The organism is Pseudomonas neuropathica, from assembly GCF_051174785.1.
In the GTDB taxonomy this organism is placed as follows: Bacteria; Pseudomonadota; Gammaproteobacteria; order Pseudomonadales; family Pseudomonadaceae; genus Aquipseudomonas; species Aquipseudomonas neuropathica_A.
Genome location: NZ_CP195111.1, coordinates 3214393 through 3271185, shown reverse-complemented (window position 1 = coordinate 3271185; position 56793 = coordinate 3214393). Strand labels below are relative to the sequence as shown.

Sequence of the window (56793 nt, the reverse complement as noted above, 5' to 3'; positions counted from 1 at the left end):
TCACCCTGTTCTTTCAGCCACTGGATCCCGGCCGCAGTCGGTGGCTGTTGCTTGACCATCCTGACCCGGGTGCTGGTGCCTTTTTCATCAAGGGAGTTGGCGGCCTCGTCAAGTTTGTGGCCGAGTTCTTCGGTGGGCTTCTTGAGGTCGGCGGTCAGATTGCTGGCGGTCAATGCTTCATCGATTGCCGCGTTGGCTTTGCGCAAGGCAGCGGCATGTTTGTGATAGTACTCCTCGGCCTCGACAGGAAGACGCCGCCCCCGTTTGAGCTGGGCCTCGATACGGCGGTGGAATGCGGTCAACCCGTCGATCAGGGCCTGACCTGCACGAATGCTGGTATTGAGGGTGGCACTGGCCTTCGGCGGTTTGGGTTTGACCGTGCGTTGTTCAACCCAGACACCGGGTGACTCTTCCTCGAATGTTGCGATGATCCCTTTCAGGGGGTTCCGTACTTCCACCACGTCGGAGTTTTGACCTTTGATGCGCTTTTTCCGAACACCGACCACCGTGCCCTTGGATTTGGTCTTGATGATCTGGCGCGTCGATGATCTCGGCCTCGAAGGACCCGGCGTCGGTTCCAGCAGGTGCTTGTAACGCAGCAGTTCGGCCAGCTTTGTATCCGTTCGCGCTTTGAACCCGATCACTCGTTTGCGCACATTCTCCAGGCGCTCGGTGTAGATCTGCTCGGGATAGTCGATGAGCAGATCGCCCAAGCGTTGATCAATGGTGGAAAACTGTTCGGCGACATTGCTCAAGACGTCCGTGCGTTCGCGCAGGTTGTCCAGGCTTTCATCAGCGGTCAGATTCAACGTGCTCTGGATGCTCAGCGCCGCGTCTTCGATGAGACTGGCAAGCGCCTCATAGGCGTTGGCAGCAGTCGCCGTTTCACCGGCCTTGATGCAGATCTCCTGGCCAAGACTGATCTGCAAAAGCTTGAGGTCGTTCAAATCATACTCAGGCAGTGCCTTGCGATAGGTGCGAACAACTTCGACAGCTTTTTTCCCCAGCAACTTCAGTTCATCAAAACGAGTTTCGGCCAACTCTATTTTTTCAATGATGGCCTGAGTCTGATCGGTCATTTCTTCAAAAATCCGAACAAAGGACCGCTGTGCGAAATTGGCCTCGTCGGCAAGCATCGCCTGCATGATGTCCAGGTTGGCTTGGAACTCGGTGGCGTGCAGCTCAAGCCAACCCTGCCCTAGAAACAACAGCACCTCCAATCGCTGGGTCATGGCCTCCCGGTAGTTGGGAATGGGCTGCTCTTTATGTAACGCTTTGATCTGTTCGACGCTTGTACTGTAAGCCTTGTACTGTGATTCGAGCGTAGCCAGATACTGCTGGCGCGCCTGCGCTCGTGCGGACGGGGGCGCGTCTTTGAGTGCGGCGTGGTCAGCGTCACACTGAATCCGCTTGGCTTCCATCGTGGCGTCGAAAGCGCTGATTTCGGCGATCAGTTGTACCGCGTCCATTTTATTGATGTCCTGAACCACCTGAAGAGCGCTATCAAGTCCCCCGCCTCGCAGGCGCAATCTGAGATCGATCACCCATTGGCCGTTGACGGTGCGGGTCAACAGCGGTCCGTTACGCGGCGGCTGTTGGTGTGAGTCGATGATCTGCACCTTGGCGTGTTCATTGATGATGACTTCGAACCAGCGCTTGCCCACGGGGGCGAACCATTGTTTCTGGCGGGGATAGAGGTGATGGTGCGTGCCCTCGCTGGCGGCATCGCCAATGCCTCTGGGTTTGGCGATCTGGAAACTGTCGAGCAGCGCGGCCAGTGCGACGGGCGATCGCTTCAGTGCAGTGAAGGGGTTGACCGCCATCTCATGGGTAATGGGCAGTGCGGTACTGGAGATGTCTGGCAACTGCACCGGTTTGCTGGCGACGATGTCGGGTGCGACCGTCGGTGTGGGTTCTTCCTGTGGGATCGACTCGCTGATGGGCTGGTCGCCAACCGCTGCGCGATGGGCGAGGACCATGCCCAATGCCAGAAGAATGTCGGCCAGTGCAGTCCAGGCGATCTTGCCGGATTGCTCATTGGCGACGTCGCTGATCTCTTGCAGGTCGTCCATGATCTGCCAGATCCACGCCGCTGTACCGACGCTGCGCCCCAGGAACGGCAATGCCGCATTGAACATCATCCAGCCGCCGTGTTTGAGCGTCGCCCAACGTGCTTCTGCGTCGGAGACCGACTGGCGATCAGCCTGGGTAATGACCGCCTGCACGTTGCTGTCATGCAGGGTCGCCAGTACATGGTCTTCAATCGTCGCAGTCGCCAGGGTGACGGGGCCTGACATGTCGAGGGCGGTGAAGGGGTTCACCAGCAATTGCGGGATCGTCCAGACCGAAGGCAGTCGGGCGGTGAAGACGAACTGGCTGTAGCTGAAGCGCACATCGTCCGGCAACCAGGCCAGCACCGACTCGCGCAAATGTTGTGAATGCTGGATTTCGTACAGCAGATTGGTGTGGGAGGGGAACTGCATCAGCGCCATTTCGAACAGCGGCCGGTAAAGCACGCACGGCCCTTTATCCACTTCGCGCGGGCCGATGACGAACATGTTGTTGACGGTGTCCGCCTGTGAACGGCTGCGATGGGCCATGAACGCCAGTGGGCGAATGACGATTTCATCGCGATCGACATGACGTTCATCGCCGGTGTTGGCCAGCGCGGCAACGACATAGCGGTAACCCTGCTCGGTGATGCCGGCCTTGCCTTGTATCTTGTGTTGCAACGCCAGCAGCGGCAGCTCGATGGGTAACTGGCTGGTGTAGAGCGCCTGCAACGCCGCCGCCTGCTCGCTGTCGTCGACCAGCAGGTTTTGCAGGTGCGCCGGGTAGGTCTTGCCGATATCGACGCTGCTCACCAGTTGTTCCAGGTAGCTTGCGGTCATCCATTCAGGCAGCACGCTGCCATCCTTGTAACGTACGGTTTTATTGCCAATTGGCTGCCCCGCGAGGTTCTGCAGGGCCAGATCCATGAGCGACAGCGTCTGTGTCTGCGTGTTGCCCGGCAAGACGAACGTGCCCCAGACCACCAGGCTGGTGATGCTGATTTCGATGTCATCGATCTTTACCTCGGCGGCCAGTGGATGATCCTTGAGCAGCTGTTTTTTCAAGGCGTCACGGGTGAAGGCTTGCAGGCTGATGACTTCGTTCTGGAAGGATTTTCCCTTGTTCGTATGCTGCACCATGGTCAGGTCCAGCAGATGCCGGCTGTAACGGGTTTGATCGGCGGGGACGGCGCCGTCGAGCCAGGCTGGCAGCATCGGGCGCAGACGATCGATATGGGGTTTGAGGCGCGGTGTCGGTTCCCCGGGATTGCCAATCGTCCCGGTGTGCGGGTAAAGCTCGCTGGAGTTGGCGCCCTGGAAAAAATTGATCGCACCCAGCGCTTCGGCTTCCAGGGCGATCAGCGTGCAGGCCTGATAGTCGAAGAAATTGCCTTGCGGTTCGACCAGCCGCCATTTCAGTCCGGCACCGGAGGCGCCTTTCCAATAACGATTCGGCAGGGCTTCACCGAGTTTTTCCAGCGACTCGAAGTTCTCGAACCCCTGAATCACCGAGTGGGTCATGATCAGGCTGCGCTCGCCGTCGGTGCCGATCAGTACTGCGGTATCGAGCAGGGTCACGTGGTTCTGGTCATCACCTTCGCCCCGGTCCAGATCAATCAAGCAGGCGCGTGTCTGGTATTTGTCGGTCGGTAGCCGCTGGTTTTTGTCCGGATGCTTGTAGACCGCCTCGACCATGGCGCGCTGATCGGCATCCCAGCCAGTGTTCGCGTCGACCTTCCACAAGTTGTGCAAGGCTTGCGACATCTGTTGCCAGCGCGGTTGTCCCGGGTAGGTGAAATCGTCCCAGTAATTGACCTGATGTTCCTTGTAGGCGATGAACAGCAACGGTGCCAGCTCATTGAGCAGCTTGCCGATCGCGCTGATTTTCACCGGCAGCTGGATGGCTGAGGGCAAGTCGGGCTGCAAGGTCAGATAATGTTCGCCGTCGAGATACGCCACCGTGGTACCGGAAAGGCCCAGACGAACCAGCGTGTCGGTCAGCGATTCGATCAGGTGGCGACCGGGGACGACTTGATCATCTTCGATGACCCAGGTCGGTCTCACAACCATGGCCAACTGCGGGTCGAGATCGATCTCCGGGTACAGCGTCCTGAGTGCCGGGCGCAGTGTTTTTGAGGCAACTTCACGTAGCGAAGGGCCGGTCACCAGTTGGGTCACGACATCGACGGCGCTGGGCGAGGGGATTTCGGGCATGGGCAACTCCTGCTCTGATAGGCGCGCCGAAAGGGCGGCGGTTTCAGGCAAGGTAGAGGCGGGCCGCAGGGCGCGTGCGGTAGATACGTATTGCAGGCAAAAAAAGACCCGCCGGGGCGGGTCGGTTTTTTACAGGTGCGACTTGGGTCTGGTTATTGTTCAAAACCTTCCAGCACGTTCACCGCGTTGATGCCGATTTCTTCCACGGCGTAACCGCCCTCCATCACGAACAGCGTCGGTTTGCCAAGGGCGGCGATGCGCTTGCCCATCGCCAGATAATCCGGGCTGTCGAGTTTGAACTGCGAGATCGGGTCATCCTTGAAGGTGTCGACGCCGAGCGATACGACAATGATGTCGGCGCCGTAACGGTCGATTTCATCGCAGGCCTGATCCAGCGCCGCACTCCACACGTCCCAGCCGGAGCCTGCGGGCAGCGGATAGTTAAAGTTGAAGCCCTCACCGGCATCTTCGCCGCGCTCATCGTCGTAGCCAAGGAAGAACGGGAACTCCGCTTCCGGATGACCGTGGATCGAGGTGAACAGCACGTCGCTACGCTCATAGAAAATCGACTGCGTGCCGTTGCCGTGGTGGTAATCGACGTCGAGGATCGCGACTTTCCTGTGGCCCTGATCGAGGAAGGCTTGTGCGGCGATGGCGGCGTTGTTGAGGTAGCAATAACCGCCCATCAAATCGCTGGCGGCGTGGTGTCCCGGTGGCCGGCACAGGGCGAAGGCCGCGCGCGCGCCACGCTGGATTTCTGCTTGCGCGGTCAGGGCAACTTGCGCCGCGCTGTACGCCGCTTGCCAGGTGCCGGCGGTGATCGGTGCGCCGCCGTCGAAGCTGTAATAACCCAGCTGACCATGCAGGCTGGTCGGTTTGATTGCCCGCAGCGTGCGCGCCGGCCAGGTGTAGGGCAGCAGATCGCCGTCGGTGTTGAATTCAGTCCAGCGCGCCCATGCGCCTTTGAAAAAGTCGAGATAGTCGTGGCTGTGGATGCGGGCGATAGGTTCCAGGCCGAAGTCCTTCGGCGCTTCGACCGGGCCGAGGTTCTGGTTTTTAACGCGTTGCAGGACGTGGTCGGCGCGCGACGGCATTTCGAAGCACGGCTTGAGCTGGCCATCGATGAGTTCGCAGCGGCCATGGTGAAGGTGATGATCGTCCGAGTAGATCGTCAGCATTTGTTGTTCTCCGCAGGGCTGATTCGGTTGCTCTCAGTGTTGCGGGACAAGACGAATCGGAAAACGGCAGGAAAGGCCAAAAGGGGACTGATATGGCCAAAAACACTGACCGCAATTCGCCCCTTCAGGATCAAAAGATCGCAGCCTTCGGCAGCTCCTACGCCGATCCCTGTAGGAGTTGCCGAAGGCTGCGATCTTTTGATCTTCAGGCCCGGAATTGGCTCGGCGCCACGCCGCTCCAGCGCACAAAGGCATGGCGGAAGCTGGCGGTCTCACTGAAGCCGAGAGTTTCGGCGATGCGATAGATCGGCAATTGATCCTCACACAACATCTGCTTGGCTCGCTCGAAGCGCAGCTCATCGAGCAATTCCTGATAGCTGCTGCCCATGTCCTTGAGATGCCGGCGCAAGGTGCGCGGCGAGCACTTCATCTGTTGCGCCAGACCTTCCAGTCCTGGCGCGGCATTCAATTGTGCGCTGAGCAACTGTCGAATCCGCCCCAGCCACGCCTGACGCCCGGTGAACTCAAGATTCTGCTTTCGGCAACGTTCGGCCATGGCTTGATGGGTGATGAGATCGGCCAGCGGCAGCGGTTGATCGAGCCAGTGACGGTCGAAGGCAAAGGCGTTGTCCTTCGCAGCGAAGTGCAACGGTGCGTTGAAGTGTTCGGCATAGCTGTTGCGATAGTCCGGCGCGGCGTGCTCGAACCGCGTCGCGCGCAAGGGCAGCGGATGCCCGAGCAAGTCATCGCAAATGACTTTCAACGACACCAGGCAGAACTCGGCATTGAACACCGCCATCGACGGACTCTCGCGATAGTCGGCGGCGACGAACCAGACGCGCTCGCCATCGTCTTCCAGACTCAGCTCGAAAAGTGTTCCCAACAGCGCCGGATAACGGATCGCCAGGCGCAAAGCGTCACCGAAGGTGGCACAGGTCAGCAGCGCGTAACCGAGGATGCCGTAGCAGGAAACATGCATGCGCCGGCCCAGTTCCAGACCGATATCGTGCTTGAGCGCGACCGCGTTGGCGCAGACCTGCATCTCCTGATTGGTGGTGATGCGCGTGTCGGCACGGCTGAGATCCGCCGCACTGATGCCGCTGCCGGCCAGCAATGCTTCGCTCGACAGGCCTTCGGCTTTGAAGGTGTTGAGGATCAGAGAGACGGCGTTGAGGGTGGTGAGGTGGGAGTGGAGCATGGGTGCTTCCAGGTCAGGGGCCTGATTGAAGGTTAGCAAGGTGCATGCCGGGCAGCAGTCTGCTCAGGAAGCAGGAGGATCTTAGTGTTTCAGTGGGATCATTAAATATATTGAATTTGCCTCGCGAGATTAAGCAGATAGTCAGTTGTCGGCAACTGTCAATGTTGACAGTTGTTAGGTGTGCGCAGTGTAGGTATATCGTAGGGTTGTTTTTGTTTGTAAGTTACTTTCGTTTTAATGTTTGTCGGTCAATAGAGTTTTGCTTGTTAGTAAAATTGTCTGAATTCTGGAGTAAGGGAATAAAATTATGAGCTCTAAAAAAACGGAAATAAAGTTTAAGTCTGGTCGCTCGAAAAAAACCATTCACGGCACGATGAAAGCGGAGGTTGACGGGACCGCTAAAGAGTTTGCCGCTTTCTATTTTATCGAAGAGAGCAATGGTATTAGTGCAGCCTTTGGCAAGCGGGAGGAAGATTATGTATCAGTGAGTAACGTTGGTGGATATCTGCTTGTTTCCTATAATGTTGGAGGTGCTTCAATTCCTTGGGATACTGACGGCCGGATGTTAGACATTAAGAAAGATTCTGTCAGTGGCAGATATTTTGGGAATTTTACGGCGCAATTCAGTGCGAGTGTTCCTCCCGATATCCCTAAAGCAGTGAGCGGTATCTTTGAAGTATGGGAAGACTGATAGTTATTGCGAGCCGCTGTCTTTGAGGTTCAATGAGAGCGGCTCGTCATTTCAATCCACGACGATCCTGGTTTAATTCTCAGGGTTGATCAGCTCGCCGCAGAGGTCGAGTTCAATCAGTCGGCGGACTTCAGCTGTTTCAACGCCTGCACCGAGCAGACCGTGCAACTTGCCGAACGCCGCCTCGCGAGTCAGGCCACCGCCGGACAACACGCCAACACTGCGCAAACGGCTACCCGCCTCATACACATCCAGCTCAACGCCACCTTCATGGCACTGCGTGATCGCCACAACGACTACGCCGTTGTCCCGCGCCCGGCCAAGGCTTGCCAGAAACTCAGGGTTGTCGCTCGGCCCGGTGCCACTGCCATAGCACTCCAGCACCAGACCCTGGATGCCGCTGTCGAGCAGACCGTCGAGGACTTCCGCGCTGATGCCGGGGAACAGAGGCAACACGGCAACCTTGGCCAATTGTTTCGGCTGGTTGTAGCTCAACGACGCTGGAATCGAAGTGGCTTTGACACCGCCGCCCTGACGCTCCAGACGCTTGAACGGATGCCGGCCAAAGCTGCGCACCTTCGCGCAGCGGGTTGGTGCGAGCAGCTCACCGTGGAAGTAGAGATGCACGCCCGGCGCCAAGCCTTGGCCGAGAGCAACCAGTGCGCCGCCGAGGTTTTCCCAGGCATCGCTGTCGGTAACGCCGGCCGGCAGCATGGAGCCGGTGAAGCACACGCGGGCGTGCAGGCCGAGCAACTGGAAACTCATCGCCGCCGCGCTATAGGCCAGCGTGTCGGTGCCGTGCAGGATCAGCACGCTGTCGCAGCCTTGCACATCCACGGCATCGACCACTGCTTCACGCAGTTGCTGCCAATAGGCCGGGGTCATGTTGGCGCTGTCGATCAGCGGCGACATTTCACGGAAGCGCCATTGCGGCACGACGAGTTCAGGCTGGCTGTGCAGGTAATCGCGCATCCGCGCTTCGAAACCGGACGCCGGGGCCAGGCCGTTGGCGCTGGCCTGCATGCCGATGGTGCCACCGGTGTAAAGCACCATGACGTGTTGGGCGGCGGGGTAGGTCGACGAATTCATGGGGATTCTCCGAAAGGATGAGGTCCTTGTGGGAGAGAGCCTGCTCGCGATGGCGGTTCATCATTCAGCATTGATGTTGGCTGAAAGACAGCTATCGCGAGCAGGCTCACTCCTACAGGTATTGCATCACAATAACTGACGGGCGCAGGGGATGCGCCCGTCATTTACCTGTCAGCGTTGCGCTGCAGGCACGCCTTGCGGCTCGGCTTCGGTCTTGCCGGCAGCGGCAGACGGATTGGTCGGCCAAGCCTTCAGGTCGAGGTCCAGATCGGCAAATTTGCTCGAGTCGAACACCGGCTGTTTGACGCCGGCGCGGCGCTGCGCATCGTAGTCGCGCATCACACGCATGCCGACCTTGAACAACATGGCCAGGGCCACCAGGTTGACGAAGGCCAGGCAGGTCATGGTGATGTCGGCGAAGGCGAACACGGTCGACAGGTCCTGCATCGAACCCCATACCACCAGCGCCAGTACCAGACCGCGGAAAACCATCAGCGCGGCGCGGTTGCGGGTGAGGAACTGCAGGCTGTTTTCGCCCAGGTAGTAGTTGTAGAGGATGCAGGTGAAGACGAACAGCGACAGCGCGACGCTGACGAACATGCGACCCCAGTCACCAACCACAGCGGCCAGCGAATTCTGGGTCAGGACGATGCCGTCACCTTCGAAGCCCGGGGTGTAGAAGCCCGACAGCAGGATCAGCAGCGCGGTGCAGGTGCAGATCACGAAGGTGTCGAGGAACACGCTGAAAGCCTGAACCACGCCCTGAGCGCCCGGGTGCTTCACGGCGGCCACGGCAGCGACGTTCGGCGCACTGCCGAGGCCCGCTTCGTTGGCGAACACGCCACGCTTCACGCCCATGACGATGGCGCTGCCAAGCAGGCCGCCAAAGGCCGGGTCGAGGCCGAAGGCGCTCTTGAAGATGGTTTCCAGCATGGCTGGCACGTGTTCGATCTGGGTGCCGATCACGTACAGGGTCACGCCGATGTAGGCCAGGGTCTTGATCGGTACCAGCAGATCGGACACCGAGGCGATGCGCTTGATGCCGCCGATGAAGGTGATGGCCAGCAGCACCGCCAGGACGATACCAGTGTGTTGAGGGTTGAATTCAAAGGCGTTCTGCAGCGAGTGGGTCACGGTGTAGGACTGCAGGCCAATGAAGGCGAAGCCATAGGTGACCAGCAGCAGGACGGAAAACACCACCGCCATGCCTTTGAGCTTGAGACCGTGCTGGATGTAGTAGGCCGGGCCACCACGGTACAGACCGTCGCCATCGGCGCGCTTGTAGACCTGGGCCAGGGTGCACTCGAAGAAGCTGCTGGACATGCCGACCAGTGCGGTCACCCACATCCAGAACACTGCACCTGGACCACCCAAAGTTACGGCGATGCCGACACCGGCGATGTTGCCTGCACCGACACGGCCGGCGAGGCTGAGCATCAGGGCCTGGAACGAGCTGAGTTGCCCGGCGCTGCCTTTGAGGCTGTCGCGGAACACCGCGAACATGTGGAAGAAGTGGCGCAATTGAACGAAACGCGAGCGAATCGTGAAGTAGCTACCGAGCCCGACAATGAGCACGATCAGTACTTTCCCTGAGAGGAAGTCGTTAATGACTTCGAGCATGGATTTTTCCTCGCTGTTTATTGTGTAAGCAAATGCTGGATGGAAGAAATATCGTGTTACACCGGTGTGCGCACGGCACGACAGGTGAGGCGAAGGTTTCGTCCCGGATCCATTTCGCGGGTTTGTTATTAGTTCGGGTTTCGCATGGGTTATGGCCTCGTTACCGACGACCGCTCACGCGAAGAGGGGCGGCACTATACCGATCAGTGACGCGCCCGTCTGCACGGTAGTGGTGCAAGCGACGAAACGAGGCTTTGAAACACCCGGCGTTACCGGCGCCGGGCTTGTGCGGGAATTGCTCTGCGTGGGAGCGAGCCTGCTCGCGAAAGCGGTATTGCAGACACATCGTTTTTGAATGTGCCGTCGTCTTCGCGAGCAGGCGCGCTCCCACATGAAGCAATCCCCAGACATACGGGTCTCAGGGTCAGAAAGTTAAAAAAAAGGGCTTGGGGACTAAATCCCCAAGCCCTCAAAAGGTGAGAGGTGTCTAGTCCCTCGACCTGGTGAGCAGTGCTACAAGTTACGAGTCGGTTCAGGCCTTCAGCGGAACCAGACGTGGAGCAATCATGTTTTCCGGGCGCAGGATGTCGGCGAGCATGGCTTCGTCGAGCAGACCTTCTTCGCGCACCAGTTCCAGCACGCCGCGGCCGCTTTCAAGGGCGAGACCGGCGATACGGGTGGCGTTTTTGTAGCCGATGTACGGGTTCAGTGCGGTGACCAGACCGATCGAGTGTTCGACCAGTTCACGGCAGCGCGCTTCGTTGGCGGTGATGCCGACGATGCAGTGCTCGCGCAGCATGTCCATGGCGCGTTGCAGCAGGCGGATCGAGTCGAAGATCTTGAAAGCGATCAGCGGCTCCATCACGTTCAGTTGCAGTTGGCCGCCTTCGGCTGCCATGGTCAGCGCCAGGTCGTTACCGATGACCTGGAACGCAACCTGGTTCACCGCTTCCGGGATTACCGGGTTGACCTTGCCGGGCATGATCGAGCTGCCTGGCTGACGCGCTGGCAGGTTGATTTCGTTGATGCCGGTGCGTGGGCCGCTGGACAGCAGGCGCAGGTCGTTGCAGATCTTCGACAGCTTGACCGCAGTGCGCTTGAGCATGCCGGAGAACAGTACGAAGGCGCCCATGTCGGAAGTCGCTTCGATCAGGTCGGCGGCTGGAACCAGCGGTTGACCGCTGATCAGGGCCAGACGCTGTACCGCCAGCGCTTGATAACGCGGGTCAGCGTTGATGCCGGTACCGATCGCGGTGCCACCGAGGTTCACTTCAGTCAGCAGTTCCGGGGCCAGCGTCTTCAGGCGGGCCAGGTCTTCGCCCATGGTGGTGGCGAAGGCACGGAATTCTTGACCCAAGGTCATCGGCACGGCGTCTTGCAGCTGGGTACGGCCCATTTTCAGGACGTGATCGAATTCTTTGCCCTTGGCGGCGAACGCCTGAATCAGGCTGTCGAGGCTGGCCAGCAGGGTGTCGTGACCGAGCAGCAGGCCCAAGCGAATCGCCGTTGGGTAGGCGTCGTTGGTCGACTGCGCCATGTTCACGTCGTCGTTCGGGTGCAGGTACTGGTACTCGCCCTTCTGATGACCCATTGCTTCCAGAGCAACGTTGGCGATCACTTCGTTGGCGTTCATGTTGGTGGAGGTACCGGCGCCACCTTGAATCATGTCGACCACGAATTCTTCGTGGAAATCACCGCGGATCAATCGGGCACAGGCTTCGCTGATGGCAGCGTGCTTGGCTTCGCTCAGGTGACCCAACTCGCGGTTGGCGTCAGCAGCGGCCTGTTTGACCATTGCCAGGCCGACAACCAGTTTCGGGTAATGCGAAATCGGAACGCCGGAGAGACGGAAGTTGTTCACCGCTCGCAGGGTCTGGATGCCGTAATACGCTTGAGCCGGTACTTCGAGGGCGCCAAGCAGGTCGTTTTCTGTGCGGAAAGATGCAGCGGAGGACATGATAGAAATCATCTCGATATGGACCCGGTCTGTGCCGGAACGCTGCGAATGCTAGGCTTGTGGGAAATTTTGGGCCAATGCTGTTCAGCACTGCCCTATGCACATTCGGCATAATGCCCGTGTGACGCCGCGTGCGCGGCAGACGTGTGACCTGTTTTGGTGCGTGTCCGGGAGGACGTGATGAATCTGGAAAGCAAATGGCTCGAGGACTTCAGTGCTCTGGCCGCCACCCGCAGCTTCTCGCAAGCGGCCGAGCGACGCTTCGTGACTCAGCCGGCCTTCAGCCGGCGGATCCGCAGTCTGGAGGCTGCGCTGGGGCTGACCCTGGTCAATCGCTCGCGCACGCCGGTTGAACTGACGGCGGCGGGGCAGCTGTTTTTGGTCACTGCGCGCACCGTGGTCGAACAGCTCGGTGAAGTGCTGCGCCATCTGCATCATCTGGAAGGCGGGCAGGGCGAAGTGATGCAAGTCGCTGCCGCTCACTCGCTGGCCTTGGGTTTCTTCCCGCGCTGGATCGCGCAGTTGCGTAATGAAGGGCTGAACATCGCCACGCGGTTGGTCGCGACCAACGTCGGTGACGCGGTGCATGCGTTGCGTGAAGGTGGCTGCGATCTGATGCTGGCGTTCTATGACCCGGACGCGGCGATGCAGATGGATCCGGAGATTTTTCCGTCGCTGCATTTGGGCCAGACGGAAATGTTGCCAGTGTGTGCGGCGGATGCCGAGGGCAGGCCGTTGTTCGATCTGGAAGGTGATGCGAGCGTGCCGTTGCTGGCTTACAGCGCCGGAGCGTTTCTCGGGCGTTCGGTGAATGGTTTGCTGCGTCAGCGTCAGCTGCGTTTCACCACTATTTATGAAACCGCGATGGCTGACAGTCTGAAGAGCATGGCGCTGGAAGGTCTCGGGATTGCCTGGGTGCCACAGCTGAGCGTGCGCGCGGAATTGGCCCGTGGCGAACTGGTGGTCTGCGGCGGCCCGCAATGGCATGTGCCGCTGGAGATTCGCCTGTATCGCTGCGCGCTGGTGCGCAAAGCCAACGTCCGGCTGCTGTGGCGCAAGCTCGAAGGCGGCGCCGCGCAAAACTCTTGAGCCCACCCGCAGCCCCTGTGGGAGCGAGCCTGCTCGCGAAAGCGGTGCCAGACAACATCAATGTTGACTGACACGCCCTCTTCGCGAGCAGGCTCGCTCCCACAATGGAATTTGTGGTGTGTCTGCGCTGACCTTCAGGTCAATAAAACCGGGCCTTTCGCTCATTTGACAGATGGTCGTTTCGGGGGCTGTTTATTGCTTTCATTGCGGTATACTGCGCGGCCTTCGGCCGGCACGTCCGGCCATTTTTCGTACAATCAAGCCACGCAACCTGCGTGGCTTGTTGTTTTATGACGCGCCTGCGGGCGCTCCAGAGAGAAGAGGCGCGACGATGAGTGCACTGGTTGGCGTGATCATGGGCTCCAAGTCCGATTGGTCCACCCTTAGCCACACCGCCGATATGCTGGAAAAGCTCGGCATCCCGTACGAGGTCAAGGTGGTTTCTGCCCACCGCACCCCGGATCTGCTGTTCCAGTACGCCGAAGAGGCTGAAGGCCGCGGCATCGAGGTGATTATCGCCGGTGCCGGTGGCGCAGCCCACTTGCCAGGCATGTGTGCGGCCAAGACCCACCTGCCGGTGCTCGGTGTGCCGGTGCAGTCGGCCATGCTCTCGGGCGTCGATTCGCTGCTGTCGATCGTGCAGATGCCAGCCGGCATTCCGGTCGCCACCCTCGCTATCGGCAAGGCCGGCGCGATCAACGCAGCCCTGCTCTCGGCGAGCATCCTCGGCGCCAAGCATCCGCAGTTCCACGCGGTACTGAAAACCTTCCGTGCCGAGCAGACAGACAGCGTCCTGGACAATCCAGACCCACGTATTGCCTGAGGTTGTTGAGATGAAGATCGGTGTAATCGGTGGCGGCCAGTTGGGTCGCATGTTGGCCCTGGCGGGCACTCCGCTGGGCATGAACTTCGCTTTCCTCGACCCTGCGCCGGACGCTTGCGCCGCGGCGCTGGGCGAACACCTGCGGGCCGATTACGGCGATCAGGATCATCTGCGCCAATTGGCCGATGAAGTCGATCTGGTGACCTTCGAGTTCGAAAGCGTCCCAGCCGAAACCGTGGCATTCCTGTCGCAATTCGTCCCGGTCTACCCGAGCGCCGAAGCCCTGCGCATCGCGCGCGATCGCTGGTTCGAAAAGAGCATGTTCAAGGACCTGGGCATCCCGACGCCGGCCTTCGCTGACATTCAGTCGCAAGCCGATCTGGACGCTGCGGTGGCTTCGATCGGTCTGCCGGCCGTGCTGAAAACCCGCACCCTGGGTTACGACGGCAAGGGCCAGAAGGTCCTGCGCAAACCGGAAGACGTGGTTGGCACCTTTGCCGAGTTGGGCAGCGTGTCCTGCCTGCTGGAAGGCTTCGTGCCGTTCACCGGTGAAGTCTCGCTGATCGCCGTACGTGCTCGCGATGGTGAAACCAAGTTCTATCCGCTGGTGCACAACACCCACGACAGCGGCATCCTCAAGTTGTCCGTGGCCAGCACCGATCACCCGTTGCAGGCGCTGGCCGAAGATTACTCGAGCCGTGTGCTCAAGCAACTCGACTACGTCGGCGTGATGGCGTTCGAGTTCTTTGAAGTCGACGGTGGCCTGAAAGCAAACGAAATCGCCCCGCGCGTGCACAACTCCGGGCACTGGACCACCGAAGGCGCCGAGTGCAGCCAGTTCGAAAACCACCTGCGCGCCGTTGCCGGTCTGCCGCTGGGTTCGACGGCCAAGGTTGGCGAGAGCGCGATGCTTAACTTCATCGGTGTTGTACCGCCGGTTGAGAAAGTCATCGCTATCGAAGACTGCCATCTGCATCACTACGGCAAGGCCTTCAAGGCCGGGCGCAAGGTCGGCCACGCCAACCTGCGCTGCGCCGACATGGCCACGCTGCAAGCGCAGATCGTAAAAGTCGAAGCGCTGATCGCCGAGTAAAACAGTTTCATGTGGCAGCGGCGGAACCATTCAGGGGCCGCCGTTCTCTCATGGCAGGATGCCAAAGTCTGACTAGGCTTCGCATATCTACTATTCAGAGGGAAATGCCATGGGAATTATCGGAACCATCTTTATCGGCTTGATCGTCGGCCTGCTGGCGCGGTTCCTGAAACCGGGCGATGACAGCATGGGCTGGATCATGACCATCCTGCTCGGTATCGGCGGTTCGTTGGCAGCCACTTACGGCGGCCAGGCTCTGGGCATCTATCACGCGGGCGAGGGCGCAGGTTTCATCGGCGCACTGGTCGGCGCAATCGTGTTGCTGGTGATCTACGGCCTGATCAAAAAGAACTGATCCAAAGCGACAAAGCCCTCTCTGCCAAAGTGGCCGGGAGGGCTAGAATGCTCGGCGATTCACTGTTCCCTCCTTTCTATACCGAGCACCTTCATGCGCCGTCTTCTGTTGACTCTCCTTTTCCTGGGCAGCGGTTTGGCCCACGCCGGCGAACTGCCGGAAACCGACTGGCTCGAACTGATGCCCAAGTCGGATCAAAAGGCCCTTGAGGCCATGCCTGAAATCGACCACAACTCCCCGGAAGCCACCGGCACCTTCACCGAGAAGGGCGGGATGAAGCAGGCCAAAGGTCTGCCGGCGGTGATGTACTCGACCAAAACCGTGGCGTCGATGAACGACAAGCACATTCGCATCGGTGGTTATCCGGTGCCGCTGGAGTCCGACGCCAAGGGTCGCAGCACGCTGTTCTTCCTCGTGCCGTATCCGGGCGCCTGCATCCACGTGCCGCCGCCGCCACCGAATCAACTGGTGCTGGTGCGGTATCCGAAAGGTTTGAAACTGGACGATATCTACACGCCGCTGTGGGTGACCGGCACGCTGAAGGTCGAGAAGGTCAGCAATGATCTGGCTGATGCGGCGTATGCGCTGGAGGCGGACAAGGTGCGGGTGGTGCAGGAATCTGATCTGTAGGACCTATACAAAACAATTGTGGGAGCGAGCTTGCTCGCGAATGCTATCTCTCAGTCACATTGAAGTTGACTGATACGACGCTTTCGCGAGCAAGCTCGCTCCCACAGTTTTATCGGGTGTAGCTTAAAGCGGTTGGCTGCCGACACTGACGCCCATGGTGTGACTCGCGCCCGGCGCCAGGCTCACGATGTCATCCATCACGTTCGCCGTCTCGATGCACAACATGCGCTGCCAGCCATCGTTATCCATATCCGCCAACGCCGCAGCTCGGTCGATCCACGGGTTCCAGATCACCGCCGTGCGTGAACCTGTGGCCGTCAGCACAATGCGTCGTTCCCAGGCCGGATCGACAATGCTCAGCTGTGACGGCGCATCGAGGTAGATGCGGTCGGTCTCACCGGCAAAATGCAGGTCACCTTGTTGGTTGTTGGTTTTCCAGTCATCCAGCGTCTCGATGTACTTCAAGCCATCCACGCCATCGACGCGCACATTGCGCACATCACTGACCGCGAAATAGGTGTGCAGCGCCTGGCTCAGGCTGACGGTGTCACTGCCACGGTTATGGCTGGTCAGGCTGAAGCTCAATTGCTCGGACAAATGCAGGGTCAGGGTCAGATCGACTTGATGCGGCCAGCCCGGCAGGCCACCTTCGGGGTAGGGCAGCTTGAATTCGACCTTGACGCCGTCAGCCTCTGATTCGATGCCGCCCAGCTCCCAATCCATCGCCCGCACCAGACCGTGCGCAAGTGCCGGTTGCTCACCGGTGTACATGGCCTGCACGCTCTGCGGGTTGCGTTCGAACTTGCCGAACCACGGCCAGCACACCGGTACACCGGCGCGGATGCTCTTGCCAGTCTTGAAGTCGGCCTTGTCGTTGAGCCAGATGATCGGTGGCTGGCCATCGATCTGATAACTGAGGATGTGCGCGCCTTGCTGGGCCACCAGCACTTCGGCCTGACCGTGGCGGATGCGCCAGCAGTTCAGTTCATCCAGTTTCACCGCTTCAACGTTGGGCGTGTTCATGGGACAGCTCTCGATCAGTAACAAGGACCACTATCGACCGTCAAACGGCCACGAGGTTTAGCGAGCGCGTGGCGGAACCGAGCGGGTGCGACCGCTGCCGTCGATGGCGACGAAAACAAACACGGCTTCGGTCACTTTACGCCACTCGCTGGACAGCGGGTCGTCGCTCCACACTTCGACCATCATCTGGATCGAGCTGCGGCCGATTTCCAGGGTCTGGGTATAAAAGGACAATTGCGCGCCGACAGCCACCGGCACGAGGAACGCCATGCGATCAATGGCAACCGTGGCGACGCGACCGCCAGCGACACGGCTGGCCATTGCGGTGCCGGCCAAATCCATCTGCGCCACCAGCCAGCCGCCGAAAATATCGCCAAAGCCGTTGGTTTCGCGTGGAAGTGCGGTGATTTGCAGGGCCAGGTCGCCTTGCGGGATCGGATCTTCTTGTTCGAGCTCTATCATGCCGGGGGGCCTCTGACCCGTGACTCTTCGTGGGTATTGCGGGTGGTAGCCGTCTTCAAGAAAAACGATTCAACACCGAACACACTGCGTTCGTCACGTTTTCCATCAGGCGCCTAAAGGGAAACTCTGCGAAAAAGGCTAAATCCCGAGCAAAGGCCGGGCCAACAACGTTTTCGCACAGTAACCTCTTACAAATCCTGCGCAGGTGGCGAGTATATCGGTCGGTAGACTCCGCGACGACCATCCGGTTCTGATTTTGACCGTCAATTACGCGCCTCTATGTGCTTTTTCGAACAATTTGCTATGGTGCCGAACCTGCCCAAGCCACCGCCAGCGTTGTTGTGGCGGCAGATCCGACTATAAGAGAAGCCCTTGCCATGACCACAGCGCCTTCGAGCCTCGCGCAGCCCGAGCAACCCGCACGACCGTTGACCCGCAATGACTACAAGACTCTGTCGCTGTCCGCCCTTGGTGGCGCGCTGGAGTTTTACGATTTCATCATCTTCGTGTTCTTCGCCACCGTGGTCGGCAAGCTGTTCTTCCCGGCCGACATGCCCGAGTGGCTGCGCCTGATGCAGACCTTCGGCATCTTCGCCGCTGGCTACCTCGCGCGGCCGCTGGGCGGCATCGTCATGGCGCACTTCGGCGACCTGCTGGGGCGCAAGAAGATGTTCACCCTGAGCATTTTCATGATGGCCGTGCCGACCCTGATCATGGGTCTGCTGCCAACGTATGCGCAGATCGGCATGTGGGCGCCGATCCTTCTTCTATTGATGCGGGTCATTCAAGGTGCGGCGATTGGCGGTGAAGTGCCGGGGGCTTGGGTCTTCGTTTCCGAACACGTTCCGCAAAAGCACATGGGCTACGCCTGTGGCACCCTCACCAGCGGGCTGACCGCCGGCATTCTGCTCGGCTCGCTGGTCGCCACGGCGATCAACAGCATTTATACGCCAGCAGAGGTTTCCGATTACGCCTGGCGGATTCCATTCCTGCTGGGCGGCGTGTTCGGTCTGTTCTCGGTCTATCTGCGCCGCTGGCTGCACGAAACCCCGGTGTTCGCCGAGCTGCAATTGCGCAAAGCCTTGGCTGAAGAAGTGCCGCTGCGCGCGGTGCTGCGTGATCATCGCGGGGCGATTGCAATCTCCATGCTGCTGACCTGGCTGCTGTCGGCCGGGATCGTTGTGGTCATTCTGATGACGCCGACCGTGCTGCAAACGGTCTATCACTTCACGCCGACGGAATCGCTGCAGTCGAACAGTCTGGCGATCGTGTTCCTGAGCATCGGCTGCATCATTTCCGGCGCGTTGGCGGACCGCTTTGGTGCCGGGCGCGTGTTTGTGTTCGGTTGCCTGGGCCTGCTGGCCAGCTCGTGGACCTTCTATCACAGCCTCGCCGATCACCCGAACTGGCTGTTCCCGCTGTACGCGCTGACCGGTTTTCTGGTCGGCACCATTGGTGCCGTGCCGTATGTGATGGTTAAAGCTTTCCCGCCGGTGGTGCGTTTCAGTGGGTTGTCGTTCTCGTACAACGTGGCTTACGCGATCTTTGGCGGGTTGACGCCTATGGTGGTCAGTCTGCTGCTGAAGGAAAGCGCGATGGGGCCTGCCTACTATGTGGCGGTGCTTTGCGCGATGGGGATTCTGGTGGGGGCGTGGCTGTGGAAGAAGGGGCGCTGATCCGCAATTTCCTCCAGTAATACCGGCCCTTTCGCGAGCAGGCTCGCTCCCACATTTGGAATGCATTTCAACTGTGGGAGCGAGCCTGCTCGCGAATGGGGGTACCACGAATCATCTTGTAAAACCCGAATGCTGGCCTTTCATCCAATTGTCATATTTCAGCCATAGAGTGTTCACACGGCCTGCTGATACTTGGCCCCGACTTAACACACCCTATCTGCTAGGAGTAAGGCATGAAACTGAAGCGTTTGATGGCGGCAATGACTTTTGTCGCTGCTGGCGTTGCGACTGCCAACGCGTTCGCCGCTGTTGACCCTGCTATCCCGAGCTACACCAAGACCACTGGTGTGTCGGGCAACCTGTCCAGCGTCGGCTCCGATACCCTGGCCAACCTCATGACCCTGTGGGCTGAGAACTACAAAAAAGAATACCCGAACGTCAACATCCAGATTCAGGCCGCTGGCTCCGCCACTGCGCCACCTGCGCTGACTGAAGGCACCTCCAACCTGGGCCCGATGAGCCGCAAGATGAAGGACACCGAACTGGCGGCCTTCGAGCAGAAGTATGGCTACAAGCCAACCGCCATCCCGGTTGCTGTGGATGCCCTGGCCGTGTTCGTGCACAAGGACAACCCGATCCAGCACCTGACCATGGAACAGGTTGATGCGATCTTCTCGTCGACCCGTCTGTGCGGCGCCAAAGCCGACGTGAAAACCTGGGGCGACCTGGGCGTGACCGGCGACCTGGCCAACAAGCCAGTGCAACTGTTCGGTCGTAACTCGGTATCCGGCACCTACGGCTACTTCAAAGAAGAAGCCCTGTGCAAAGGCGACTACAAACCGAACGTCAACGAACAACCAGGTTCGGCTTCGGTCGTGCAGTCGATCAGCTCCTCGCTGAACGGCATCGGTTACTCGGGTATCGGTTACAAGACCGCTAGCGTGAAGACCGTTCCTCTGGCCAAGAAAGGCAGCTCGGAGTTCATCGAGGACACCGAAGAAAACGCCCTGAACGGCAAGTACCCGCTGTCGCGTTTCCTCTACGTGTACGTCAACAAAGCCCCGAACAAGCCTCTGGCCCCGCTGGAAGCCGAGTTCGTGAAACTGGTGCTGTCGAAGCAGGGCCAGGAAGTTGTGGTGAAAGACGGCTACATCCCGCTGCCAGCCAAGGTTGCTGCAAAAGCACTGGCTGACCTGGGTCTGCAGGAAGGCGGCGCTGTCGCAAAGAAGTAACAAATTGAGTCCAGGGTGAACCCCACCGGACTCAGGTAAAAGGCCGGATCTGCTCGCAGGCCGGCCTTTTCCACACCTCAAATTTTTGATCCTCTGCCAGTCCCGCTGGCGGTGGATTTGCTGCGTCACTGCATTGTCATCTTTCTGTCATACAGGATCGCTAGGGTGAGCGCATGAATGATCTGGCCAATTCCCAAATGACTACTAATCCTCCCAAGCGCATTGATTTCAATACGCCTGAGCTGCAACGCAAGCGCCGCATTCGTGCGCTCAAGGATCGCTTCACCCGCTGGTACGTCCTCGTTGGCGGTCTCGCGGTGCTGGCAGCCATCACCCTGATCTTCTTCTTCCTCGCCTACGTGGTTGCGCCGCTGTTCCAGGGTGCCGACCTGAGCGCGAAAGACTCGATCACCCCGGCCTGGATGCAGGACGCCGGCAAGCCGCTGATGATTTCGCTCGAAGAGCAGAATCAGGTGGCGATGCGCGTTTCCGACAAGGGCCAGGCATTGTTCTTCGATATCGACAGTGGCGCTGAACTGAAGCGCGTCGATCTGCCGGTGCCGGCCGGCGCCACCGTGACCTCGATTGGTGAAGATCAGCCGGGCCACCCGCTGGTAGCCGTGGGCTTGTCCAACGGCCAGGCGCTGGTATTCCGTCACACCTATAAAGTCAGCTACCCCGATGGCAAGAAAACCATCAGTCCGGCCATCGAGTATCCATATGGTGAGGCACCGATCGCGCTGAACGAAGCCGGCGGTGCGCTGGAGCATGTCAGCCTGAATGCCACCGACACGACCCTGATGCTGGTGGGCTCGACCGGTTCGCAGCTCAACGTGCTGTCGCTGACCAGCGAAGAAAACATGATGACTGGCGAAGTCACCAACGAGCAGAAGCGTATCGATCTGCCGCAGATGACCGAGCCGGTGAAAAACATCTTCGTCGACCCGCGCCAGCAGTGGCTGTACGTGGTTAACGGTCGCGCTCAGGCCGACGTATTCAGCCTGCGCGACAAGAGCCTCAACGGTCGCTACAAACTGTTGGAAAACGCTGATGCCGAAGTCACCGCGACCACACAACTGGTCGGCGGTATCTCGCTGATCGTCGGTGACTCCAAGGGTGGTCTGGCTCAGTGGTTCATGGCCCGTGACACCGATGGCGAGCTGCGTCTGAAGCAGATCCGTACCTTCCAGATGGGCACCACGCCGATCGTTGAAATCAGCGCTGAAGAGCGTCGCAAAGGCTTCCTCGCGTTGGATGCCAGCGGCAAGCTTGGCGTGTTCCACAGCACCGCGCACCGCACCTTGCTGGTCGATCAGGTGGTGGAAAGCCAAGGCCTGTTCGGTCTGTCGCCGCGCGCCAACCGTGTGATCGTCGAAGCCGGCGGCAAGCTGCAACCGTTGCTGCTCGATAACCCGCACCCGGAAGTCTCGTGGAGCGCGCTGTGGAGCAAGGTCTGGTACGAGAACTACGACGAGCCTAAATACGTCTGGCAATCGACCGCGGCCAACACCGATTTCGAACCGAAACTGAGCCTCTCGCCACTGACCTTCGGCACACTGAAAGCCGCGTTCTACGCCATGCTGCTGGCCGCGCCACTGGCCGTCGCCGCTGCAATTTACACCGCGTACTTCATGGCCCCGGGCATGCGCCGCAAGGTCAAACCGGTGATCGAACTGATGGAAGCGATGCCGACGGTGATCCTCGGTTTCTTCGCCGGTCTGTTCCTCGCGCCCTACGTCGAAGGGCATCTGCCGGGCATCTTCAGCCTGCTGATGTTGCTGCCGATCGGCATTCTGGTCGCCGGTTTCACCTTCAGCCGTCTGCCTGAATCGATCCGTCTGAAAGTCCCGGATGGCTGGGAAAGTGCGCTGCTGATTCCGGTGATCCTGTTCGTGGGCTGGCTGTCGCTGTACATGAGCCCGTTCATGGAGAACTGGTTCTTCGGCGGTGACATGCGCATGTGGATCTCCCACGACCTCGGCATCACCTACGACCAGCGCAATGCTCTGGTGGTCGGTCTGGCCATGGGTTTTGCGGTGATTCCGAACATCTACTCGATCGCTGAAGACGCCGTGTTCAGTGTGCCGCGTGGTCTGACCCTCGGCTCGCTGGCCCTTGGTGCCACGCCGTGGCAGACCATGACTCGCGTGGTGATCCTGACCGCCAGCCCGGGGATCTTCTCGGCGCTGATGATCGGCATGGGCCGTGCGGTCGGCGAAACCATGATCGTGCTGATGGCTACCGGTAACACCCCGGTCATGGAAATGAACCTGTTCGAAGGCCTGCGCACCCTCGCTGCCAACGTCGCGGTGGAGATGCCCGAGTCGGAAGTCGGCGGCAGCCACTACCGCGTGCTGTTCCTCTCGGCGCTGGTGCTGCTGTTGTTCACCTTCGTCATGAACACCCTGGCAGAACTGATTCGTCAGCGTCTGCGCAAGAAATACTCGTCGCTTTAAGCAAAGGTAGAAGTCTGTGAAACAGAACTCCCTGAAAGGATGGTTCAAGAGCGGCGCCCCGGGCGTCTGGATCAGCGGTGGCGCGGTGTCCATCGCGGTCATCATGACCATTGGCCTGCTGGCGGTAATTGCCGTGCGCGGTCTGGGTCACTTCTGGCCGGCGGACCTGGTCCACGCCAACTACGACGTACCGGGTCAGGCCAATCACCTGGTCATCGGTGAAGTGGTACAGAAAGAAGAAGTGCCCCGCGCCCGTCTGAAGAGTGCCGGTTTGCCGGTGCCTGATGAGGGCCCGGAATTCATGACCCGCGAGCTGATCAAGGTCGGCAACCGTGATCTGAATGGCAACGACTTCACCTGGATCGTCGGCGAGTGGCTGACCAACCAGACCACGCCGCCAGAACTGATGGCGATCGAACGTCGCGAGTGGGGCAACTTCTACGGCTACCTGGTCAACGTCAAACAGGATGGCAAAGTCATCGCCGAGGGCGAGGCTGCATGGCCTGAGCTGCAGGCGCGGATCAACCGTGTAAACGGTCTGGCGGCACAACTGAAGTCGCTGGAAAAGACTGACATCGGTGCAATCAACGCAGGGCTGGAGCGCATCCGTCTGCACGGTCGCAAACTGGAACTGGAAGGCAAGCTCGACGCCACCGCGCAAGCGGACATGGAATCCGAGCGCGCCGAGCTGAATGCGCGTTATCAGGACATCGAAGCGCGCCTGGCCGATCTGCATGCGCAGTTCAACCGCGATGCCCTGACTGCTCGCGATGCCAACGGCAAAGAGATCGAAATCGGTCTGGGCAAAGTGGTTCACGCCTACCAGCCGAACGCGATGAGCACCTTTACCAAGGTCGGCTTCTACTTCAGCAAGATCTGGGAATTCCTTTCGGACGACCCGCGTGAAGCGAACACTGAAGGCGGGATTTTCCCGGCGATCTTCGGCACCGTGATGATGACCCTGATCATGGCAATGATCGTCACCCCGTTCGGCGTACTGGCGGCGGTGTACCTGCGTGAATACGCCAAGCAGAACACCCTGACACGGATCATCCGTATCGCGGTGAACAACCTGGCGGGTGTTCCGGCGATCGTTTACGGCGTGTTCGGTCTGGGCTTCTTCGTTTATGTGTTGGGTGGTTCGGTTGACCGCTTGTTCTTCCCCGAAGCACTGCCGGCACCGACCTTCGGTACCCCGGGTCTGCTCTGGGCCTCGCTGACTTTGGCGCTGCTGGCGGTGCCGGTGGTTATCGTGGCAACAGAGGAAGGTCTGGCGCGTATTCCACGTACCGTGCGTGAAGGCTCGTTGGCCCTCGGCGCGACCAAGGCTGAAACCCTGTGGAAGATTGTCATTCCGATGGCCAGCCCGGCGATGATGACCGGCATGATTCTCGCTGTGGCCCGCGCCGCTGGTGAAGTGGCGCCGCTGATGCTGGTGGGTGTGGTGAAACTGGCGCCGTCGCTGCCGGTGGACGGCAACTACCCGTACCTGCACCTGGACCAAAAGATCATGCACCTGGGCTTCCACATCTATGACGTCGGCTTCCAGAGCCCGAACGTCGAAGCGGCCCGTCCGCTGGTGTACGCCACGGCGCTGCTGCTGGTGCTGGTGATCGCCACGTTGAACCTGTCGGCGGTGTATATCCGTAACCACCTGCGCGAAAAATACAAAGCACTGGATAGCTAAGGACGACGCGAACCCTGTGGGAGCGAGCTTGCTCGCGAAGCTTTTGGCGGCCGTAAGGGCCCCTTCGCGAGCAAGCTCGCTCCCACATTGAACCGCGTCCACTGGAATATTGATGGAAGCTGCAACAAGCAGTGTTCCGAACCGAATTTGTTAGCACAGGGAGCCTCCCATGCAGCACGAAACACATAGCCACGGCATCAACATGTCTGCCCTGGGTCGCGACAAGCAGAGCCTGAATCTGGCGCAGGAAACCGTGGCCATCGAAGTACCGGGCCTGAGCCTGTACTACGGCGAGAAACAAGCGCTGTTCGACGTCAGCATGAACATCCCGAAGCAGCGCGTGACCGCGTTCATCGGCCCGTCCGGCTGCGGTAAATCGACGCTGCTGCGCACTTTCAACCGCATGAACGATCTGGTTGACGGCTGCCGCGTCGAAGGCGCGATCAACTTGTACGGCAACAACATCTATCGCAAAGGCGAAGACGTTGCCGAGTTGCGTCGTCGCGTCGGCATGGTGTTCCAGAAGCCCAACCCGTTCCCGAAGACCATCTACGAAAACGTGGTCTACGGCTTGCGCATCCAGGGCATCAACAAGAAGCGCGTCCTCGACGAAGCGGTCGAGTGGGCGTTGAAAGGCGCGGCACTGTGGGACGAAGTCAAAGACCGTCTGCACGAATCGGCACTCGGCCTGTCTGGCGGTCAGCAACAACGTCTGGTGATCGCCCGCACTATCGCGGTTGAGCCAGAAGTGCTGCTGCTCGACGAACCGTGCTCGGCCCTCGACCCGATCTCGACCCTGAAGGTTGAAGAGCTGATCTACGAGCTGAAATCCAAGTTCACCATCGTCATCGTGACCCACAACATGCAGCAGGCCGCGCGGGTGTCCGACTACACGGCGTTCATGTACATGGGCAAACTGGTGGAATTCGGTGACACCGATACCCTGTTTACCAATCCGGCGAAGAAGCAGACCGAAGACTACATCACCGGTCGTTATGGCTGACAGTTGCGGGTTATTCACAGAATTGACGCTGCGGCCCACCGCACCTTACCGGACGCTCCAAGGACGCCAACATGATTAGTAAAGAAGGCCTTACCCACCACATCTCCGCGCAGTTCAACGCTGAGCTTGAGGAAGTGCGCAGCCACCTCCTGGCCATGGGCGGGCTGGTCGAGAAGCAGGTCAACGACGCGGTGACCGCGCTGATCGAGGCCGACTCCGGCCTGGCTCAGCAGGTGCGTGAGATCGATGACCAGATCAACCAGATGGAACGCAACATCGACGAAGAATGCCTGCGCATTCTTGCCCGCCGTCAACCGGCGGCGTCCGACCTGCGCTTGATCATCAGCATTTCCAAGTCGGTGATCGACCTTGAGCGCATCGGCGACGAAGCGACAAAAATCGCCCGTCGCGCCATTCAGCTGTGCGAAGAAGGCGAAGCGCCGCGCGGTTACGTCGAGGTTCGTCACATTGGTGACCAAGTGCGCAACATGGTCCGCGATGCGCTGGACGCGTTTGCCCGTTTCGACGCCGATCTGGCGTTGTCGGTGGCGCAGTACGACAAGATCATTGATCGCGAATACAAGACCGCGCTGCGTGAGTTGGCCACCTACATGATGGAAGACCCGCGCTCTATCTCGCGGGTCTTGAGCATTATCTGGGTGCTGCGTTCGCTGGAGCGCATCGGCGACCACGCGCGCAATATCTCCGAACTGGTCATCTACCTGGTGCGCGGCACAGACGTGCGCCACATGGGCCTCAAGCGCATGAAGGAAGAAGTTGAGGGTACAAGCGGCGAAACCGCTAATGTTCCGGGCGATGCTGACGATAAGTAAGATTGCCTGAGAAAAGCGCCCGGCCCTTTGGCCGGGCGTTTTTGTTTGTGCTTTTCACAAGACAGATCGAATTAAAAAGCAGCACCCGCGAACGAAAAGTCCCGGCGTGACTGAAGAGTTTTGGCAATGTGCCATCAGCCAGCGTTATGCTTGCCGGGATTTTAATAGGGGTGTTGGATGAGCAAGATCAGTGTGTTGGTCGTGGACGATGCTTCGTTCATTCGTGACCTGGTGAAAAAGTGCCTGCGTAATTACTTCCCGGGGATCCGCACCGAGGACGCCGTCAACGGTAAAAAGGCTCAGGCCATGCTGGCCAGAGAGGCGTTCGACCTGGTCCTGTGCGACTGGGAAATGCCGGAAATGTCCGGTCTTGAGCTGCTGACCTGGTGCCGCGAGCAAGACAACCTCAAGACCATGCCGTTCGTCATGGTCACCAGCCGTGGCGACAAGGAAAACGTCGTGCAGGCGATTCAGGCTGGTGTTTCCGGTTACGTCAGCAAGCCGTTCACCAACGAGCAACTGCTGACCAAGGTCAAACAGGCGCTGAACAAGGTCGGCAAGCTCGACACCCTGATGAATAGCGCGCCGACCAAGATGAACTCGGCGTTCGGCAACGATTCCCTGAGCGCCTTGACCGGCGGCAAGCCTGCCGTGGTCGGCGGCGCGCCGGCAGCTGCTGCGGTCAATCCGTTCGCCAAACCGGCTGCTGCCGCGCCAGCGCCCGCCGCCGCGCCATCCCGTGGCTTGCTCAACAGCCCTCCGGTCAAGGCACCCGCCGCCGCGTCGGCGCCGGCCAGCGGTCGCGGCCAAGGCCAATTGCGTCTGCCAAGCGGTACTCAGCAATGCGTGATCAAGGCTCTGAGCATCAAGGAAGCATTGTTGGTGGTGAAGCGCACCGACACCCTGCCGCAGATCCTCGACAGCGCCGTGCTCGATCTGGAGCAGGGCGACAACGCCGAAATCGCCCGCCTCAACGGCTATCTGCACGCCGTCGTCGCGTTTGAGCAGAAACCGGACAGCGAATGGCTGCAACTGACCTTCCGCTTTGTCGACCAGGATGCGCAGAAACTCGACTACATCTCTCGCCTGATCGCCCGCGGCACGGCGCAGAAGCACTTCGTTCCGGGCGCGTGATCTTCGTCGCCTGACAGTCCGCCTTCGCGTGCAGGCTCGCTCCCACCCTGGAATGCATTCCAAATGTGGGAGCGAGCCTGCTCGCGAAGGGGCCATCACGTGCACCACCAATCTCCCAGACTGGCCAATTTGAAACATCTGTCGACTAGCCTGGTCTGCTTCACCTGCTAGGCTCATTTCCAGGCCTTACTTCGACAGACTCTTGCCCATGCTCGCGCGCCTGCTGTTTTTCTGTGGTCTTTTCATGGCCTGCACCTCGGCTGTGGCCATGACCATTTACAAATCCACCGATGCCAACGGCGTGGTCTCGTACAGCGACCGGCCGAGCAAAGGCGCGCAGGTGTTCGTCTTCCAGGACCGCATGGTCGAGCGCCTGGAGCGGCAGGTTTATCTGGATATCAAAAAGCAGAAAGGCGCCGACGTGGTCTTCGTGCGCAACGATCTGTATGCGCCGGTTGAGGTCGCACTGGCTTTTACCGGGATGAGCAATGTGCGTGGCGCGCCGGCGCAAACCATCCGCCGGGTGCTGCCAGCGCGCAGCAATACGCGGCTGGCGTTGCTGACGGCGGTGTCCGGCAAGCAGCCGCTGGTGTATACGCCGCAATTTCACTATTCCCTCGGCGACCCTGGCGGAACCGCTCAGGGCTATCGCTATCCACTGCCATGGCGCGGCGGGCCGTTCCGCCTGAGTCAGGGCGCCAACGGCCAATACAGCCACTACGGGCCGAAGAACAAGTACGCGATGGACATCGCCATGCCGGTCGGCACGCCGATCATTGCTGCGCGGGCCGGGGTCGTGGTGAAAACCGAAAACGCACAGAGCGGACGCGGCAACGATGCTTCCGGCAACTTTGTGCGGGTGCTGCATGACGACGGCACGATGGGCGTTTACCTGCACCTCAAGCAAGGTTCGGTGAGCGTGCGCGAAGGGCAGCGCGTGACGGTAGGCAGCCCGCTGGCGCTGTCAGGCAACACTGGCAACAGCAGCGGCCCGCATTTGCACTTTGTGGTGCAGCGCAATACGGGGGAGGGGCTGGTGTCGATTCCGTATCAGTTCAACCAGCCGCTGGGGGCGTTGCCCAACTTTGCGTTGGGCAAGCAGTAAGCTTCTAAAAGCAAAAGATCGCAGCCTGCGGCAGCTCCTACATGGGAATGCAATCCCTGTAGGAGCTGCCGCAGGCTGCGATCTTTTAGCAGGCAACGCGGTTTCCCGCATTGCACTCAATCCAGCATCAACACCTTGGCCAGCACAATCTTCGGCCCTTTCATCTTCTTGATGATGATCCGCAGGCCTTCGACTTCCAGCACTTCTTCCTCTTCCGGCACCCGTTTCAGAGTTTCGTAGACCAGCCCGGCAAGAGTTTCCGCCTCGATGTGATCAAGGTCGATGCCCAACAGGCGTTCCACCTTGAACAGCGGCGTGTCGCCACGCACCAAGAGCTTGCCCGGCTGATAGGCGAGGATCCCGCGTTCAGCCTTGCGGTGTTCGTCCTGAATGTCACCGACCAGCACTTCCAGCACGTCTTCCATGGTCAGGTAGCCGATGATATTGCCGTCAGCCTCCTCGACCACGGCGAAGTGCGAGCCGCCCTTGCGGAATTGCTCCAGCAACTGCGACAGCGGCATGTGCCGTGACACGCGCTCCAGCGGGCGGGTCAGTTCAGCCAGGTTGAACGACTCGGGAATGTGGTCCAGCGCCGCCAGTTCCAGCAGCAGATCCTTGATGTGCAGCAGGCCGACGAACTCCTGGCGCTCGCTGTCGTACACCGGATAACGGCTGAACTTGTGGCGACGGAACATCGCCAGGATTTCTTTCAGCGGCGCGTTGAATTCGAGGGTGATCAGGTCTTCGCGGGAGTTGGCCCAGTCGACCACTTCCAGTTCACCCATTTCCACGGCCGAAGCCAATACACGCATGCCCTGATCGCTAGGATCCTGACCACGGCTGGAGTGCAGGATCAGTTTCAGTTCTTCGCGGCTGTAATGGTGTTCGTGGTGCGGGCCGGGCTCACCTTGACCGGCGATACGCAGAATCGCGTTGGCGCTGGCGTTGAGCAGGTAAATCGCCGGGTACATCGCCCAGTAGAACAGGTACAGCGGCACCGCCGTCCACAGCGACAGCAGCTCGGGTTTGCGGATCGCCCAGGATTTCGGGGCCAGCTCACCAACCACGATGTGCAGGTACGAAATGATGAAGAACGCGGTGAAGAATGACACACCTTTGACGATCTCCGGCGACTGCACGCCGACCGCACTCAGCAGCGGTTCGAGGATGTGTGCGAACGCCGGCTCACCGACCCAGCCGAGGCCAAGCGAGGCGAGGGTAATACCCAGCTGACAGGCCGAGAGGTACGCATCGAGCTGACTGTGTACGGTGCGCAGGATGTGCCCGCGCCAGCCGTTCTGATCGGCGATGGCCTCGACCCGGGTCGAGCGCAGTTTGACCATGGCGAATTCCGCCGCAACGAAAAAGCCGTTGAGCAAAACCAGGATCAGAGCGAAAAGGATCATGCCGAAGTCGGCGAAAATTGTAGCGAGGGACAAGCCAGGGGAAGGGTCCATGATGGAGTTTTGCGGGTTCCGTGTGATTCAAAAGAGAGAAAAGTCGCGCCTGAAGGGCAGGCACAAGTCAGCCAATGTAGCGGCTGACCTGGCGATTGCCTAGTGCGACATTACTCAGCGGCGCTGATCGCCCGTGCCTGGGCAACCTGAGCCGGGGCGAAATGGCAGGTGAACGTGCTGCCGTGACCGGGCACGCTGCTGATCTCCATGCGCGCGCGATGGCGCAGCAACACGTGCTTGACGATGGCCAGACCCAGGCCGGTGCCGCCAGTGTTGGAGTTGCGGCTGGAGTCGACGCGGTAGAAGCGTTCGGTCAGGCGCGGCAGGTGTTTGCTGTCGATGCCGATCCCGGAATCCTGCACGCTCAGGTGCGCGCCCTGATCGTCACCCCACCAGCGAATGCGGATGTTGCCCTCGGCCGGGGTGTACTTCACCGCGTTGAACACCAGATTGGAGAACGCACTGCGTAACTCCGCTTCGCTACCCTTGAGCAGGAGGCTGGCATCGGCCTCGAGGGTGATGCGCTGGTTCTTCGCGCCGGACAATTGCTGCGCATCGCTCTTGATCGATTGCAGCAGCGAGTCGACCTGCACCGGTTGGTTGTCCGACGGGTAATCGGTGGCCTCGAGTTTCGCCAGCAGCAACAAATCGTTGAGCAGCGTCTGCATGCGCCCGCCCTGTTGCTGCATCTGCTGCAGGGCGCGACTCCAGCGCGGGTTCACTTCTTCGACGTTGTCGAGCAGGGTTTCCAGGTAGCCGCAGATCACTGTCAGTGGTGTGCGCAACTCGTGAGAAACGTTGGCGATGAAGTCTTTGCGCATCTGTTCGAGCTGATGGATACGCGTGACGTCGCGCACCAGCATCAGGTGTTCATTGTTGCCGTAGCGGGTCAGGTACAGCTGAATGCGCACGCGATCGTTGGTTGGCGAGGGGATTTCCAGCGGCTCGGCGTAGCTGTCCTGCTCGAAGTACTCCTTGAAGCGCGGATGGCGTACCAGGTTGGTCACCGGTTGGCCGCTGTCCTGCGGGGTCTTGAGGCCGAGCAGGGTTTCGGCAGCGCGGTTCCACCATTCCAGGTTGCCGTCACTGTCGAGCATGATCACTGCGTCTTTCAGCGCGGCGGTGGATTCCTGCACCCGGTCGATCACCGCTTGCAGGCGCCCGCGCACACGTTGGTCGCGGCGTTGCAGGTGGTAGATGCTGTCGAACACCTCGCCCCACAGGCCATAGCCGTCGGGCGGTGCTTCGTCGGGTTGATGCTGGCGCAGCCATTCGTGCAGACGCAACAATTGCTTGAGCGTCCAGGCCAGGTAAATCCCCAGGCCTGCAGCAAGGCTCCAGCCGTAATAGCCGGTGATCAGGCCAATCACCAGGCAGGCGGTGACCAGCAGCAGCATGTGGCGAATCAGGGTGCCATGCCAGTTTTGATTCACGGGAAATACGGTCCTTGTCAGCGAGTCTGGCGGTCGGCTCAGGCCTTGGTGGAAAACCGGTAGCCGGTGCCGCGCACGGTTTGTACCAGATTTTCGTAGGCGTCGCCGAGGGCCTTGCGCAGGCGGCGGATGTGCACGTCGACGGTGCGCTCTTCAACATAGACGTTGCCGCCCCAGACCTGATCCAGCAACTGGCCACGGGTGTAGGCGCGTTCCTGGTGGGTCATGAAGAATTGCAACAGACGGTATTCGGTAGGGCCCATTTCGGCCGGTTTGCCGTCGATGGTTACGCGGTGGCTGATCGGGTCGAGCAGCAGGCCACCGACTTCAATCGGCGCTTCGCCGTCGGTCGGACCGGCGCGGCGCAGCACGGCTTTCAGGCGTGCGACCAGTTCGCGTGGGGAAAACGGTTTGGTGATGTAGTCGTCGGCGCCGACCTCCAGACCCTGGATCTTGTTGTCCTCCTCGCCCTTGGCGGTGAGCATGATGATCGGGATGTCCCCGGTCAGTTCATCACGCTTCAGACGACGGGCCAGCTCGATGCCGGAGGTGCCGGGCAGCATCCAGTCGAGCAGGATCAGGTCCGGCTTGCGGTCGACGATGATGGCGTGTGCCTGCTGCGAGTTCTCTGCCTCGAGGCAGTCATAGCCGGCCATTTCCAACGCAACGGCGATCATTTCGCGAATGGGCGCTTCGTCGTCGACGATCAGAATGCTCCTGCCAACCATGCCTTAATCCTCTTGTCATTTAACTGTCTTGCGCCGCATTAGATAACGGAATTATTGCAGTCGTGTGACAGTATTTCAGCCCGGCGGCGATTGTGCGAATGGTGAACTAAGCTCTCAGTCCGAATCCTGACAACCACAAAAGAAGGTTTCCATGACTCAAATGACTGTTTCTTTCAAAGCCCTGCTGATGGCTGCCGCCCTGACATTGCCGGGACTGGCCATGGCGGCCGATCCGGCGATGGAGAAGGACGGCATGTACACCGATCACAAGGGCATGACCCTGTATACCTACGCCAAGGACTCCGCCGGCAAATCCGCGTGTAACGACAAATGCGCTGCGAATTGGCCACCGTTGAAGGCTGAGGCAGGCGATAAGTCGATGGGCGACTGGACCGTGATCAAGCGTGACGACGGCTCGATGCAGTGGGCTTACCAGGGCATGCCGCTGTACACCTTCGTCATGGACAAGAAAGCCGGTGACATGACCGGTGAGGGCAAAATGGACGGCGCCTGGAAAGTCGCCAAAGCCAAGTAAACGCAAAACCCCCTGTGGGAGCGAGCCTGCTCGCGAAAGCGGTGTGTCAGTTAACGCAATGGCTGACTGACACGACGCATTCGCGAGCAGGCTCGCTCCCACAGTTCGTGTGGATCAGCGCAATGCGTAATCCAGCACGATCCCGACGAAAATCGCCAACCCGGCCCAGTGGTTGTGCAAAAACGCCTTGAAGCAACGCATGCGGTCGCGATCCCGCGTGTACCAGAACTCCCACGCATAGCAGCCGGCGGCCACCAGCAAGCCGAGATGGAACCAGACGCCCAGCTCGAACTTCGACCCCGCCAGCAACAGGCAACCCAGCGACAACGCCTGCAGGCTCAGGATGATCACCCGATCCGCCTCGCCAAACAGAATCGCCGTCGACTTAACGCCGATCTTCAAGTCGTCATCGCGGTCAGTCATCGCGTAATAGGTGTCATAACCCACTGTCCACAACAGGTTGGCGATCCACAGCAACCACGCCGCCGCCGGCAACTCACCGGTCTCGGCGGTGAACGCCATCGGCATCCCCCACGAGAACGCCGCGCCCAGCACCACTTGCGGGTAATAGGTGTAGCGCTTCATGAACGGATAAGTGAAGGCCAGCGCCAGACCACCCAGCGACAGCCAGATGGTCGGTGCATTGGTGCACAGCACCAGCAGGAAACTCACGCCCATCAACAGCGCGAAGAACACCAGCGCCTCTTTCGAGCTGATTCTGCCGGCAGCCAATGGCCGTTGCGCGGTGCGTTTGACGTGACCGTCGACCTTGCGATCGGCCCAGTCGTTGATCACGCAGCCGCCGGCGCGGGTCAGGATCACGCCGAGGACAAAAATCACCACGTTGGCCAGCGACGGCGAACCTTTGCCGGCAATCCACAGCGCCCATAGCGTCGGCCACAGCAGCAGGTAAATGCCGATCGGCTTGTCCATCCGCGTCAACTGAATGAAATCCCAGGCGCGCGGGTTCAAGCGGTTCAGGGACTTGAGCAGGCTCTGATACATCAGCAGTTCTCCGGATGGGCGCGGGCGGCGCTCCACAGGCTCGGCAGGAAGATTTCCGCGACCAGTACGCTCAACGCGCCACGGTCGAAACGCGAACGGCGACCCCACAGCTCAGGCGCTTTCGCGGCTGGTGGCAGCCATTGTTCAGGGTAGTGGCAAACTTCGAGGGCGCGGCGCTGAAACGCCTGATCGCAAAACAGCAATTCGCCCAGCGAGCGGCTGCCGAGTTCATCCATGTGCAGGCCATCACCCTGCAAGGCGGCACGCGAAGCGACGCTGCGGGCGAACACCCAGGCCTCGCCGTGGCCGCGCAAATACACCTCGCGCACCCAGCCTTCGCTGCCTTCGGCCAGATCCAGCGCCGCACATTCGTCAGCGCGCAAGGTGTCCCAGCCTTCAAACAGCGGCGTGACGCTGAAGCCGTCATTGGACAGCCGGGTCAGTCGGCGGGTGAGCGAGCCTTCGTCGAACAACCAGTCGAGGGTCAACGAATCAGGGAGGGGCGTCAGTCGGCTTTGGGTCAGCCAGAGCGGGGTCGGGCAGGCATTTGAATGTTGCACAATGAGTCATTATTGGCCGCAAATGAGGCGGCGAGCTTACCATGGCGAGCGGCGAGATTGATTGATCCGGGTCGCCGTTGCGCCGAACAGGCTTGCATCTGCCCGGCACCATCAGTACAAAACGCCCTGAGCCGGATGGCAGCGCAACTTCATCGACCGTCCGCGCCGGCACCAAGCCTGAACCCTGAGGAAGTACCTGAATGAAAAAGTGGCAATGCATCGTCTGTGGCCTGATCTACAACGAAGCCGACGGTTGGCCGGATGACGGCATTGCGCCGGGCACCCTGTGGCAAGACGTGCCGGAAGACTGGCTGTGCCCGGACTGCGGCGTCGGCAAAATGGACTTCGAAATGATCGAAATCAACTAAGCACAATCAAGGAGTAAGGCATGAGCGCACCTGTCGTCATCATTGGCACTGGCCTTGCGGGCTACAACCTGGCCCGGGAGTTTCGCAAACTCGACAGCGAAACCCCGCTGCTGCTGATCACCGCCGATGACGGGCGCTCTTACTCCAAGCCGATGCTCTCCACCGGTTTCGGCAAGAACAAAGACGCCGATGGCCTGAGCATGGCCGAACCGGGCGCCATGGCCGAGCAGTTGGAGGCCGAAGTACGCACTCATACGCGCATCAGCGGCATCGACGCCGGCCACAAGCGCCTGTGGATCGGTGAAGAGGCGGTGTACTACCGCGACCTGATCCTCGCCTGGGGCGCAGAAACAGTGCGCGTGCCCATTGAGGGCGATGGCGCGGATCTGGTGTTCCCGATCAACGATCTTGAAGACTACGCACGTTTCCGTGCGGCAGCGGCCGGTAAGCGCCGCGTCTTGCTGCTGGGCGCCGGTCTGATTGGCTGTGAATTCGCCAATGACCTGATCCTCGGCGGCTACGAAGTGCAACTGGTTGCACCCTGTGAACAAGTCATGCCGATGTTGCTGCATCCGGCCGCAGCGGCAGCAGTGCAGGCCGGACTGGAAAGCCTCGGTGCGAAATTTCATCTCGGCCCGGTACTGACCCGATTGCAGAAAGTCGCCGACGGCCTCGAAGCGCATCTGTCCGACGGCCAGGTCATCCCATGCGATGTGGTGGTCTCGGCCATTGGCCTGCGTCCGCGCATCGATCTGGCGGCGGCTGCTGGCGTACAGGTCAATCGCGGTGTCGTGGTCGACCGGCACCTGAAAACCTCCCACGCCAATATTTACGCCTTGGGCGACTGCGCTGAAGTCGACGGGCTGAATCTGCTGTACGTGATGCCCCTGATGAGTTGCGCGCGAGCACTGGCACAAACCCTCGCGGGAAACCCGACCGCCGTGAGCTACGGCCCGATGCCAATAACCGTGAAAACCCCGGTGTGTCCGCTGGTCGTATCGCCGCCACCACGGGGCAGCGAAGGCGTCTGGACTGTCGAAGGGCAGGGCGCCGACATCAAAGCCCTGTGTCACAGCGCCAACGGCCAATTGCTCGGTTACGCGCTGACCGGTGCAGCCGTGATGGAAAAACTCGCCCTGAACAAACAGCTTCCGGCACTGCTGGCGTAAATACCGGTCGTTCTGTCGGAATCACCCCGCTTTTGCCCCTACAAAGGTCGCGGGAAGACTGGCGCCGCCGGTATCCGCGTGCCATTCTCACTCCCGTCTGCCGCAGAGTAGAGCCTGCGGCGCCTTGGGCGCTGTTCCAACGAGAACAGCACGGACATAACAACAAAAAACCGTCAAAGGGGCTTCACTAATGCGTAAACCAGAACTCGCCGCTGCAATCGCTGAAAAAGCAGATCTGACCAAAGAGCAGGCCAACCGCGTACTCAACGCCGTTCTCGAAGAAATCACCGGCGCTCTGCACCGCAAGGACAGCGTGACGCTGGTCGGCTTCGGCACCTTCCTGCAACGCCACCGCGGCGCCCGCACCGGCAAAAACCCGCAGACCGGCGAGCCGGTCAAAATCAAGGCCAGCAACACCGTTGCGTTCAAGCCAGGCAAATCGTTGAAAGACAGCGTTAATCCTTAATTGCGGCGAACTCCTCGAATAGCGGGGGAGAACCGCAGAAAAAATGGGCACACCGATTGCGGTCGGGTGCCCATTTTTTATGCCAGCCGATTTATTCTGACGTGCAGCCTTAATAAAGCCCGAGTAACTGTTGCATTTGTTGGCTATCGATCAGCCTCACAGTTAAATCAATCCTCTATATATAAAAGCCATCATATTGATGGCACTTTCTGAGTTGTTGGTTGTCTCGCGGTGATTTGTTGAAACAACACCGAAGTCTTTCGGAATCATCCTACATCCGAATTTTTCAAAACCCGTCATGCTCCGCGCCATTCTTGCCAGCCCCGGTTTCCAGTGACCGACGGCAGCTGGAACGATCGCTCTAAATCAAGCTTTCCCGGTGTTTTGTAAGGGTATGCGAATATAAACAGGGCATCGGGGATTCCCTGACTGAATATAGGGAAACCTCCTACAACAAACAAAGAACACTTCGTCTTGTTGTTTAATCAGATGCTTGCTAGTGGCCATCATAGTGATTACGATGCGCCCACTTGAAAGAGCACATCTCAATTGGATGAGTCGCATCACCGCTCTTCGATACTGTCCCGCGCCGCGGTTACTCCAATAGGCGCCTGACTGTAATCCTTAATAAAGGCCATGGATGTCCTACTCAAGCAAACTTTCCGCCCATTACCTCGAACTCGCCAAAGTCTCTGTTTCCAAAGAGAATTTCGCGGGCGAAGACGTTCGTTTTTCGAGCGAATTCGAGGCGCTGGAAAGTGAGCTGGCCAAAGCCTCGTCGATGCATGAAAGCGGTCAGATCGACTGGCTGAAAATCCGCGAAAACAGCGAAAATCTGCTGCGTACCCAATCCAAGGATCTGCGTGTCGGCGCCTGGCTGACCTGGTCGCTGTACCAGCGCGAATCCTTCCCTGGGCTGCTGGCTGGCCTCGGTCTGCTGCACCATCTGTCGGAAAACAACTGGGCCGACGTTCACCCGCTCAAACCCCGTACCCGTGCCGCCGCCATCGGCTGGCTGGTTCCGCGTCTCGAGCAGGTCATCACCGAAAACATTGCGATCAAAGAGCAGTTGCCGATGTTCCGGCAGCTCTCCGAGCACCTGTCCGGCCTCGAAGCGGCTTGTGCTGAGCATCTGGGCGATGATTCGCCGCTGTTGCTGCCGATCTCCCGTCGCCTGAAAACCATGATCCAGCGCGCGGCCGACAATCAGCCGGCCCCCGGTGTGGTCGGTGCGGCGGTGGCGCAGGTCAAGCAGGCCGCGAGCCAGTTGCTCACCCCCGGCGCACCGATCGACAACGAACGAGATGCACACAAAGCCCTGCGCGCCCAACAGGAAAGCGCCCGGCCATTGTGTGCCTGGTGGCTCAAGCAGAAAGCCACCGACCTGCGCGCGCTACGCCTGAACCGCACATTGCTGTGGATGACCATCGACGCAGTGCCCGAGCGCAACGCCGAGCAGATCACCGTGTTGCGCGGTCTGCCGCTGGAAAAACTCAAGCTCTATCAGGACCGTTTCGATCAGGGCAAATACGCTGACCTGCTGGTGGAACTGGAGGCGAGCCTGGCGAAGGCGCCGTTCTGGTTCGATGGCCAGAGGATGGTCTGGGAATGTCTCCAGAACCTCAACGCCGAGTTGGCAATGCGCGAAGTGGAAATCCACTTCGCGCTTTTGGTTCAACGACTGCCCGGCATTGTCGAGTTGCGCTTCCATGACGGTGCGCCGTTTGCCGATCCGTCCACCCGGGCGTGGATCGCCGCCAACGTCATGCCGCACCTGCAAAGCGCCAGCGCGCCGCGCAAGGTCGAAAGCGAAAACGTCGAAACCCAGCCGGCCTGGGAAAAGGCCCTCGAAGAAGTCCTGCCGTTGCTGCGCAAGGAAGGCCTGAAGCCGGCCGTGCAAATCCTCAAGCAAGGTTTGCAATCCGCTCACGGTGGCCGCGAACGCTTCTTCTGGCAGTTCGCCCTCGCACGGCTGTGCTTCATGGCCAAGAAATACGAACTGGCCAAGAACCAGCTGGAAACCCTCGATCAGACATTACAGGACTCAGGCCTGCACGCCTGGGAGCCCGATCTTGCATTGGAAGTGCTGCATCTACTGCATAGCTGCTGCGAGTTGTTGCCGCAGAACCATGCCGTACGTGAACGCAAGGAAGAGATTTATCGCAGGCTGTGCCACCTCGACCTCGAAGTGGTACTCGAATAGGCCCCAGGGCCACAACCGCAAGGAGAAAAGCCATGGCCAAAGAAGGCTCGGTAGCCCCCAAGGAACGCATCAACGTCACCTTCAAACCCGCCACCGGCGGTGCTCAGGAAGAGATTGAACTGCCGCTGAAGCTGCTGGCAATCGGTGACTACACCCACCGCAAGGACGATCGCAAAATCGAAGATCGCAAGCCGATCAGCATCGACAAGATGACCTTCGACGAAGTGTTGTCCAAGCAAGAACTGGGTCTGACGCTGAGCGTGCCGAACCGTCTGCAGGAAGATGGCGAGGCCGACGAGCTGGCTGTGCAATTGCGCGTCAATTCGATGAAGGACTTCAACCCGGCCAGCCTGGTCGAGCAAGTGCCTGAGCTGAAAAAACTGATGGAACTGCGCGATGCGCTGGTGGCCCTCAAAGGCCCGCTGGGTAACGCACCTGCGTTCCGTAAAGCGATCGAAGGCGTGCTCGCCGACGACGAATCCCGCGGTCGCGTACTCGGTGAGCTGGGCCTGAACGCCGCAGCCCCGGACGCCTGAGACTCCAGCCAAGGAAGCCAACACAATGAGCACTAGCGCAGCACAAGAGAAGAGCGCCGCCAGCGGCGAATACAGCATTCTCGACAGCATCATCGCCGAAACCCGTCTGACTCCGGACGACGAAGCCTACGACATCGCCAAGCGCGGTGTGTCGGCGTTCATCGAAGAACTGCTCAAGCCGCAGAACAACGGTGAGCCGGTCAAGAAGGCCATGGTTGACCGCATGATCGCCGAGATCGATGCCAAGCTCAGCCGTCAGATGGACGAAATCCTGCACCACCCGGACTTCCAGGCTCTGGAATCGTCGTGGCGTGGTCTGCAGTTGCTGGTCGATCGCACCAACTTCCGCGAAAACATCAAAATCGAAATCCTCAACGTCTCGAAAGAAGACCTGCTGGACGATTTCGAAGACTCGCCGGAAGTCATGCAGTCGGGCCTGTACAAGCACATCTACACCGCTGAATACGGCCAGTTCGGTGGTCAGCCTGTGGGCGCGATCATCGCTAACTACTACATGTCGCCAAGCTCGCCAGACGTGAAGCTGATGCAGTACGTGGCCAGCGTTTCGTGCATGTCGCACGCGCCGTTCATCGCTGCGGCCGGCCCGAAATTCTTCGGTCTGGAAAGCTTCACCGGCCTGCCGGATCTGAAAGATCTGAAAGACCACTTCGAAGGCCCGCAATTCGCCAAATGGCAGAGCTTCCGTACCTCGGAAGACTCCCGCTACGTTGGCCTGACCGTGCCGCGTTTCCTGCTGCGTAACCCGTACGATCCGGAAGAAAACCCGGTCAAATCGTTCGTGTACAAGGAAACCGTTGCCAACAGCCACGAGCACTACCTGTGGGGCAACACTGCTTACGCGTTCGGCACCAAGCTGACCGACAGCTTCGCCAAATTCCGCTGGTGCCCGAACATCATCGGCCCACAGAGCGGTGGCGCGGTTGAAGATCTGCCTCTGCACCACTTCGAAAGCATGGGCGAAATCGAAACCAAGATTCCTACTGAAGTTCTGGTTTCCGACCGTCGTGAATACGAACTGGCCGAGGAAGGCTTCATCTCCCTGACCATGCGTAAAGGCTCCGACAACGCGGCGTTCTTCTCCGCCAGCTCGGTGCAGAAGCCGAAGTTCTTCGGCATCAGCGCAGAAGGCAAGGCCGCAGAGCTGAACTACAAGCTCGGCACCCAACTGCCGTACATGATGATCGTCAACCGCTTGGCTCACTACCTGAAAGTGCTGCAGCGCGAGCAACTCGGTTCGTGGAAAGAACGTACCGACCTCGAGCTGGAACTGAACAAGTGGATCCGTCAGTACGTCGCCGACCAGGAAAACCCGAGCGCCGAAGTCCGTGGCCGTCGTCCGCTGCGCGCTGCGCAAGTGATCGTCAGCGACGTTGAAGGCGAGCCGGGCTGGTACCGCGTGAGCTTGAACGTGCGTCCGCACTTCAAGTACATGGGTGCCGATTTCACCCTGTCGCTGGTTGGCAAGCTGGACAAAGAGTAAGAGCGACTCATGGACGGATACGGCAGCCTGTTCGAACGCCTCAACGGCGACGCGCAACTACGCAAGGGCAACAGCCTTGAGGCTTGTGCCATGGCGTCAGTGGCTGCCCATCTGGCCAAAATGCTCAGCACCCGGGCCGGCAGCGTGCAAACGCTGGCCGACTACGGGTTGCCCGATCTCAATGACATGCGTCTGAGCCTGCACGACTCCCTGAGTCAGGCCCGTCTGGCGATCGAAAACTTCATCGAAGCCTACGAGCCGCGCCTGAGCAACGTGCGTGTCATTTCCCTGCCGCGTGACCACGATCAACTGCGCCTGGCCTTCAGTATCGAAGGCTTGCTGGAAGTTGAAGGGTTCAAGCGCCAGGTCAGTTTTTCCGCGCGCCTGGATGGCAGCGGACAAGTGAAGGTCACCTAAGGAGATCCCCGATGTCTGGCAAACCCGCAGCACGCGTATCCGACCCCACCGCTTGCCCGCTCCCCGGCCACGGCACCAACCCGATCGCCGCCGGTTCCGGCGACGTGTTCTTCGATGGCCTCGCGGCCGCCCGTGAAGGCGATGCCTCTGCGTGTGGTGGTGCGATGGTTGGTGGTTTGGCCACGACGGTGAAAATCAACGGCAAGTCTGCTGTCACTGTTGATTCCGTGGGCTCCCACGGCAACAAGGTTACGGCTGGGTCTTCGACGGTGATTATCGGGAATTCGCATTCGCCCGCGCCGTTTGTGCCGCCGTTGCCGGTGGAGATTCAGTGGCCGTTCACCCAGCACTATGTTGTGCAAGACACTAAGACGGGGGCGCCCGTAGTGGGGCGCGCCTATACCCTTAGAACTCAATCAGGAAAAGAAATAAACGGCGTTACTGATGCATCGGGGAAAACCGCAGTGATCGGCTCGGCCATTGCCGAAAGTGTCGAGCTGTTGTTCGATGATGAAATCTCCGTGTCAATTTCCTGAGGTATTTATGACAAATCCTTCAGCAGAACTGTTGACTCAAGCGAAAGACAAAGAAGGCAAAAAGGCATCGGCCAAAACTTTCCCGATATCATCTATTCCTGATGTCATGAATAGAATGGGATGGAAAGTTGCGGCACGTGTGATGCGCCAGTGGTTTGACGGCGAGGCTTTCGAGCTGTCTCAGCAACACAAGCAAGGTAAACTACCTGCCAGCACACTCGATAAAAAAAATCTCATCACGGATATTCCGTTTGACTGGTTGTTCACGGCATCGGATCGCGTAAAACCAAAAGTTGATCAGTTTTTAAGTGAATTGGCGGCATCGACTGAGTTTAATAGCAGCATTGGGAAGTCCAAGGGCTTGCTTGACCAACTATCGAATGGCTTGGTCGTCATGATGACGCGGCTTAGACGCCTTGGGCTACTGGACGTTAAAGCTGGGAAACTAAAAGATGCATTTTGCGACTTCGGTGATAAGACAGCGATAGAACTAGAGGAATTCTCCCAATTCAATTTGATTCGTGTCGGTTCCACGACTCAAGAAAAAGCACTCGATGCATTGGATGACGTCTACGGTGCGTTTGGGAATTTTTTGGTAAAGGTGGCCGCCACCAGGTTCAGAACTATTGTCGATGACAATGGGTTTCAAGCGATCGAAATCATGGAGCTAGGTTTTTATGGAAGAGATACCTACGACTTTCTGAATGATGACGGTGATCAGCTGTTAGGTTATTGGGCTGATGAGGGTGTCCTGCGTCCAAACGTTTACGACTACTTTGTAGGAAAGCCTGCGGTGATCAAAAACGAAGGTGTCGATTATTGCCGGATCACCAACGACCACTTCAATGAGTTTCGCAAGAAGTATAAAAAAGGCGGGGACATGATCAGTTTTACAACGGTTAAGTTGTATGAGACGTCGTTTATTGTGCATTTGGGGCCTCTTGATTTTGAAGAATACAAATTTCGCTCGGGGTCAATGTGATCGTGAGTAAGAAATCATTGTCGTTATGGGTGCTGCTTGCATTGTTTGGGGGAGTGATAGCTGCTTGGCTCTATCTGAAAACTGAAGCTGCCGCTCTGGCGAAACTTTATTCCACGACATGGAATGAGCCAGAAACTTGTTATATCAACTCATATATTCCCCAATATTCGAAGTTGGGTACCCCGGGTGCAATCGCAAAGATCTTCACAAGCGAAGCCTTCTTCAGGGTTTACAGTAAGGATGGAAAACTTTTGAGGTCGTCGGAATGGCTACTTTGGAAGAATGAATTTACGACGGACGAGCAATCTCGATGGGTGGGTGGTCGCGCAATTTACCCGACTGTATCAGGTTATGACGGCTGGATTATTCCAGAGTGCCGATAGCGAGATCTCAGTTATGCAGGGGCACTTGGGTCGGGGATATGAAACCAGCATGAACACCTACGTCCGCGTTGCCATGTGCCTGGTTTTCCACGTCGCAGGATGTGTTGCATACACGTTCCTGAACGACGCTGTGGTCGATGCCTATAAAGCCTTCAATGGCGGCTTTACCACGCGTGGCGTGGGCATCGGTATCGCGCATTACACGTTCATTTATATTTTTTTCGGGGTGAATGTATTGGCCGCCGTTCTCCCCAGCCTGTGGGCCAAGCTCGGTTGGCTCGCGCTGATGGTTACCTGGATTTTGTTCATGATGGTGCCCCACAACCCGTTGCGTGCGCTGTTCTACACCGTGGCCCAAGGTGGCGTCACGTTGCTGGCGATTTTGCTCACGCAGGTCATTGAACTGCGTTGGCAAAACCGCTTGCTGACGCGGCGCACGTTGCCTGCCGGTCCTGTGCAGGAGGGGGGGGCATGACCCGATCCGGTCGCCTCGCACACCTTCAGCAAACGCAGATTCTGCGTGCCGATAAAGCCATGGCCGGGGTTGCGCATGAATAGCCGTCGAGTCATCGGTCTGGCCGTGCATGCGTTGGCCTGCGTGATTTATATCCTCATGAACGGCTATGCCGTGGCTGCCTACAAACAGCTGGTCGGCGGGCTGACTTCGCGTGGCGTCGCCATCGGCATGGCGATGTACCTGATTTTCTACTTTTTCGTTGCTGTGAATTTGATTCTGGTCTTCATCCGGCGCCAGGCCCTCCAGTTTGGCCTGGTGATTTTCATGATGCTGGCGATTTTGTTTTACATGCTGCCGCAGTATCCCGCCCGCGGCCTGGCGTATTGCGCACTCACGGGTGGCCTGACGATTGCCGCCATTTTGCTGACCGGTGCCATCGACAAGGCCTACGCGCGCTTGCGCGGGCAGGCGCAGGTGAAATCGCCAGCGATCCACAGCCGTCGGGCAACGCCGCTTCTGCTGCTGATCACGGCGTTGATCGGCATGTGCGTATGCACCGTTTTGCTGGCGCTGGGGATTTACGCGAATACCACAAAGGCCAATGATTCGGCCGTGTTGTATCGCGACACTCAAGGTCACGACGACGGCGGGGTACAGCAATGCGCCTGATGACCCGTTTGAACATGTTGCTCGCCTTCGCCAAGCGCCGACTTTTTCTCGGGCTGACGGCGCTGCTATTGGCGCTGGCGATGTTTGCCACTCCGTTGGTTTCCAACGCCGTGATGTTGCTGATGGAGCGGAGCAACTTCATCCCGGCGCAGTCGTCGATCTGGACCTTTGAACCTTACGAAATCAATCAAGGTTCCTCGTCTTACTGGCTCTACGGTGAGGATCGGGTAAATTACTACTCCTTCACCTACACCCCTGAAACCGCTTACCGCCTGATCGCCAAAAACAATCAGTGTGCGGGCTTCGACAAGCGCGACGTGCGCACATGGTGCACACCATGATCGCGTGGCTGCGGGTATGGAAATGGCTCAATCATCTGCTGAGCCTGATCGGTGCGTTGGCCGTCATCGCCGCCGTGATGTTCTGGGTCGGGTCGAGTCGTGATAATGCGAAGCCGGTGTTGCCCGCGTACCCCGATGCGGTATGGCGCGGTGCGGAGGACGGTGGCTACTTCATCGAGATCACCCGCTCGACACCGCCGGACTATTTCGTCCAGGTGCGTGCAGAGGGCGGCAATCTGGTCACCGAAGGCTGGACGCGCTTCGCTACCCCTGACGGCAAGCCGTTGACGATGAATCGTGTCGGCGGTGCGGACAGCGAATACCTCTTCATCGATTCGTACGTGCCGATTACCCCGAGCAAAGGAGGGCTCGTCCAATGAAGTTTCTTGCTTGCATGATGTCGCTGGCGGCCCTGGCCGGCCTGTTGTTGACGGGCTGCACGACGCAGCTGGTTTATATGAACGACATTTATCTGGTCAACAGCTGCGGCGTACCGCTGCAAGTGCAATCACAGAATTCGACCAACTGGCTGCCGCCGATCAAGCCGCAAATGGTTGCACCGGGCGAGCGCGTCAGCGTGGCCAGCTACCGGTCGTACGGTGAAGACGTCGATGGGCAAGTCAGCTGCCGCTATTCGCTCAGCATCAAAGGGCCTGAACGCACGCGTATGGTCACTGCCGATGAAATGCGCCAGGCCTTGCACTCCGTCAAACGTGAGAGCGATGGCTTGCAGCGCAGCTGGACCCTCAAGGACGGAGTGTTTTGCGCATGATTGCCGTGTCTGACGAGATGCGCATGTACCTGGCCTTCATCGCCGACAGCGATCTGTTCGGCGGCATCGCGATCTTGAGTTTTCTGCTGATTGTCACGGCGATCAGCAAGCGCCTGCGTCAGTCATGGCTGCATCGGGCGTTGATGTTCATGGTCCTGATTTCGCTGGTTGCCATCGAAATTAGCGGCGGTTACTACGCCTCGTTGCCTCCAGCATGACGGCGCCACAGAACGTGCTCAGTCGCGCTCTACAGGATATTTTTTTGATGAGTTCCACTACCAGGCAGGTAACCCGTGTCGTTTAACCACTACTACCAAAGCGAACTCACCGCACTGCGCCAACTCGGTCGCCGTTTCGCCGAGCGTAGTCCGGCGTTGGCGCCGTATCTGGGCCAGGCCGGGCGGGATCCGGACGTGGAGCGGTTGCTCGAAGGCTTTGCGTTTCTGACCGGGCGTCTGCGCCAGAAGCTCGATGACGAGCTACCGGAACTCAGCCATTCGCTGATGCAGCTGCTGTGGCCGAACTACATGCGGCCGTTGCCGGCGTTCAGCATTTTGCAGTTCGATCCGCTCAAGCGTTCCGGGCCGGCGTTGCGCGTCGAGCGCGATACGCCGATTGAAAGCAAGCCGATCGAAGACGTGCGTTGCCGCTTCCGTACTTGCTACCCGACAGACGTGCTGCCGCTGGATCTGGCCGCGCTGAACTACTCGGTGAAGGGCGACGGCTCGCTGCTCAGCCTGCGTCTGGAAATGAGCGCCGACGGCCACCTCGGTGAGCTGGAGCTGAGCAAACTGCGTCTGCACTTTGCCGGCGAGCGCTACATCAGCCAGATGCTCTACCTGAGCCTGCTGCGCAACCTCGAAGGGATCGAACTGATCCCGCTCGACGGTGCCGGCAAACCGATTGATGGCGTCAGCGGCAAGCCGATGGCGTTCAAGATTCCCGGTGATCGGGTCAAACCGGTGGGCTTTGCCGAAGAAGAGGCGTTGATCCCGTATCCGCTGAACACCTTCCGTGGCTATCGCTACCTGCAGGAATACTTCGCCTTTCAGGACAAGTTCCTGTTCGTCGACGTCAACGGTCTGGACATCATCAACGCGCTGCCGGAAGACACGCTCAAGCAGATGCGCGGGCTGGAGTTGCGCTTCGATATCCGCAAGAGCGGCATCATGCGTATGCGTCCGACCCTGGATAACGTGAAGCTGTTCTGCACGCCGATTGCCAACCTGTTCGCCCACGACGCGCTGCCGATTCGCCTCGACGGCAAGCAGGACGAATACCTGTTGCTGCCGGCGGAATACGACCTGGAAAACTGCGGTGTGTTTTCGGTGGAAACCGTGACCGGCTGGAAGCCCGGCGGCCTCGGTTATCAGGAGTACGTGCCGTTCGAATCCTTCGAGCACGACCCGAGTTTCGACGTGCCCAACAGCCGTCCGCACTACAGCATTCGCCAGCGTTCTTCGCTGTTGCACGATGGTCTCGACACCTACCTGAGCTTCGGCATCCGCCACACCGAAGCCCACGAGACCCTGTCGATCGAGCTGATCTGCACCAACCAGAACCTGCCGCGCAAGCTCAAGCTTGGCGACATCTGCATGGCCTGCGAAGAGACGCCGGAGTTCTTGAGTTTCCGCAACATCACCCCGGCCACGTCGAGCTTCGCGCCACCGCTGAACCGTGACTTCCTGTGGAAGCTGATCAGCAACATGTCGCTTAACTATCTGTCGCTGGCCGACGTCAATGCGTTGAAGGTGATTCTCGAAACCTACGACTTGCCGCGCTACTACGACCAGCACGCGGAGAAGGTCAGCAAACGCCTGCTCGGCGGCCTCAAGCACATCAAGCATCACCACGTTGACCGCTTGCACCGTGGGCTGCCGGTGCGCGGTTTGCGCACCGAACTGACCATCGACCCGGAAGGGTATATCGGCGAAGGCGACCTGTTCGTTTTCGCTTCGGTTCTTAACGAGTTTTTCGCGCTTTACGCCAGTCTCAATTCATTCCATGAGCTGCGCGTAAAAAGCACACAGGGAGAGGTGTACCAATGGACACCACGTATGGGCCTGCAGCCCCTGCTTTAAGCGGGCTGACCAAGGTAATACGCGAGTACTCGCTGTTTCAGGCCGTGCTGCTGGTGATCGACCGGCTGCGCGAAGCGCACCCGCACCTGAGCGAAGACGATCTGTACGACCACGTCGAATTCCAGGCCAACCCGAGCCTCGGTTTTCCGCGTAGCGACGTTGATCGCGTGGAGTTTTTCGAAGAGCACGGGCAGATGCGCGCGCGCATGCGTTTCAACCTGATCGGCCTGGTCGGCTCGGGCTCGCCGTTGCCGGCGTTCTATGGCGAACAAGCCCTGGGCGACAGCGAGGACGGCAACCCGACACGCAACTTCCTCGACCTGTTCCACCATCGCCTGCAACGGCTGATGCTGCCGATCTGGCGTAAATATCGCTATCGCGCAAGCTTCCAGAGTGGCGCGATTGACCCGTTCTCCTCGCAGCTGTTCGCGCTGATCGGTCTGGGCGGCGAAGAGATCCGCAAGGCCAAGGAACTCAACTGGAAACGCCTGCTGCCGTACCTCGGTCTGCTCAGCTTGCGGGCGCACTCGGCGGCGTTGATCGAAGCCGTGCTGCGTTATTACTTCAAGCACGAAGACCTGGTCATCGAGCAGTGCATCGAGCGCCGCGTCGAGATTCTCGAAGAGCAGCGCAATCGTTTGGGCCGCGCCAACAGCCTGCTCGGTGAAGACCTCGTGCTCGGCGAGCACGTGCGCGATCGCAGCGGCAAATTCCGCATTCACATCACCGAGCTCGACTGGCAGCGATTCCATGAATTCCTGCCGATCGGTTTCGGTTACCAGCCGCTCTGCGCGCTGGTGCGGTTCACCCTGCGTGACCCGCTCGATTACGACATCCGCCTGGTTTTGCGCCAGGAAGAAATCCGCGAACTGCGCATCGGTGAGCAGAACGCCTGTCGCCTCGGTTGGACCAGTTGGCTGGGCCGCGAGAAAGCGGACGGCGTGGTGACCCTGGGCAGCAAAATTCATTAAGGACGTGAGCCATGATCAACGTAGACCTGCAACAACTCATCCAGGCGCTGGACGCCGAAACCCGTCGTGATCTGGAACGTTCCGCCGAGCGTTGCGTGGCCCGTGGCGGCAGCAAGATCCTCGTCGAAGACTTGATGCTCGGCCTGCTCGAGCGTCCGAATGGCTTGTTGTCGCGCGCACTGCAGGATGCAGACGTCGACGCCGGTGAACTGAGCGCCGCGCTGCAATCGCGCGTCGAACACAGCGCTTCGCGTAATCCGGTGTTCGCCCCGGAACTGGTGCAGTGGCTGCAAGATGCGCTGCTGGTGGCCAACCTCGAACTGGGCCAGACCCAGGTTGAAGACGCCGCGCTGATCCTCGCGTTGCTGCGTAACCCTATGCGCTACGCCGGCAGTCGTTATCAGCCGCTGCTCGCCAAACTGAACATCGATCGCCTGAAGGAATTTGCCCTGTCGCAACAGGAGCAACCGGCGGGCAATGGCAAACCGGCGGCGCAGGGCGAATCGCTGCTGCAGCGCTTCACCCACAACCTGACCCAACAGGCCCGCGACGGCAAACTCGACCCGGTGCTGTGCCGTGACGGTGCGATCCGTCAAATGGTCGACATCCTCGCCCGTCGCCGCAAGAACAACCCGATCGTGGTCGGTGAGGCCGGTGTCGGCAAGACCGCCATCGTCGAAGGCCTGGCTTCGCGCATCGCCGCCGGTGAAGTGCCGCAAGTGCTCAAAGGCGTTGAGCTGCTGTCGCTGGACATGGGCCTGCTGCAGGCCGGCGCCAGCGTTAAAGGTGAATTCGAACGTCGCCTCAAAGGCGTGATCGACGAAGTCAAAGCCTCGCCAAAACCGATCATTCTGTTCATCGACGAAGCCCACACCCTGATCGGCGCGGGCGGCAACGCTGGCGGTTCCGACGCGGCCAACCTGCTGAAACCGGCACTCGCCCGTGGCGAACTGCGCACCATCGCCGCCACCACCTGGGCTGAGTACAAGAAATACTTCGAGAAAGACCCGGCGCTGGCCCGTCGTTTCCAACCGGTGCAACTGCACGAACCGACCGTCAGCGAAGCGGTGACCATCCTCCGTGGTCTGGCCCAGGTTTACGAGAAGAGCCACGGCATCTACCTGCGTGATGACGCGGTGGTCTCGGCTGCTGAGCTGTCTGCGCGTTATCTGGCCGGTCGGCAACTGCCGGACAAAGCCGTCGACGTTCTCGACACCGCTTGCGCCCGCGTACGCATCAGCCTCGCTGCTGCCCCGGAAAGCCTTGAGCGCCTGCGTGGCGAACTGGCTGAAGGTGGCCGTCAGCGTCAGGCCCTGCGCCGCGATGCCGAAGCCGGTCTGCTGATCGACCACGAAGCGCTGGAGGCACTGGAAGCGCGTCTGGACGAAGCCGAAACTGAAATGGTTGCTCTGGAAACCCTGTGGACTGAGCAGAAGCAACTGGCCGAGCGCCTGTTGGAATTGCGTCAGCAACTGGCCAAGGCCCGCGAAGCCGCAGCCGTCGAGCCTGTGGTGACTGTTGAGGAAGACGCCGAAGGCACCGTGATCGAAACCGTTGCCGCCGAAGTCGAAGAAGGCCAAAGCGTCGAAGCGCTGGAAGCCCAACTCAACGAAACCCACAGCGCCCTGACCGCCGCACAGGTCAAGGAGCGTCTGGTCAGCTTCGAAGTGTGCCCGCGTCTGGTTGCCGAAGTGATCAGCGCCTGGACCGGCGTACCATTGGCGCAACTGGCTCGAGAACACAACGCCAAAGTCGCCAGTTTCGCCACCGACCTGCGCACGCGCATCCGTGGTCAGGAACAAGCCGTGCACGCACTGGATCGCTCGATGCGTGCCACCGCTGCCGGCCTGAACAAACCTGACGCGCCGGTCGGCGTGTTCCTGCTGGTCGGCCCGAGCGGCGTCGGTAAAACCGAAACCGCACTGGCCCTGGCTGACTTGCTGTACGGCGGCGACCGCTTCATCACTACCATCAACATGTCCGAATTCCAGGAGAAGCACACCGTTTCCCGCCTGATCGGCGCGCCACCGGGTTACGTCGGTTACGGCGAGGGCGGCATGCTCACCGAAGCCGTGCGCCAAAAGCCGTATTCGGTGGTGCTGCTCGATGAAGTCGAAAAGGCTGACCCGGACGTGCTCAATCTGTTCTACCAAATCTTCGACAAAGGCGTGGCCAACGACGGCGAAGGTCGCGAGATCGACTTCCGTAACACGTTGATCCTGATGACCTCGAACCTCGGTAGCGACAAGATCAGCGACCTCTGCGAAAACGGCGCACGCCCGACCGCTGAAGTCCTCGAGGAAACCATTCGCCCGGTACTCAGCAAGCACTTCAAACCGGCGTTGCTGGCGCGGATGAAAGTGGTGCCGTACTACCCGGTCGGCGGCCCGGTATTGCGCGAGCTGATCGAGATCAAACTCGGTCGTCTCGGCGAGCGCCTCAACCGTCGTCAGCTGGATTTCAGCTGGTGCCAGAACCTCGTCGATCACCTGTCCGAGCGTTGCACGCAAAGCGACAGCGGCGCGCGCCTGATCGACCATCTGCTCGATCAGCACGTTCTGCCGCTGGTGGCGGATCGTCTCCTTGACGCCATGGCCACCGGCGAAAGCCTCAAGCGTGTGCATGCTACGCTCGACGGTGAAGCCAGCGTGACGTGCGAGTTCGCCTGAGGTGGGTGTGATGTTCACTCAGGTGCCGCAGCCACTGGTCTATGCCGAAGCGTTGCTGGCGCAGTTCGCCAGTCTGTCGCGTGCGGCGGACGGTGCTGCGTTGCTGGGTGACTTCGTGCGTGGTCTGGCCGAGCTGAGCGGCTGCGAATTGACGCAGCTGTATCTGCTCGACGCCACTCACACGTGCCTGGGAATGAACGCCGAATGCCTCGACGGCGCCCTGCAACCACGCGAAGCGGCGAGCCTGCCGGCGGATTACAACGGTGAACAACTGCTGCAATTTGCCCTGTGCCAGAACCGTGTGGTGTGCCTCGACGACTTGAGCGGCAGCCTGCACGAAACCAGTTTTCTGCCGGCGGCGACCTCGCCGTGGCAGTCGCTGTTGTGCGTGCCACTGGTCAATCAGCACAAAGCTGTTGAAGGTTTGCTGCTATGCGCCAGCCGTCGTCGTACCAACCTGCAAGGCTTCGCCGATTCCCTCGGTCAGCTCGGCTCGTTCGTCCTGGGCCAATTGCATTTGCTGCAACGCCTGCGTCAGCCGCTGGTGGAATCGGCAACGGTTGCGCGCAGCGTGCCGAGCATCAGCGGCTATGGCTTGATCGGTAAAAGCGCGGCGATGCGTCAGACCCATTCGCTGATTAGCAAAGTCCTGCACAGCCCGTACACCGTGTTGTTGCGCGGCGAAACCGGCACCGGCAAGGAAGTCGTCGCGCGGGCGATTCACGATTGCGGCCCGCGTCGGTCTCAGGCGTTCATCGTGCAGAACTGCGCGGCGGTCCCGGAAAACCTGCTGGAAAGCGAGCTGTTCGGCTATCGCAAAGGCGCCTTCACCGGCGCTGATCGCGACCGCGCCGGTCTGTTCGATGCAGCCAATGGCGGCACGCTGTTGCTCGACGAGATCGGCGACATGCCGCTGTCGTTGCAAGCGAAGATCTTGCGCGTGTTGCAGGAAGGCGAGATTCGTCCGCTGGGCTCCAACGACACTCATAAAATCGACGTACGCATCATCGCCGCGACCCACCGCGATCTGTCGACGCTGGTCAGCGAAGGCAAATTCCGCGAGGACTTGTACTACCGCCTCGCGCAATTCCCGATCGAACTGCCGGCCCTGCGTCAGCGCGAAGGCGACATCCTCGAACTGGCCCAGCACTTTGCCGAGAAGACCTGCACGTATTTGCAACGCGATCCGGTGCGTTGGTCGAGTGCGGCGCTGGAACACCTGTCCGGCTACAACTTCCCCGGCAACGTGCGTGAACTCAAGGCCTTGGTCGAGCGTGCGGTGTTGTTGTGTGAAGGCGGCGAGTTGCTCGCCGAGCATTTCTCCCTGCGCATGGAGGCAATGCCGGAAGACAACAGCCACTTGAATTTGCGCGAACGTCTGGAGCAGGTCGAACGCACTTTATTGCTCGATTGCCTGCGCAAGAACGACGGCAACCAGACCCTCGCCGCCCGCGAGCTGGGTCTGCCGCGACGCACGCTGCTGTACCGGCTCGGCCGCCTGAACATCAATCTGGGAGATTTCGATGGGTAGGCAAAAGATCATCGATTTTCCCGCAAAAACCAATTTCAGCGCCGCCCGCAAGGGTCGGCGCTTTGTGCTTTGTCTACACCTGGAGACCCTCTGATGTCTGTTCGTCACTGGCAAGCTGTCCTGCTGACCCTCGTCGTTCTATGCGGCCTGGGCGGCTGTAGCGGTAATTACAAATTCAACGACAACGACTATCGCCCGTTGGGTGATCCGCAAGCGGTCAATCGCGGCAAGTGACCGCAAGGAGCATCAAACATGGAATTGGTTTTCGAAATGCTGAACACCAAGCAGTTCGTGCCCACCGAGTTGTGCCAGAAGACCTTTAAACAGGCCGGCGGCGTGATCGGGCGGGGCGAGGACTGCGACTGGATCATCCCTGACCGCAAGCGTCACCTGTCCAATCACCACGCGATTGTCAGCTACCGCGAAGGCACGTTCTTCCTGACTGATACCAGCAGCAACGGTGTCCAGGACGGCGAGAGCGGCGCGCGTCTGCACAAGGGCGAACCGGTGCGTATCGAGCACGGCAGCACCTACGTGCTGGGTGACTTCGAAATTCGCGCGCGGCTGGTGCGCGACCCGGCAACCTTCGACGGTGAAGTCGGTCGTCCACGCGCCGCTGGCAGCATCATTCCCGACGACGCGTTCCTCGATCTCGATCCGCTCAACGCCCTCGAACAGCAAGAGCGCGTGTACTCGGAAATCGACGAGCTGCTGGCGCCGAACACCAAGCCTGAGGATTCCCGTCAGCGCGCCGATTACGCACGCATCGACATGGAAAGCCTGATGGTGCCGGAGCTGATTGCCGCGCCCGCCGAACCTGAGCCCGCTCCGGCGCCGAAAGCCGTTGAGCGTCAAAGCGAAGGTTTCTGGGAGCACTTCGGTGCGGCGCTGGGCGTCGATGTCAAAGGCCTCAGCCACGACGAACGCGAAGCCCTGGCGCTCAATGCTGCGCGTCTGTTGCGCCAAAGCATCGGCGGTTTGCAACAGAGCCTGCGCACCCGCTCGGAGCTGAAAAACGAACTGCGTCTGGCCCAGACCACCGTGCAAGGCACCAACAAGAATCCGCTGAAATTCGCCGTCGATCCGAGCGAAGCCCTGCAGATTCTGTTGCAGCCAAGCAAGCCCGGACATCTGCCGGCCGAGCAAGCCATCTCCCGCGCGTTCCGCGATTTGCAGGCGCATCAGGTGGCGTTGCTGACCGCCAGCCGCGCCGCCGTGCGCGGCACGCTGGAGCACTTCTCGCCGGAGCAACTGACCCTGCGTTTCGAGCGTGACAACAAGCCGTTGATCGCGACGTCGGGCGGGCGCTGGAGAGCGTTCGGCCGTTATCACCAGGCGCTGCGTCAGGACGATGACTGGAGCGAACGTCTGCTGGCCCGCGACTTCGCCCAGGCTTACGAAGAACAGATCCGCCTGATCTCCACCCTCCACACCGACCACCAAGGATGATGCGCATGTCTCGCCGCTCGACCGCTTTTTTCAAGACGCTGACTGCGCTCACCGTACTGGTGCTGCTCGCCGGTTGCTCGTCGCTGTCGCCGTACTCGAAAGTGACCAAGATCAACCTGAAGCTGACCGGCAGCGATCAGCTCAACCCGGATCTCAACGGTCGGCCGTCGCCGATCGTCGTGCGCCTGTTCGAACTCAAGCACCCGGTGACCTTCGAGAACGCTGATTTCTTCAGCCTCTACGAGCGCGCCAAGGAGTCCCTCAACCCGGATCTGGTGGCCAGCGAAGAACTCGAACTGCGCCCGGGTGAAACCGTGGAGATGAAGCTCAAGGTGGAAGAGGGCAGCCTTTATGTCGGCGTTCTCGCCGCTTACCGCGACTTGCCCGACACCCAATGGCGCCACACGGTTCAGATCACTCCGCTGGAAGTCACTGAAGTCGATCTGACTCTGGACCAGACCGGCATCCGCAACACCAATCAAGTGCTCGCCAAGGCGGATGACTGAACATGAATACCCACAAAGTCATTTGGCAGGAAGGCATGCTGCTGCGTCCGCAGCACTTCCAGCACAACGATCGTTATTACGATCACCAGATGAAAACCCGCACGCAATTGCTGGGTGGCTACACCTGGGGTTTCCTCAATCTGGAGATCGACCTGCAGTTCCTCAACATGGGCAAACTGGTGATCAGTGAAGCCTCGGGGATTCTGCCGGATGGCAGCCTGTTCGAACTCGGTGGCAACACCGAGCCGCTGGCGCTGGACGTACCGCCGAACACCGGCAACACGCCGATCTATCTGGCGCTGCCGCTGGTCACCGGTAACCACATCGAGTCGCGCCGTCCGGAGCAATCCGACGTGCTCGCGCGTTACACCGCGTACGACGCCGAAGTGGCCGACTCCAACGCCGGCGACGATTCCGCCAGCCAGGTCAGCTGCGGTCGCCCGGACTTCAAACTGTTGCTCGGTGAGCAGCAGAGCGATCAGGCCTACGTGAAGCTGAAGATCTGCGACGTGCTCGACACCACGCCCGATGGCGTGATCAGCCTCGATCCGGATTTCGTGCCGACCTACATTCAGGCCCACGCTTCCAGCTATCTGCTGTCGTGCCTGAAAGAAGTCATCAGCATGCTCAGTCACCGTGGCGACACGATCGCCGAGCGGATTCGCTCCAACGGCAAGGTCGGCGGTGCTGAGGTCGGCGACTTCATGATGCTGCAACTGATCAACCGCACCGAACTTTTGCTGCGCCACTACCTCGGCCTGGAGCAGGTGCACCCGGAAGAGTTGTATCGCACGCTGCTGACCATGCTCGGCGATCTGGCGACCTTCTCCGGCGAAAGCAAACGTCCGCGTCTGGACAGCCGCTACTCCCACGCCGACCAGGGTGGGAGCTTCCGCAAACTGATGGAAGCGATTCGTCAGGTGCTGTCGATGGTGCTCGAACAGCACGCCATCGAACTGATCCTGCAAGCGCGTCAGTACGGCATCATCGTCTCGCCGTTGCACGACCACAAACTGCTCGGCTCGGCGTCGTTCGTGCTGGCAGCCAGTGCCAACTGCGACTCCGAAGAACTGCGCCACCGCTTGCCGGCGCACCTCAAGGTCGGCCCGGTGGAGCGTATCCGCCAACTGGTCAACCTGCACTTGCCGGGGATCAAGGTCAAACCGTTGCCGGTGGCCCCGCGGCAGATCGCGTTCCATTCGAACAAAACCTATTTCATCCTCGAACTCAGTTCCGAAGACCTGGCACAACTCGAGCGCTCCGGCGGTTTCGCGTTCCATGTGTCCGGCGAATTCGCCGAGCTTGAACTGAAATTCTGGGCCATCAGGAACTGACCGACATGATCAAGGAAACGGATTACAACCAGGACGACAAAACCGTCCTGCTCGATCGTCAAGGCCACGGACCGGCATCGAGTCCGCTGACCGACTTCGCCGCGCCGCCGCGTTTCGAGCAACTGGAAGAACGCATGATCTACGCCGCGCGCCTGCGCCCGGCCGAAGCGTTCAACATCAGTCTCAATTCGCTGGTGGCGGCCTCGTCCGAGCTGCTTTCGGAAGTGGTGCGCCTCAAGCACAGCGAAACCCGCGAAGACTTGTACGCACTCAACGAGCGTCTGACTGCCGGGCTGAAATTGTTTGAAGTACGCGCCCTGCACAACGGCGCCGAAAGCAGCCAGGTGATGGCCGCGCGTTACGTTCTCTGCACCGTGGTCGACGAAGCTGTCGTGACCACACCGTGGGGCAACGAAAGCGAGTGGTCGCAGATGAGTCTGCTGAGCAGCTTCCACAACGAAACCTTCGGTGGCGAGAAGTTCTTCCAGTTGCTCGATCGGCTGTCGAAGAACCCGGTCAAGCATCTGCCGATGCTCGAGCTGATGTACCTGTGCCTGTCCCTCGGGTTCGAAGGCAAGTACCGCGTACAGGCACGCGGCATGCTCGAACTTGAAGGCATCCGCGATGCTCTGTATCGGCAGATCCGTCAGTTGCGTGGCGACGTGCCGCGCGAGTTGTCGCCGCACTGGGAAGGCTTGAACGATCAGCGCCGCAACCTGGTGCGCATCGTGCCGGCGTGGATGGTGGTGTTGTTCACTTTCGTCTGTCTGGTGGTGATGTATTCGGGCTTCGCCTGGGTCTTGGGCGAGCAGCGCGACACCGTTCTGCAACCTTATCAGCCGCTTGATCCGGCCGCGGTGCAACCGCAGTCGCAGCCGTAAACAGGGACGTGTGATGAAAAAGTTTTTCAAGAAAGTCGGCGCCTTCCTGCGCCAGACCTGGGTCTGGACCTTGCTGCTGGTGCTGTTCGTGGCGCTGCTGGTGTGGTTCGTCGGCCCGTTGTTGGCAGTCGATGATTACAAGTTCTGGGAGAGTCCGACCTCTCGCTTGCTGACCATCGCTGTGCTGATCCTGATCTGGGGCCTGACCATGGTCTTCGTCAGCTGGCGCTCGGGTATCCGCAAGAAAGCCGAGG

Annotated in this window: 53 protein-coding genes (2 of these 53 cut by a window edge); 40 read left to right on the top strand and 13 right to left on the bottom strand. The window is 59.7% G+C overall.

The window, feature by feature from the left end:
* From ACRRSD_RS14965 to ACRRSD_RS14955, 3 genes are all read right to left on the bottom strand, one after another.
* Nucleotides 1-4265, bottom strand: the 5' portion of a protein-coding gene (locus tag ACRRSD_RS14965; RefSeq protein ID WP_435034121.1) for a dermonecrotic toxin domain-containing protein. Its footprint begins 331 nt before the window's first position; only the first 4265 of its 4596 coding nucleotides appear in the window; the start codon lies at nt 4263-4265; the stop codon falls past the left edge of the window.
* 152 nt (nt 4266-4417) lie between these two features.
* A complete protein-coding gene (locus tag ACRRSD_RS14960; RefSeq protein ID WP_435034120.1) occupies nt 4418-5443 on the bottom strand; it encodes a histone deacetylase family protein in 1026 nt (341 codons plus the stop codon).
* Between the two features lie 205 nt (nt 5444-5648).
* Nucleotides 5649-6641 (bottom strand): AraC family transcriptional regulator, encoded by a 993-nt coding sequence (locus ACRRSD_RS14955; RefSeq protein ID WP_435034119.1) that lies wholly within the window; start codon nt 6639-6641, stop codon nt 5649-5651.
* A gap of 307 nt (nt 6642-6948) precedes the next feature.
* Here ACRRSD_RS14955 and ACRRSD_RS14950 point away from each other — a divergent pair, with 307 nt between their 5' ends.
* A complete protein-coding gene (locus tag ACRRSD_RS14950; RefSeq protein WP_435034118.1) occupies nt 6949-7332 on the top strand; it encodes a hypothetical protein in 384 nt (127 codons plus the stop codon).
* A 72-nt stretch (nt 7333-7404) separates the two neighbouring features.
* Here the strand turns inward: ACRRSD_RS14950 and ACRRSD_RS14945 are convergent, their stop codons facing one another.
* The 3 genes from ACRRSD_RS14945 to ACRRSD_RS14935 all read right to left on the bottom strand — a co-directional run bounded on the left by ACRRSD_RS14945 (nt 7405) and on the right by ACRRSD_RS14935 (nt 11998).
* Nucleotides 7405-8421 (bottom strand): asparaginase, encoded by a 1017-nt coding sequence (locus tag ACRRSD_RS14945; RefSeq protein ID WP_435034117.1) that lies wholly within the window; start codon nt 8419-8421, stop codon nt 7405-7407.
* Nucleotides 8422-8592: 171 nt separating this feature from the next.
* On the bottom strand, nt 8593-10041 hold the full coding sequence (locus tag ACRRSD_RS14940) for an alanine/glycine:cation symporter family protein (protein ID WP_435034116.1): 1449 nt from the start codon (nt 10039-10041) through the stop codon (nt 8593-8595).
* Nucleotides 10042-10573: 532 nt separating this feature from the next.
* Nucleotides 10574-11998, bottom strand: a complete 1425-nt coding sequence (locus ACRRSD_RS14935) for an aspartate ammonia-lyase (RefSeq protein ID WP_034152112.1) — start codon at nt 11996-11998, stop codon at nt 10574-10576.
* A gap of 180 nt (nt 11999-12178) precedes the next feature.
* On the opposite strand from ACRRSD_RS14935, the gene ACRRSD_RS14930 reads away from it, so the two are divergent.
* The 5 genes from ACRRSD_RS14930 (at nt 12179) to ACRRSD_RS14910 (ending at nt 15988) form a co-directional block, all read left to right on the top strand.
* Nucleotides 12179-13087 (top strand): LysR substrate-binding domain-containing protein, encoded by a 909-nt coding sequence (locus ACRRSD_RS14930; RefSeq protein WP_435034115.1) that lies wholly within the window; start codon nt 12179-12181, stop codon nt 13085-13087.
* A 331-nt stretch (nt 13088-13418) separates the two neighbouring features.
* Nucleotides 13419-13910, top strand: a complete 492-nt coding sequence (gene purE / locus ACRRSD_RS14925; protein ID WP_007954291.1) for a 5-(carboxyamino)imidazole ribonucleotide mutase — start codon at nt 13419-13421, stop codon at nt 13908-13910.
* 10 nt (nt 13911-13920) lie between these two features.
* Nucleotides 13921-15003 carry a 5-(carboxyamino)imidazole ribonucleotide synthase gene (locus ACRRSD_RS14920; protein WP_007920221.1) on the top strand — a complete coding sequence of 361 codons (1083 nt, stop codon included), beginning with the start codon at nt 13921-13923 and terminating at the stop codon, nt 15001-15003.
* A gap of 109 nt (nt 15004-15112) precedes the next feature.
* Nucleotides 15113-15358, top strand: coding sequence for a GlsB/YeaQ/YmgE family stress response membrane protein (locus ACRRSD_RS14915; RefSeq protein ID WP_007920223.1), 246 nt, complete (start codon nt 15113-15115; stop codon nt 15356-15358).
* A 93-nt stretch (nt 15359-15451) separates the two neighbouring features.
* Entirely contained in the window at nt 15452-15988 is a 537-nt protein-coding gene (locus ACRRSD_RS14910; protein ID WP_007920225.1) for a DUF3299 domain-containing protein, read from the top strand.
* Nucleotides 15989-16111: 123 nt separating this feature from the next.
* Here the strand turns inward: ACRRSD_RS14910 and ACRRSD_RS14905 are convergent, their stop codons facing one another.
* A complete protein-coding gene (locus ACRRSD_RS14905) occupies nt 16112-17011 on the bottom strand; it encodes a D-hexose-6-phosphate mutarotase (protein WP_435034114.1) in 900 nt (299 codons plus the stop codon).
* A 57-nt stretch (nt 17012-17068) separates the two neighbouring features.
* Complete coding sequence (locus tag ACRRSD_RS14900; RefSeq protein ID WP_003229628.1) at nt 17069-17473, bottom strand: acyl-CoA thioesterase; 405 nt, start codon at nt 17471-17473, stop codon at nt 17069-17071.
* A gap of 377 nt (nt 17474-17850) precedes the next feature.
* On the opposite strand from ACRRSD_RS14900, the gene ACRRSD_RS14895 reads away from it, so the two are divergent.
* The 8 genes from ACRRSD_RS14895 to ACRRSD_RS14860 all read left to right on the top strand — a co-directional run bounded on the left by ACRRSD_RS14895 (nt 17851) and on the right by ACRRSD_RS14860 (nt 28599).
* The gene (locus ACRRSD_RS14895) at nt 17851-19149 is read left to right on the top strand and encodes an MFS transporter (protein ID WP_435034113.1); all 1299 of its coding nucleotides are present in this window, start codon (nt 17851-17853) and stop codon (nt 19147-19149) included.
* A gap of 233 nt (nt 19150-19382) precedes the next feature.
* Complete coding sequence (locus ACRRSD_RS14890) at nt 19383-20381, top strand: phosphate ABC transporter substrate-binding protein PstS (RefSeq protein WP_042608073.1); 999 nt, start codon at nt 19383-19385, stop codon at nt 20379-20381.
* 422 nt (nt 20382-20803) lie between these two features.
* Entirely contained in the window at nt 20804-22837 is a 2034-nt protein-coding gene (locus ACRRSD_RS14885) for an ABC transporter permease subunit (protein WP_435038507.1), read from the top strand.
* Nucleotides 22838-22853: 16 nt separating this feature from the next.
* Nucleotides 22854-24524 carry a phosphate ABC transporter permease PstA gene (gene pstA, locus ACRRSD_RS14880; RefSeq protein ID WP_038359375.1) on the top strand — a complete coding sequence of 557 codons (1671 nt, stop codon included), beginning with the start codon at nt 22854-22856 and terminating at the stop codon, nt 24522-24524.
* A 169-nt stretch (nt 24525-24693) separates the two neighbouring features.
* A complete protein-coding gene (gene pstB / locus ACRRSD_RS14875; protein ID WP_007920249.1) occupies nt 24694-25527 on the top strand; it encodes a phosphate ABC transporter ATP-binding protein PstB in 834 nt (277 codons plus the stop codon).
* A 71-nt stretch (nt 25528-25598) separates the two neighbouring features.
* On the top strand, nt 25599-26360 hold the full coding sequence (phoU, locus tag ACRRSD_RS14870; RefSeq protein ID WP_007954334.1) for a phosphate signaling complex protein PhoU: 762 nt from the start codon (nt 25599-25601) through the stop codon (nt 26358-26360).
* 177 nt (nt 26361-26537) lie between these two features.
* Entirely contained in the window at nt 26538-27494 is a 957-nt protein-coding gene (locus tag ACRRSD_RS14865) for a response regulator (RefSeq protein ID WP_435034112.1), read from the top strand.
* Between the two features lie 208 nt (nt 27495-27702).
* Complete coding sequence (locus ACRRSD_RS14860; protein WP_435034111.1) at nt 27703-28599, top strand: peptidoglycan DD-metalloendopeptidase family protein; 897 nt, start codon at nt 27703-27705, stop codon at nt 28597-28599.
* A gap of 116 nt (nt 28600-28715) precedes the next feature.
* Here the strand turns inward: ACRRSD_RS14860 and ACRRSD_RS14855 are convergent, their stop codons facing one another.
* The 3 genes from ACRRSD_RS14855 to phoB form a co-directional block, all read right to left on the bottom strand.
* Nucleotides 28716-30056, bottom strand: a complete 1341-nt coding sequence (locus ACRRSD_RS14855; RefSeq protein WP_007920256.1) for a hemolysin family protein — start codon at nt 30054-30056, stop codon at nt 28716-28718.
* Between the two features lie 110 nt (nt 30057-30166).
* Nucleotides 30167-31453, bottom strand: coding sequence for a phosphate regulon sensor histidine kinase PhoR (gene phoR / locus ACRRSD_RS14850; protein ID WP_435038506.1), 1287 nt, complete (start codon nt 31451-31453; stop codon nt 30167-30169).
* Nucleotides 31454-31527: 74 nt separating this feature from the next.
* Nucleotides 31528-32217 carry a phosphate regulon transcriptional regulator PhoB gene (gene phoB, locus ACRRSD_RS14845; RefSeq protein WP_007896474.1) on the bottom strand — a complete coding sequence of 230 codons (690 nt, stop codon included), beginning with the start codon at nt 32215-32217 and terminating at the stop codon, nt 31528-31530.
* A gap of 151 nt (nt 32218-32368) precedes the next feature.
* Here phoB and ACRRSD_RS14840 point away from each other — a divergent pair, with 151 nt between their 5' ends.
* Nucleotides 32369-32752: a COG4315 family predicted lipoprotein gene (locus tag ACRRSD_RS14840; RefSeq protein ID WP_435034110.1), complete on the top strand. Its 384-nt coding sequence runs from the start codon at nt 32369-32371 to the stop codon at nt 32750-32752.
* 114 nt (nt 32753-32866) lie between these two features.
* On the opposite strand, the gene ubiA is transcribed toward ACRRSD_RS14840, so the two are convergent.
* Together ubiA and ACRRSD_RS14830 are read right to left on the bottom strand one after the other, a co-directional pair.
* Nucleotides 32867-33757: a 4-hydroxybenzoate octaprenyltransferase gene (gene ubiA / locus ACRRSD_RS14835; RefSeq protein ID WP_158836332.1), complete on the bottom strand. Its 891-nt coding sequence runs from the start codon at nt 33755-33757 to the stop codon at nt 32867-32869.
* Nucleotides 33757-34317: a chorismate--pyruvate lyase family protein gene (locus ACRRSD_RS14830; protein WP_435034109.1), complete on the bottom strand. Its 561-nt coding sequence runs from the start codon at nt 34315-34317 to the stop codon at nt 33757-33759. The genes ubiA and ACRRSD_RS14830 overlap by 1 nt, the downstream gene beginning before the upstream one ends.
* 200 nt (nt 34318-34517) lie before the next feature.
* Here ACRRSD_RS14830 and ACRRSD_RS14825 point away from each other — a divergent pair, with 200 nt between their 5' ends.
* The 25 genes from ACRRSD_RS14825 to tssM all read left to right on the top strand — a co-directional run.
* Nucleotides 34518-34685 (top strand): rubredoxin, encoded by a 168-nt coding sequence (locus ACRRSD_RS14825; RefSeq protein ID WP_003437744.1) that lies wholly within the window; start codon nt 34518-34520, stop codon nt 34683-34685.
* A gap of 20 nt (nt 34686-34705) precedes the next feature.
* Entirely contained in the window at nt 34706-35854 is a 1149-nt protein-coding gene (locus ACRRSD_RS14820) for an NAD(P)/FAD-dependent oxidoreductase (protein ID WP_435034108.1), read from the top strand.
* A gap of 190 nt (nt 35855-36044) precedes the next feature.
* Nucleotides 36045-36320 (top strand): HU family DNA-binding protein, encoded by a 276-nt coding sequence (locus ACRRSD_RS14815; protein ID WP_003213368.1) that lies wholly within the window; start codon nt 36045-36047, stop codon nt 36318-36320.
* 640 nt (nt 36321-36960) lie between these two features.
* Complete coding sequence (gene tssA, locus ACRRSD_RS14810; RefSeq protein WP_250605639.1) at nt 36961-38523, top strand: type VI secretion system protein TssA; 1563 nt, start codon at nt 36961-36963, stop codon at nt 38521-38523.
* 32 nt (nt 38524-38555) lie between these two features.
* The gene (gene tssB, locus ACRRSD_RS14805; RefSeq protein WP_435034107.1) at nt 38556-39059 is read left to right on the top strand and encodes a type VI secretion system contractile sheath small subunit; all 504 of its coding nucleotides are present in this window, start codon (nt 38556-38558) and stop codon (nt 39057-39059) included.
* Nucleotides 39060-39084: 25 nt separating this feature from the next.
* Entirely contained in the window at nt 39085-40560 is a 1476-nt protein-coding gene (tssC, locus tag ACRRSD_RS14800; RefSeq protein WP_016772499.1) for a type VI secretion system contractile sheath large subunit, read from the top strand.
* A 9-nt stretch (nt 40561-40569) separates the two neighbouring features.
* On the top strand, nt 40570-40977 hold the full coding sequence (gene tssE / locus ACRRSD_RS14795) for a type VI secretion system baseplate subunit TssE (protein ID WP_007920274.1): 408 nt from the start codon (nt 40570-40572) through the stop codon (nt 40975-40977).
* Nucleotides 40978-40988: 11 nt separating this feature from the next.
* On the top strand, nt 40989-41513 hold the full coding sequence (locus tag ACRRSD_RS14790) for a PAAR domain-containing protein (RefSeq protein ID WP_435034106.1): 525 nt from the start codon (nt 40989-40991) through the stop codon (nt 41511-41513).
* 7 nt (nt 41514-41520) lie between these two features.
* The gene (locus ACRRSD_RS14785; protein WP_435034105.1) at nt 41521-42495 is read left to right on the top strand and encodes a DUF6402 family protein; all 975 of its coding nucleotides are present in this window, start codon (nt 41521-41523) and stop codon (nt 42493-42495) included.
* 432 nt (nt 42496-42927) lie between these two features.
* Complete coding sequence (locus tag ACRRSD_RS14780; protein WP_435034104.1) at nt 42928-43353, top strand: hypothetical protein; 426 nt, start codon at nt 42928-42930, stop codon at nt 43351-43353.
* Between the two features lie 75 nt (nt 43354-43428).
* Nucleotides 43429-44004, top strand: coding sequence for a hypothetical protein (locus ACRRSD_RS14775; protein WP_435034103.1), 576 nt, complete (start codon nt 43429-43431; stop codon nt 44002-44004).
* Entirely contained in the window at nt 43995-44345 is a 351-nt protein-coding gene (locus tag ACRRSD_RS14770) for a hypothetical protein (RefSeq protein ID WP_134176426.1), read from the top strand. Before ACRRSD_RS14775 ends, ACRRSD_RS14770 begins: the two co-directional genes overlap by 10 nt.
* The gene (locus ACRRSD_RS14765; RefSeq protein ID WP_134176425.1) at nt 44342-44725 is read left to right on the top strand and encodes a hypothetical protein; all 384 of its coding nucleotides are present in this window, start codon (nt 44342-44344) and stop codon (nt 44723-44725) included. Before ACRRSD_RS14770 ends, ACRRSD_RS14765 begins: the two co-directional genes overlap by 4 nt.
* Nucleotides 44722-45117 carry a hypothetical protein gene (locus ACRRSD_RS14760; protein ID WP_435034102.1) on the top strand — a complete coding sequence of 132 codons (396 nt, stop codon included), beginning with the start codon at nt 44722-44724 and terminating at the stop codon, nt 45115-45117. The genes ACRRSD_RS14765 and ACRRSD_RS14760 overlap by 4 nt, the downstream gene beginning before the upstream one ends.
* A complete protein-coding gene (locus ACRRSD_RS14755) occupies nt 45114-45335 on the top strand; it encodes a hypothetical protein (RefSeq protein ID WP_008078730.1) in 222 nt (73 codons plus the stop codon). Before ACRRSD_RS14760 ends, ACRRSD_RS14755 begins: the two co-directional genes overlap by 4 nt.
* Before the next feature lie 75 nt (nt 45336-45410).
* Entirely contained in the window at nt 45411-47198 is a 1788-nt protein-coding gene (gene tssF, locus ACRRSD_RS14750) for a type VI secretion system baseplate subunit TssF (RefSeq protein ID WP_007920286.1), read from the top strand.
* The gene (gene tssG / locus ACRRSD_RS14745) at nt 47162-48169 is read left to right on the top strand and encodes a type VI secretion system baseplate subunit TssG (protein ID WP_016985779.1); all 1008 of its coding nucleotides are present in this window, start codon (nt 47162-47164) and stop codon (nt 48167-48169) included. Before tssF ends, tssG begins: the two co-directional genes overlap by 37 nt.
* Nucleotides 48170-48180: 11 nt before the next feature.
* Nucleotides 48181-50838, top strand: coding sequence for a type VI secretion system ATPase TssH (gene tssH, locus ACRRSD_RS14740; protein ID WP_435034101.1), 2658 nt, complete (start codon nt 48181-48183; stop codon nt 50836-50838).
* 10 nt (nt 50839-50848) lie between these two features.
* Complete coding sequence (locus tag ACRRSD_RS14735; RefSeq protein ID WP_435034100.1) at nt 50849-52369, top strand: sigma-54 interaction domain-containing protein; 1521 nt, start codon at nt 50849-50851, stop codon at nt 52367-52369.
* A 93-nt stretch (nt 52370-52462) separates the two neighbouring features.
* The gene (locus ACRRSD_RS14730) at nt 52463-52603 is read left to right on the top strand and encodes a hypothetical protein (protein ID WP_007920296.1); all 141 of its coding nucleotides are present in this window, start codon (nt 52463-52465) and stop codon (nt 52601-52603) included.
* Nucleotides 52604-52621: 18 nt separating this feature from the next.
* A complete protein-coding gene (gene tagH, locus ACRRSD_RS14725) occupies nt 52622-53818 on the top strand; it encodes a type VI secretion system-associated FHA domain protein TagH (protein ID WP_064116459.1) in 1197 nt (398 codons plus the stop codon).
* Nucleotides 53819-53823: 5 nt separating this feature from the next.
* On the top strand, nt 53824-54324 hold the full coding sequence (gene tssJ / locus ACRRSD_RS14720) for a type VI secretion system lipoprotein TssJ (protein ID WP_007920299.1): 501 nt from the start codon (nt 53824-53826) through the stop codon (nt 54322-54324).
* Between the two features lie 2 nt (nt 54325-54326).
* Nucleotides 54327-55658 carry a type VI secretion system baseplate subunit TssK gene (gene tssK / locus ACRRSD_RS14715; RefSeq protein ID WP_064389585.1) on the top strand — a complete coding sequence of 444 codons (1332 nt, stop codon included), beginning with the start codon at nt 54327-54329 and terminating at the stop codon, nt 55656-55658.
* A 5-nt stretch (nt 55659-55663) separates the two neighbouring features.
* Complete coding sequence (gene icmH / locus ACRRSD_RS14710) at nt 55664-56539, top strand: type IVB secretion system protein IcmH/DotU (RefSeq protein ID WP_016985783.1); 876 nt, start codon at nt 55664-55666, stop codon at nt 56537-56539.
* A gap of 13 nt (nt 56540-56552) precedes the next feature.
* Nucleotides 56553-56793: the 5' portion of a type VI secretion system membrane subunit TssM gene (gene tssM, locus ACRRSD_RS14705; RefSeq protein WP_435034099.1), read on the top strand. Its footprint extends 3299 nt past the window's final position; the window shows 241 of its 3540 coding nt (coding positions 1-241); its start codon is at nt 56553-56555; the stop codon falls past the right edge of the window.

Bases quoted from the DNA above. Each gene is read 5' to 3' on its own strand.
- ACRRSD_RS14950 (WP_435034118.1), top strand. From the start codon at position 6,949: ATGAGCTCTAAAAAAACGGAAATAAAGTTTAAGTCTGGTCGCTCGAAA.
- ACRRSD_RS14885 (WP_435038507.1), top strand. From the start codon at position 20,804: ATGCAGGACGCCGGCAAGCCGCTGATGATTTCGCTCGAAGAGCAGAAT.
- ACRRSD_RS14960 (WP_435034120.1), bottom strand. From the start codon at position 5,443: ATGCTGACGATCTACTCGGACGATCATCACCTTCACCATGGCCGCTGC.
- ACRRSD_RS14935 (WP_034152112.1), bottom strand. From the start codon at position 11,998: ATGTCCTCCGCTGCATCTTTCCGCACAGAAAACGACCTGCTTGGCGCC.
- ACRRSD_RS14815 (WP_003213368.1), top strand. From the start codon at position 36,045: ATGCGTAAACCAGAACTCGCCGCTGCAATCGCTGAAAAAGCAGATCTG.
- ACRRSD_RS14895 (WP_435034113.1), top strand. From the start codon at position 17,851: ATGACCACAGCGCCTTCGAGCCTCGCGCAGCCCGAGCAACCCGCACGA.
- tssG (WP_016985779.1), top strand. From the start codon at position 47,162: ATGGACACCACGTATGGGCCTGCAGCCCCTGCTTTAAGCGGGCTGACC.
- ACRRSD_RS14780 (WP_435034104.1), top strand. From the start codon at position 42,928: ATGAACACCTACGTCCGCGTTGCCATGTGCCTGGTTTTCCACGTCGCA.
- ACRRSD_RS14910 (WP_007920225.1), top strand. From the start codon at position 15,452: ATGCGCCGTCTTCTGTTGACTCTCCTTTTCCTGGGCAGCGGTTTGGCC.
- tssH (WP_435034101.1), top strand. From the start codon at position 48,181: ATGATCAACGTAGACCTGCAACAACTCATCCAGGCGCTGGACGCCGAA.
- ACRRSD_RS14785 (WP_435034105.1), top strand. From the start codon at position 41,521: ATGACAAATCCTTCAGCAGAACTGTTGACTCAAGCGAAAGACAAAGAA.
- ACRRSD_RS14730 (WP_007920296.1), top strand. From the start codon at position 52,463: ATGTCTGTTCGTCACTGGCAAGCTGTCCTGCTGACCCTCGTCGTTCTA.
- purE (WP_007954291.1), top strand. From the start codon at position 13,419: ATGAGTGCACTGGTTGGCGTGATCATGGGCTCCAAGTCCGATTGGTCC.
- tssB (WP_435034107.1), top strand. From the start codon at position 38,556: ATGGCCAAAGAAGGCTCGGTAGCCCCCAAGGAACGCATCAACGTCACC.
- phoB (WP_007896474.1), bottom strand. From the start codon at position 32,217: ATGGTTGGCAGGAGCATTCTGATCGTCGACGACGAAGCGCCCATTCGC.
- ACRRSD_RS14820 (WP_435034108.1), top strand. From the start codon at position 34,706: ATGAGCGCACCTGTCGTCATCATTGGCACTGGCCTTGCGGGCTACAAC.
- ACRRSD_RS14790 (WP_435034106.1), top strand. From the start codon at position 40,989: ATGTCTGGCAAACCCGCAGCACGCGTATCCGACCCCACCGCTTGCCCG.
- ACRRSD_RS14920 (WP_007920221.1), top strand. From the start codon at position 13,921: ATGAAGATCGGTGTAATCGGTGGCGGCCAGTTGGGTCGCATGTTGGCC.
- ACRRSD_RS14770 (WP_134176426.1), top strand. From the start codon at position 43,995: ATGCGCCTGATGACCCGTTTGAACATGTTGCTCGCCTTCGCCAAGCGC.
- ACRRSD_RS14940 (WP_435034116.1), bottom strand. From the start codon at position 10,041: ATGCTCGAAGTCATTAACGACTTCCTCTCAGGGAAAGTACTGATCGTG.
- ACRRSD_RS14775 (WP_435034103.1), top strand. From the start codon at position 43,429: ATGAATAGCCGTCGAGTCATCGGTCTGGCCGTGCATGCGTTGGCCTGC.
- ACRRSD_RS14855 (WP_007920256.1), bottom strand. From the start codon at position 30,056: ATGGACCCTTCCCCTGGCTTGTCCCTCGCTACAATTTTCGCCGACTTC.
- ACRRSD_RS14945 (WP_435034117.1), bottom strand. From the start codon at position 8,421: ATGAATTCGTCGACCTACCCCGCCGCCCAACACGTCATGGTGCTTTAC.
- ACRRSD_RS14760 (WP_435034102.1), top strand. From the start codon at position 44,722: ATGAAGTTTCTTGCTTGCATGATGTCGCTGGCGGCCCTGGCCGGCCTG.
- ACRRSD_RS14905 (WP_435034114.1), bottom strand. From the start codon at position 17,011: ATGAACACGCCCAACGTTGAAGCGGTGAAACTGGATGAACTGAACTGC.
- ACRRSD_RS14735 (WP_435034100.1), top strand. From the start codon at position 50,849: ATGTTCACTCAGGTGCCGCAGCCACTGGTCTATGCCGAAGCGTTGCTG.
- ACRRSD_RS14915 (WP_007920223.1), top strand. From the start codon at position 15,113: ATGGGAATTATCGGAACCATCTTTATCGGCTTGATCGTCGGCCTGCTG.
- ACRRSD_RS14890 (WP_042608073.1), top strand. From the start codon at position 19,383: ATGAAACTGAAGCGTTTGATGGCGGCAATGACTTTTGTCGCTGCTGGC.
- ubiA (WP_158836332.1), bottom strand. From the start codon at position 33,757: ATGTATCAGAGCCTGCTCAAGTCCCTGAACCGCTTGAACCCGCGCGCC.
- tssK (WP_064389585.1), top strand. From the start codon at position 54,327: ATGAATACCCACAAAGTCATTTGGCAGGAAGGCATGCTGCTGCGTCCG.
- tssA (WP_250605639.1), top strand. From the start codon at position 36,961: ATGTCCTACTCAAGCAAACTTTCCGCCCATTACCTCGAACTCGCCAAA.
- ACRRSD_RS14865 (WP_435034112.1), top strand. From the start codon at position 26,538: ATGAGCAAGATCAGTGTGTTGGTCGTGGACGATGCTTCGTTCATTCGT.
- ACRRSD_RS14955 (WP_435034119.1), bottom strand. From the start codon at position 6,641: ATGCTCCACTCCCACCTCACCACCCTCAACGCCGTCTCTCTGATCCTC.
- phoR (WP_435038506.1), bottom strand. From the start codon at position 31,453: ATGCTGCTGCTGGTCACCGCCTGCCTGGTGATTGGCCTGATCACCGGC.
- ACRRSD_RS14825 (WP_003437744.1), top strand. From the start codon at position 34,518: ATGAAAAAGTGGCAATGCATCGTCTGTGGCCTGATCTACAACGAAGCC.
- icmH (WP_016985783.1), top strand. From the start codon at position 55,664: ATGATCAAGGAAACGGATTACAACCAGGACGACAAAACCGTCCTGCTC.
- ACRRSD_RS14930 (WP_435034115.1), top strand. From the start codon at position 12,179: ATGAATCTGGAAAGCAAATGGCTCGAGGACTTCAGTGCTCTGGCCGCC.
- ACRRSD_RS14755 (WP_008078730.1), top strand. From the start codon at position 45,114: ATGATTGCCGTGTCTGACGAGATGCGCATGTACCTGGCCTTCATCGCC.
- ACRRSD_RS14860 (WP_435034111.1), top strand. From the start codon at position 27,703: ATGCTCGCGCGCCTGCTGTTTTTCTGTGGTCTTTTCATGGCCTGCACC.
- ACRRSD_RS14765 (WP_134176425.1), top strand. From the start codon at position 44,342: ATGATCGCGTGGCTGCGGGTATGGAAATGGCTCAATCATCTGCTGAGC.
- ACRRSD_RS14840 (WP_435034110.1), top strand. From the start codon at position 32,369: ATGACTCAAATGACTGTTTCTTTCAAAGCCCTGCTGATGGCTGCCGCC.
- tssE (WP_007920274.1), top strand. From the start codon at position 40,570: ATGGACGGATACGGCAGCCTGTTCGAACGCCTCAACGGCGACGCGCAA.
- pstB (WP_007920249.1), top strand. From the start codon at position 24,694: ATGCAGCACGAAACACATAGCCACGGCATCAACATGTCTGCCCTGGGT.
- tagH (WP_064116459.1), top strand. From the start codon at position 52,622: ATGGAATTGGTTTTCGAAATGCTGAACACCAAGCAGTTCGTGCCCACC.
- phoU (WP_007954334.1), top strand. From the start codon at position 25,599: ATGATTAGTAAAGAAGGCCTTACCCACCACATCTCCGCGCAGTTCAAC.
- ACRRSD_RS14900 (WP_003229628.1), bottom strand. From the start codon at position 17,473: ATGATAGAGCTCGAACAAGAAGATCCGATCCCGCAAGGCGACCTGGCC.
- tssC (WP_016772499.1), top strand. From the start codon at position 39,085: ATGAGCACTAGCGCAGCACAAGAGAAGAGCGCCGCCAGCGGCGAATAC.
- tssJ (WP_007920299.1), top strand. From the start codon at position 53,824: ATGTCTCGCCGCTCGACCGCTTTTTTCAAGACGCTGACTGCGCTCACC.